This is a genomic window from Chryseobacterium sp. 14P4.3.2, from assembly GCF_057799275.1.
Genome location: NZ_JBYOKO010000013.1, coordinates 57,672 through 115,342, shown reverse-complemented (window position 1 = coordinate 115,342; position 57,671 = coordinate 57,672). Strand labels below are relative to the sequence as shown.

General features: G+C 34.6%; 58 protein-coding genes and 1 pseudogene (2 of these 59 cut by a window edge). 45 read left to right on the top strand and 14 right to left on the bottom strand.

Going from position 1 to position 57,671, the window contains the following annotated elements:
- The 29 genes from AC27VX_RS17785 to AC27VX_RS17645 form a co-directional block, all read left to right on the top strand.
- A protein-coding gene (locus tag AC27VX_RS17785) for a polysaccharide biosynthesis protein (protein WP_236855754.1) crosses the window boundary here: on the top strand, window positions 1–819 show its final stretch. Its footprint begins 1,110 nt before the window's first position; 819 of the gene's 1,929 nt are visible here — the last part of the coding sequence; its start codon lies off the left edge, out of view; its stop codon occupies window positions 817–819.
- A gap of 36 nt (window positions 820–855) precedes the next feature.
- Window positions 856–1,674: a polysaccharide biosynthesis/export family protein gene (locus AC27VX_RS17780; protein WP_236855753.1), complete on the top strand. Its 819-nt coding sequence runs from the start codon at window positions 856–858 to the stop codon at window positions 1,672–1,674.
- A 4-nt stretch (window positions 1,675–1,678) separates the two neighbouring features.
- Window positions 1,679–4,066 carry a GumC family protein gene (locus tag AC27VX_RS17775; protein WP_236855752.1) on the top strand — a complete coding sequence of 796 codons (2,388 nt, stop codon included), beginning with the start codon at window positions 1,679–1,681 and terminating at the stop codon, window positions 4,064–4,066.
- Window positions 4,063–5,358, top strand: coding sequence for a nucleotide sugar dehydrogenase (locus AC27VX_RS17770; protein ID WP_300686394.1), 1,296 nt, complete (start codon window positions 4,063–4,065; stop codon window positions 5,356–5,358). The genes AC27VX_RS17775 and AC27VX_RS17770 overlap by 4 nt, the downstream gene beginning before the upstream one ends.
- A 9-nt stretch (window positions 5,359–5,367) precedes the next feature.
- Entirely contained in the window at window positions 5,368–6,558 is a 1,191-nt protein-coding gene (gene lhgO / locus AC27VX_RS17765; protein ID WP_236855750.1) for an L-2-hydroxyglutarate oxidase, read from the top strand.
- 26 nt (window positions 6,559–6,584) lie between these two features.
- Window positions 6,585–7,718 (top strand): DegT/DnrJ/EryC1/StrS family aminotransferase, encoded by a 1,134-nt coding sequence (locus tag AC27VX_RS17760; RefSeq protein WP_236855749.1) that lies wholly within the window; start codon window positions 6,585–6,587, stop codon window positions 7,716–7,718.
- Window positions 7,719–7,738: 20 nt separating this feature from the next.
- Entirely contained in the window at window positions 7,739–8,311 is a 573-nt protein-coding gene (locus AC27VX_RS17755; RefSeq protein WP_236855748.1) for an acyltransferase, read from the top strand.
- A gap of 6 nt (window positions 8,312–8,317) precedes the next feature.
- The gene (locus AC27VX_RS17750) at window positions 8,318–9,331 is read left to right on the top strand and encodes a Gfo/Idh/MocA family protein (RefSeq protein ID WP_236855747.1); all 1,014 of its coding nucleotides are present in this window, start codon (window positions 8,318–8,320) and stop codon (window positions 9,329–9,331) included.
- A gap of 52 nt (window positions 9,332–9,383) precedes the next feature.
- On the top strand, window positions 9,384–10,712 hold the full coding sequence (locus AC27VX_RS17745) for a lipopolysaccharide biosynthesis protein (RefSeq protein ID WP_236855746.1): 1,329 nt from the start codon (window positions 9,384–9,386) through the stop codon (window positions 10,710–10,712).
- Window positions 10,713–10,793: 81 nt separating this feature from the next.
- A complete protein-coding gene (gene asnB / locus AC27VX_RS17740) occupies window positions 10,794–12,548 on the top strand; it encodes an asparagine synthase (glutamine-hydrolyzing) (protein WP_236855745.1) in 1,755 nt (584 codons plus the stop codon).
- A gap of 61 nt (window positions 12,549–12,609) precedes the next feature.
- Window positions 12,610–13,668, top strand: a complete 1,059-nt coding sequence (gene wecB / locus AC27VX_RS17735) for a non-hydrolyzing UDP-N-acetylglucosamine 2-epimerase (protein WP_488696981.1) — start codon at window positions 12,610–12,612, stop codon at window positions 13,666–13,668.
- Window positions 13,665–14,900 (top strand): glycosyltransferase family 4 protein, encoded by a 1,236-nt coding sequence (locus tag AC27VX_RS17730; RefSeq protein ID WP_488696978.1) that lies wholly within the window; start codon window positions 13,665–13,667, stop codon window positions 14,898–14,900. Before wecB ends, AC27VX_RS17730 begins: the two co-directional genes overlap by 4 nt.
- 3 nt (window positions 14,901–14,903) lie before the next feature.
- A complete protein-coding gene (locus AC27VX_RS17725; protein WP_236855742.1) occupies window positions 14,904–16,061 on the top strand; it encodes a hypothetical protein in 1,158 nt (385 codons plus the stop codon).
- Between the two features lie 50 nt (window positions 16,062–16,111).
- Window positions 16,112–17,014: a glycosyltransferase gene (locus tag AC27VX_RS17720; protein WP_488696975.1), complete on the top strand. Its 903-nt coding sequence runs from the start codon at window positions 16,112–16,114 to the stop codon at window positions 17,012–17,014.
- 7 nt (window positions 17,015–17,021) lie between these two features.
- Complete coding sequence (locus tag AC27VX_RS17715; RefSeq protein WP_488696973.1) at window positions 17,022–17,627, top strand: sugar transferase; 606 nt, start codon at window positions 17,022–17,024, stop codon at window positions 17,625–17,627.
- Window positions 17,628–17,629: 2 nt separating this feature from the next.
- A complete protein-coding gene (locus tag AC27VX_RS17710) occupies window positions 17,630–18,640 on the top strand; it encodes a 3-oxoacyl-ACP synthase III family protein (protein WP_300686405.1) in 1,011 nt (336 codons plus the stop codon).
- Window positions 18,641–18,652: 12 nt separating this feature from the next.
- Window positions 18,653–18,883: an acyl carrier protein gene (locus AC27VX_RS17705; protein WP_236855738.1), complete on the top strand. Its 231-nt coding sequence runs from the start codon at window positions 18,653–18,655 to the stop codon at window positions 18,881–18,883.
- A 2-nt stretch (window positions 18,884–18,885) separates the two neighbouring features.
- A complete protein-coding gene (locus AC27VX_RS17700) occupies window positions 18,886–19,914 on the top strand; it encodes a 3-oxoacyl-ACP synthase III family protein (protein WP_488696970.1) in 1,029 nt (342 codons plus the stop codon).
- Window positions 19,915–19,916: 2 nt separating this feature from the next.
- Window positions 19,917–20,993 (top strand): aromatic ring-hydroxylating oxygenase subunit alpha, encoded by a 1,077-nt coding sequence (locus AC27VX_RS17695; protein WP_236855736.1) that lies wholly within the window; start codon window positions 19,917–19,919, stop codon window positions 20,991–20,993.
- Window positions 20,994–21,719 (top strand): SDR family NAD(P)-dependent oxidoreductase, encoded by a 726-nt coding sequence (locus tag AC27VX_RS17690; protein ID WP_488696968.1) that lies wholly within the window; start codon window positions 20,994–20,996, stop codon window positions 21,717–21,719. It begins immediately after the preceding gene.
- Window positions 21,697–22,344 (top strand): NeuD/PglB/VioB family sugar acetyltransferase, encoded by a 648-nt coding sequence (locus tag AC27VX_RS17685; protein WP_300686411.1) that lies wholly within the window; start codon window positions 21,697–21,699, stop codon window positions 22,342–22,344. The genes AC27VX_RS17690 and AC27VX_RS17685 overlap by 23 nt, the downstream gene beginning before the upstream one ends.
- Window positions 22,344–23,423, top strand: coding sequence for a ferredoxin--NADP reductase (locus AC27VX_RS17680; protein ID WP_300686413.1), 1,080 nt, complete (start codon window positions 22,344–22,346; stop codon window positions 23,421–23,423). The genes AC27VX_RS17685 and AC27VX_RS17680 overlap by 1 nt, the downstream gene beginning before the upstream one ends.
- 9 nt (window positions 23,424–23,432) lie before the next feature.
- Window positions 23,433–24,569, top strand: coding sequence for an aminotransferase class I/II-fold pyridoxal phosphate-dependent enzyme (locus AC27VX_RS17675; protein WP_488696965.1), 1,137 nt, complete (start codon window positions 23,433–23,435; stop codon window positions 24,567–24,569).
- A 14-nt stretch (window positions 24,570–24,583) separates the two neighbouring features.
- Window positions 24,584–25,153, top strand: a complete 570-nt coding sequence (locus AC27VX_RS17670) for a sugar transferase (protein WP_262912482.1) — start codon at window positions 24,584–24,586, stop codon at window positions 25,151–25,153.
- Window positions 25,154–25,168: 15 nt separating this feature from the next.
- Window positions 25,169–25,714: a dTDP-4-dehydrorhamnose 3,5-epimerase gene (gene rfbC, locus AC27VX_RS17665; protein WP_236855730.1), complete on the top strand. Its 546-nt coding sequence runs from the start codon at window positions 25,169–25,171 to the stop codon at window positions 25,712–25,714.
- Between the two features lie 96 nt (window positions 25,715–25,810).
- Window positions 25,811–27,112, top strand: a complete 1,302-nt coding sequence (gene rimO / locus AC27VX_RS17660) for a 30S ribosomal protein S12 methylthiotransferase RimO (protein ID WP_236855729.1) — start codon at window positions 25,811–25,813, stop codon at window positions 27,110–27,112.
- A 389-nt stretch (window positions 27,113–27,501) separates the two neighbouring features.
- Entirely contained in the window at window positions 27,502–28,170 is a 669-nt protein-coding gene (locus AC27VX_RS17655) for a hypothetical protein (RefSeq protein ID WP_300686415.1), read from the top strand.
- 36 nt (window positions 28,171–28,206) lie between these two features.
- Window positions 28,207–28,950: a hypothetical protein gene (locus AC27VX_RS17650; protein WP_236855727.1), complete on the top strand. Its 744-nt coding sequence runs from the start codon at window positions 28,207–28,209 to the stop codon at window positions 28,948–28,950.
- Window positions 28,951–29,901: 951 nt separating this feature from the next.
- Window positions 29,902–30,273: a septal ring lytic transglycosylase RlpA family protein gene (locus AC27VX_RS17645; protein ID WP_236855725.1), complete on the top strand. Its 372-nt coding sequence runs from the start codon at window positions 29,902–29,904 to the stop codon at window positions 30,271–30,273.
- Between the two features lie 68 nt (window positions 30,274–30,341).
- Here the strand turns inward: AC27VX_RS17645 and AC27VX_RS17640 are convergent, their stop codons facing one another.
- The 4 genes from AC27VX_RS17640 to AC27VX_RS17625 all read right to left on the bottom strand — a co-directional run bounded on the left by AC27VX_RS17640 (window position 30,342) and on the right by AC27VX_RS17625 (window position 35,007).
- Window positions 30,342–31,106 (bottom strand): exodeoxyribonuclease III, encoded by a 765-nt coding sequence (locus AC27VX_RS17640; protein ID WP_236855724.1) that lies wholly within the window; start codon window positions 31,104–31,106, stop codon window positions 30,342–30,344.
- Window positions 31,107–31,194: 88 nt separating this feature from the next.
- Window positions 31,195–31,569, bottom strand: a complete 375-nt coding sequence (locus AC27VX_RS17635) for an MliC family protein (protein ID WP_488696960.1) — start codon at window positions 31,567–31,569, stop codon at window positions 31,195–31,197.
- A gap of 121 nt (window positions 31,570–31,690) precedes the next feature.
- A complete protein-coding gene (porX, locus tag AC27VX_RS17630) occupies window positions 31,691–33,235 on the bottom strand; it encodes a T9SS response regulator signal transducer PorX (RefSeq protein ID WP_236855722.1) in 1,545 nt (514 codons plus the stop codon).
- A 131-nt stretch (window positions 33,236–33,366) separates the two neighbouring features.
- On the bottom strand, window positions 33,367–35,007 hold the full coding sequence (locus AC27VX_RS17625) for a S41 family peptidase (RefSeq protein WP_488696957.1): 1,641 nt from the start codon (window positions 35,005–35,007) through the stop codon (window positions 33,367–33,369).
- 191 nt (window positions 35,008–35,198) lie between these two features.
- Here AC27VX_RS17625 and AC27VX_RS17620 point away from each other — a divergent pair, with 191 nt between their 5' ends.
- From AC27VX_RS17620 to AC27VX_RS17585, 8 genes are all read left to right on the top strand, one after another.
- Window positions 35,199–36,425: an HD domain-containing protein gene (locus AC27VX_RS17620; protein ID WP_236859524.1), complete on the top strand. Its 1,227-nt coding sequence runs from the start codon at window positions 35,199–35,201 to the stop codon at window positions 36,423–36,425.
- 71 nt (window positions 36,426–36,496) lie between these two features.
- Window positions 36,497–37,528, top strand: coding sequence for a UDP-3-O-(3-hydroxymyristoyl)glucosamine N-acyltransferase (gene lpxD / locus AC27VX_RS17615; RefSeq protein ID WP_236855720.1), 1,032 nt, complete (start codon window positions 36,497–36,499; stop codon window positions 37,526–37,528).
- Window positions 37,521–38,918 carry a bifunctional UDP-3-O-[3-hydroxymyristoyl] N-acetylglucosamine deacetylase/3-hydroxyacyl-ACP dehydratase gene (locus AC27VX_RS17610; protein ID WP_236855719.1) on the top strand — a complete coding sequence of 466 codons (1,398 nt, stop codon included), beginning with the start codon at window positions 37,521–37,523 and terminating at the stop codon, window positions 38,916–38,918. The genes lpxD and AC27VX_RS17610 overlap by 8 nt, the downstream gene beginning before the upstream one ends.
- Entirely contained in the window at window positions 38,919–39,713 is a 795-nt protein-coding gene (gene lpxA, locus AC27VX_RS17605; protein ID WP_292012145.1) for an acyl-ACP--UDP-N-acetylglucosamine O-acyltransferase, read from the top strand.
- Window positions 39,714–39,780: 67 nt separating this feature from the next.
- Complete coding sequence (gene efp / locus AC27VX_RS17600; protein ID WP_236855717.1) at window positions 39,781–40,344, top strand: elongation factor P; 564 nt, start codon at window positions 39,781–39,783, stop codon at window positions 40,342–40,344.
- Between the two features lie 70 nt (window positions 40,345–40,414).
- The gene (locus AC27VX_RS17595) at window positions 40,415–41,317 is read left to right on the top strand and encodes a UDP-3-O-(3-hydroxymyristoyl)glucosamine N-acyltransferase (RefSeq protein WP_236855716.1); all 903 of its coding nucleotides are present in this window, start codon (window positions 40,415–40,417) and stop codon (window positions 41,315–41,317) included.
- Window positions 41,318–41,407: 90 nt separating this feature from the next.
- Entirely contained in the window at window positions 41,408–42,280 is an 873-nt protein-coding gene (sucD, locus tag AC27VX_RS17590) for a succinate--CoA ligase subunit alpha (protein ID WP_236855715.1), read from the top strand.
- 17 nt (window positions 42,281–42,297) lie between these two features.
- Entirely contained in the window at window positions 42,298–42,969 is a 672-nt protein-coding gene (locus AC27VX_RS17585; RefSeq protein ID WP_488696953.1) for a porin family protein, read from the top strand.
- Window positions 42,970–43,080: 111 nt separating this feature from the next.
- Here the strand turns inward: AC27VX_RS17585 and AC27VX_RS17580 are convergent, their stop codons facing one another.
- The 3 genes from AC27VX_RS17580 to AC27VX_RS17570 form a co-directional block, all read right to left on the bottom strand.
- Window positions 43,081–44,391 carry an ABC transporter permease gene (locus tag AC27VX_RS17580; RefSeq protein WP_488696951.1) on the bottom strand — a complete coding sequence of 437 codons (1,311 nt, stop codon included), beginning with the start codon at window positions 44,389–44,391 and terminating at the stop codon, window positions 43,081–43,083.
- Window positions 44,392–44,395: 4 nt separating this feature from the next.
- Window positions 44,396–45,307, bottom strand: a complete 912-nt coding sequence (locus AC27VX_RS17575) for an ABC transporter ATP-binding protein (protein ID WP_236855712.1) — start codon at window positions 45,305–45,307, stop codon at window positions 44,396–44,398.
- A gap of 105 nt (window positions 45,308–45,412) precedes the next feature.
- Complete coding sequence (locus AC27VX_RS17570; RefSeq protein WP_300686517.1) at window positions 45,413–45,763, bottom strand: T9SS type A sorting domain-containing protein; 351 nt, start codon at window positions 45,761–45,763, stop codon at window positions 45,413–45,415.
- 118 nt (window positions 45,764–45,881) lie between these two features.
- Here AC27VX_RS17570 and hemB point away from each other — a divergent pair, with 118 nt between their 5' ends.
- Window positions 45,882–46,871 (top strand): porphobilinogen synthase, encoded by a 990-nt coding sequence (gene hemB, locus AC27VX_RS17565; protein WP_236855710.1) that lies wholly within the window; start codon window positions 45,882–45,884, stop codon window positions 46,869–46,871.
- A 244-nt stretch (window positions 46,872–47,115) separates the two neighbouring features.
- Here the strand turns inward: hemB and AC27VX_RS17560 are convergent, their stop codons facing one another.
- The 3 genes from AC27VX_RS17560 to AC27VX_RS17550 form a co-directional block, all read right to left on the bottom strand.
- Window positions 47,116–47,508 (bottom strand): hypothetical protein, encoded by a 393-nt coding sequence (locus tag AC27VX_RS17560; RefSeq protein ID WP_488696948.1) that lies wholly within the window; start codon window positions 47,506–47,508, stop codon window positions 47,116–47,118.
- On the bottom strand, window positions 47,471–47,821 hold the full coding sequence (locus tag AC27VX_RS17555) for a hypothetical protein (RefSeq protein WP_488696946.1): 351 nt from the start codon (window positions 47,819–47,821) through the stop codon (window positions 47,471–47,473). Before AC27VX_RS17555 ends, AC27VX_RS17560 begins: the two co-directional genes overlap by 38 nt.
- 131 nt (window positions 47,822–47,952) lie before the next feature.
- Window positions 47,953–48,246, bottom strand: coding sequence for a TM2 domain-containing protein (locus AC27VX_RS17550; protein WP_236855708.1), 294 nt, complete (start codon window positions 48,244–48,246; stop codon window positions 47,953–47,955).
- A 155-nt stretch (window positions 48,247–48,401) separates the two neighbouring features.
- On the opposite strand from AC27VX_RS17550, the pseudogene lptB reads away from it, so the two are divergent.
- Window positions 48,402–49,127, top strand: a pseudogene (gene lptB / locus AC27VX_RS17545) (LPS export ABC transporter ATP-binding protein); the annotation flags it as partial.
- Window positions 49,128–49,500: 373 nt separating this feature from the next.
- On the opposite strand, the gene AC27VX_RS17540 reads toward lptB, so the two are convergent.
- The 3 genes from AC27VX_RS17540 to hmpA are packed head-to-tail and all read right to left on the bottom strand — an operon-like array spanning window position 49,501 to window position 51,337.
- Window positions 49,501–49,698 (bottom strand): DUF2798 domain-containing protein, encoded by a 198-nt coding sequence (locus tag AC27VX_RS17540; RefSeq protein WP_236855706.1) that lies wholly within the window; start codon window positions 49,696–49,698, stop codon window positions 49,501–49,503.
- A complete protein-coding gene (locus AC27VX_RS17535) occupies window positions 49,679–50,128 on the bottom strand; it encodes an RrF2 family transcriptional regulator (RefSeq protein WP_236855705.1) in 450 nt (149 codons plus the stop codon). The genes AC27VX_RS17540 and AC27VX_RS17535 overlap by 20 nt, the downstream gene beginning before the upstream one ends.
- Window positions 50,129–50,134: 6 nt before the next feature.
- Window positions 50,135–51,337, bottom strand: coding sequence for an NO-inducible flavohemoprotein (gene hmpA / locus AC27VX_RS17530; RefSeq protein ID WP_488696943.1), 1,203 nt, complete (start codon window positions 51,335–51,337; stop codon window positions 50,135–50,137).
- Between the two features lie 335 nt (window positions 51,338–51,672).
- On the opposite strand from hmpA, the gene AC27VX_RS17525 reads away from it, so the two are divergent.
- Window positions 51,673–53,400 carry an ABC transporter ATP-binding protein gene (locus AC27VX_RS17525; protein ID WP_236859523.1) on the top strand — a complete coding sequence of 576 codons (1,728 nt, stop codon included), beginning with the start codon at window positions 51,673–51,675 and terminating at the stop codon, window positions 53,398–53,400.
- A gap of 63 nt (window positions 53,401–53,463) precedes the next feature.
- Complete coding sequence (locus AC27VX_RS17520; RefSeq protein ID WP_236855703.1) at window positions 53,464–54,417, top strand: helix-turn-helix transcriptional regulator; 954 nt, start codon at window positions 53,464–53,466, stop codon at window positions 54,415–54,417.
- 134 nt (window positions 54,418–54,551) lie between these two features.
- Here AC27VX_RS17520 and AC27VX_RS17515 read toward each other — a convergent pair whose 3' ends face one another.
- Window positions 54,552–55,043: a DinB family protein gene (locus AC27VX_RS17515; RefSeq protein ID WP_300686994.1), complete on the bottom strand. Its 492-nt coding sequence runs from the start codon at window positions 55,041–55,043 to the stop codon at window positions 54,552–54,554.
- Between the two features lie 173 nt (window positions 55,044–55,216).
- Between AC27VX_RS17515 and AC27VX_RS17510 the strand changes: the two genes are divergently transcribed.
- The 4 genes from AC27VX_RS17510 to AC27VX_RS17495 form a co-directional block, all read left to right on the top strand.
- Window positions 55,217–55,798, top strand: coding sequence for a hypothetical protein (locus AC27VX_RS17510; protein ID WP_300686992.1), 582 nt, complete (start codon window positions 55,217–55,219; stop codon window positions 55,796–55,798).
- Window positions 55,799–55,919: 121 nt separating this feature from the next.
- A complete protein-coding gene (locus AC27VX_RS17505) occupies window positions 55,920–56,489 on the top strand; it encodes a cob(I)yrinic acid a,c-diamide adenosyltransferase (RefSeq protein ID WP_236855700.1) in 570 nt (189 codons plus the stop codon).
- On the top strand, window positions 56,479–57,126 hold the full coding sequence (locus AC27VX_RS17500; protein WP_236855699.1) for a thiamine diphosphokinase: 648 nt from the start codon (window positions 56,479–56,481) through the stop codon (window positions 57,124–57,126). Before AC27VX_RS17505 ends, AC27VX_RS17500 begins: the two co-directional genes overlap by 11 nt.
- Before the next feature lie 213 nt (window positions 57,127–57,339).
- Window positions 57,340–57,671 carry the 5' portion of a tyrosine-protein phosphatase gene (locus AC27VX_RS17495; RefSeq protein WP_300686989.1) on the top strand. 544 nt of this gene lie beyond the right edge of the window, so the window shows 332 of its 876 coding nt (coding positions 1–332); the start codon lies at window positions 57,340–57,342; its stop codon lies beyond the right edge, outside the window.

Sequence of the window (57,671 nt, the reverse complement as noted above, 5' to 3'; positions counted from 1 at the left end):
GAGCCTTTATTCCAAACTTATAACTTCTCAATGGTATATCATGCGGCCGCTTATAAACATGTACCATTGGTTGAAGAAAATCCTCACGAAGCTATTTTTGTTAATATACTGGGGTCCAAAATTATTGCAAGACTATCCAGTAAATATAAAGTGAACAGATTCGTTATGGTATCTACAGATAAAGCTGTGAATCCCACTAACGTTATGGGCGCCTCAAAACGTGCCGCCGAACTTTTTGTACAGTCACTTCAGAATGTGGAAGGTAACGTTACTAAATTTATTACAACAAGATTTGGAAATGTATTAGGTTCTAACGGCTCTGTTATTCCTCATTTTAAAAAACAGATTGAAGCAGGTGGACCGGTGACGATTACCCATCCGGATATTGTGAGATACTTCATGACAATTCCTGAAGCCTGTGAACTGGTTCTTCAGGCCGGTACAATGGGAGAAGGTGGAGAGATTTTTGTTTTTGATATGGGAGAACCTGTTAAAATTCTCGATCTTGCGAGAAGAATGATAAAATTATCAGGATTCGAACCGAATATTGATATAAAAATCATCTATACGGGATTGCGACCAGGTGAAAAACTATATGAAGAACTCTTAAGTGATGATGCAAAAACACTTCCTACTCACAATGAGAAAATAATGATCTCTAAAGATCCTTCTATGGGATTTGAAGAAATAGATATGCTTACTAAACGAATTACAAAAGCTTCTTTAAGAAGGGATAAAGTAGAGGTAGTAAGAATCCTTAAAACAATAGTGCCGGAATTTAAAAGCAATAATTCTATATTTGAAGCACTAGATAAATAAGAGGAATATAAATGTATATTTGTACAATTTAAAAATATGAAAGGGAAAATATTAGCTATATCATTAGGTATTTTATTAGTTTCTTGTAAGACAAATAAGAATGCGCAAAATGATTTAAATTATATGCAGAATATAGAGCAGGTGGCTATAGATGCTTCTGTGAAAAATTCTGGAAACACAATACAGGTTGGAGATCAGCTTATTATTCTGATTACAGCAAAAGACATGGATGTTGTAAAACCATTCAACCAAAATTATTCCTCATCCGAAACAATACAACCTAATGGTGCTGCAGGAGGAAATACTCCAGGACAGGGAACCACCAATATTTCGGGACCTACATATATTGTGGATGCTGATGGCAATATCGACTTTCCTATTTTAGGCCAACTAAACACAACGAATAAATCTCTTGTTGATTTTAAGAGTGAGCTTCGTGAAAAATTAACAAAGTATATTATTAGCCCAACTGTAAACGTAAGACTTGCTAATTTTAAGGTTACAGTACTGGGTGAAGTTAACAGACAAGGAGATTATACCATATCAAACGGGAAAGCAACGATCTTAAATGCTCTTGGATTAGCAGGTGACCTTACGATGTATGGAAAAAGAGATGATATATTAATTATAAGGTCTGAGAATGGCCAGATCACTCACGGAAAAGTAAATCTGCACGATGCCAATCTCATTAATTCACCTTATTATAATTTGAAACAAGGGGATGCAATCGTTGTAGCATCTAATAAATCAAGAAGTATTGCGGCGAAACAAAACCCCAATACAGGTATTTATTTAACAGCAATTTCAATTGGTATTACGGCAATCGCGGTAGTAATAAGTCTATTCAAGAAATAAATTAATGAACAATCAGGAATCTACTCAATTTTCTCAAACAGAAGATCAATTTAATATTAACGAGATTATAAAACCATATGTAAAAAGATGGCCATGGTTTGTGGTTTCAGCTCTTTTATTTGTAGTTGCAGCATATATTGCTTTTAAATTTATGACTCCTGTTTACAATATAAAGACTACAATTTTAATTAAAGATACTAAAAATGCCCCTACAGCAAGCACTGATGCCAGTGTCCTGCAGGATCTATCAGGCTTTGGAGGGATGAAAACCAACAGTATCGAAAATGAAATTGAAATTCTCAAGTCCAAAAGACTAATGAGAGATGTTGTAATTACTAAAAATCTTCAGGTTGATATTTTTGCTAAGGGAAAAATTATTAAAAAAGAATTATATAAGAATACTTCTCCTATAATTGTAAAAATAATTAATGAAAAGCCTCTTGCAAAATTTCCAGGTAAACCCTTAGCTGTTTCTATAAACGGGAATGAAATTAATATTACTTCAGATGAGTTAGGAAAAGGAATTGTTTCTGGTTTCGGAAAAACAATAAGTCTGCCCTTTGCAAATATTATTATTGTTAAAAATAACCAATTTAATCCAAATGAAATTAAAGATGTCAACACTCGTGATTTAGAGGTTTTTATTTCACCGATAGAAGCAAAAGTTAACAGTTTACAAAAACAGGTGGGTATTGGAGTTGTAAACAAAGAAACTACTGTGGTAGGACTTGAAATCAACTATCCTGAGACAAACAAAGCAGCAGATATTTTGAATACATTAGTGGTAATGTACAATAACGATGCGATTACAGATAAAAATCAGGAATCCAAAAAAACCTTGGACTTCATTGAAGACAGAGTAAAAAAGCTTTCTGTGGAGCTTGGCCAGGTAGAAAATGAAAAAGAAAACTTTAAATCAAGAAATAATTTAACAGATCTTGAAACAGAGGCAAAAATTAACTTACAGAGTTCTGCTGCTGCGAGAGCTAAGCAGTTAGAGGTAAATGCTCAGTTAGAGCTTACAAATTCATTGCTGAATTTCGTTTCTAAACAAGGTCAGTACCAGGTTTTACCGGCCAATGTAGGTCTTAATAATTCAGAAGCAGTCGCTGGAATAGTAAATTATAATCAATTAATATTACAGAGAAATAGATTGCTGGAATCTGCTACACCGGAAAACCCGGCAGTTGTGGATGTTACAAAACAAATTGGTTCTTTACGTACTTCAATTGTTCAAAGCTTACAGAAAAACCAAACCGGATTGGAGCTTGCCAGAGGGGAATATTTAGGAGAACAAAATAAAGTTTCTGAAAAAATTTCTAAACTTCCTTCAATCGAGAAAATGTTTAGAGGTATTGAAAGACAACAACAAATAAAAGAAAACTTATACTTACTATTACTGCAAAAAAGAGAAGAGACAGCTATTGCACAATCTATTACAGCTCCGAAAGCTAAAGTTATAGATACAGCATATTCATCGCAAAGTCCTGTCGCTCCTAAGAAAATGCTAATTATGTTAGCTGCATTTATTATTGGATTTTTAATCCCTATTGCTATTATATACTTAAAGGATCTATTTAATAATAAAATTACAACTAAGCATGATTTGGAAAAACTTATTCATGCACCTGTAATAGCAGAATTACCAAGTATCGAGAAAGGAGATTCTGAAATTGTGAAGACAAATGATATTACACCAATGGCAGAGGCATTTAGAATTCTTATTACGAATATGAATTTTATGCTTCCGAAGGACAAAAAGGGTAAAATCGTATTTGTTACATCTACAGTGAAAGGAGAAGGAAAGACTTTTGCTTCTGTTAACCTGGCCCTGACGCTTGCTAATCCTAAGAAGAAAGTGATCATCATAGGTTCTGATATCAGAAACCCTCAGTTACAAAGATATAATCCTTCCAGAAAGGGACTTACAGGGCTTACCGAATTTTTATATTCTGATAATATTGGACTTGAAGAAATTATTCATGTATCATCTTTTAATCCCCATTTGGATGTTATCTATTCAGGAATGATTCCTCCTAATCCAACAGAATTATTATCTGGCGGCCGATATGAAGTACTATTGGAAGAACTTAAAGGAATGTATGACTATATTATTCTAGATACAGCACCGTTGCTTCTAGTTACTGACACCTTCCTTATTGCTGATAATGCAGATGTTACGATCTATGTATCAAGATCCAGATATACAGAAAAATCGTTAATGGAATTTGCTAATATTAATATAGATCAGAAGAAGATTCGTAATGTTGGTTTTGTCCTTAACGATGTTAATAGAGAAAATTTAGGATATAGTAACAAATATGGTTATGGATACAATAACCACGTTGAAAAATCATGGTTTCAAAAAATAAAAAATAAATTTAGCGAATGATGAAAACATATAAAATAGCAGTTATTGGGCAAGGCTATGTAGGACTTCCTTTATCATTAGAATTTGCAGCTCATTACTCTGTATTAGGATTCGATATCAATGGGCAGCGTGTGAATCAGCTTAATGAAGGACAAGATATCACACTGGAAGCAGATATAGAAAAGCTTAATGATGGCTTAAAAAAATATAATGAATCTAATGGATCTGTAGGATATAAAGCTACAAGCGAATTGTCTGATATTGCTGAGGCTAATATTTTTATTGTAACAGTTCCTACACCAATAGATAAATATAACGCTCCAGATCTTAATCCGTTGATTTCTGCTTCAAAAATGTTGGGAGAAATTATAAAAAAGGGAGATATCGTAATTTATGAATCTACCGTTTTCCCAGGTTGTACAGAAGAAGAATGTGTGCCGGTTTTGGAAAAATATTCAGGATTAAAATATAATGAGGACTTTTTTGTAGGATACTCTCCGGAAAGAATTAACCCGGGAGATAAAGTCAACACACTTACAAGTGTAAAAAAAGTAACTTCTGGTTCCACAGAAGAAATTGCTGAAGAAGTAGACCTTCTGTATAAAAAAATTATTACCGCAGGAACCCATAAAGCTTCAAGCCTTAAAGTTGCTGAAGCTTCAAAAGCAATCGAAAATGCACAACGCGATGTTAATATTTCTTTTGTAAATGAACTGGCACTGATTTTTGACAGAATAGGGATTGATACAAACGATGTTTTAGAAGCTGCCGGCACAAAATATAACTTCTTAAAATATAAACCGGGACTTGTTGGAGGGCACTGTATTTCCGTGGATCCTTATTACTTAGCCCATAAAGCAGAACAATTAGGTTACCATCCGGATGTGATTTTATCAGGACGTCGTGTAAATGATTCAATTGCAAAATTCATAGCAGCAAAAGTGGTGAAACTTATGATTGCTAAAGGTGGAATTATTAAAGATTCACAAGCATTAATTTTGGGAGTTACATTTAAGGAAAACTGCCCAGATGTGAGAAATACCAAAGTAGTAGATATTTACACGGAGCTTTCGGATTATGGAGTTAATGTAGATATTTATGATCCTTGGGCTAGCAAAGAAGAAGTAAAACATGAATATGGAATAGACATCTTAGATGAGCTTATTGAAGGTAAGAAATATGACTCTTTGATTATAGCCGTTTCACATAATGAATTCCTTCAAATGGATCTCAATACTTTGAAGAAAGAAAATTCAGTTGTTTTTGATACTAAAGCCTGTTTAGACAGAGATTTGGTAGATGCCAGATTATAAAGATTTACAATGAACTATGATATCATAATTGTTGGAGCCGGTTTAGTAGGACTGGCTACTGCATATCAATTAAAACTTAAAAATCCAGAATCTAAGATCTTGGTTTTAGAAAAAGAAAATGATGTATCACTACATCAGTCCGGACATAACAGTGGAGTGATTCATAGTGGGATATATTACAAACCAGGTAGTTTAAAAGCGAAAAATTGTATAGAAGGTTATAATTCTGTGATCAATTTTGCTAAAGAACATGGTATTCGCTATGATCTATGTGGAAAAATCATTGTGGCCACTTCGCAGGAAGAATTACCACTTTTAGATAATATTTACAAAAGAGGAGTAGAAAACGGACTTCAGGATCTGAAATATCTTTCAAGGGAGGAATTTCGTGAAATTGAACCTCACTGTGAAGGAGTTAAAGCAATTAAAGTTCCGCAGACAGGTATTATAGACTATCCGGGGGTTGCAAAAAAAATTAAGGAGCTCTTTGAAGAATTAGGAGGAGAAGTTAAATTCAATAACGAAGTTAGAAATATTATAAACAACAACTCTGAAATTGTTGTTAAAACTCAGATTTCTGAATTCAAAACAAAGAAACTAATTTCTTGTGCAGGGCTGTATTCTGATAAGATTACAAAAATGACCAATGAAAAGAATGATGTCATTATCATTCCTTTCCGTGGTGAATATTATAAAATAAAGGATGAAAAGAAGCATTTGGTAAAACATCTTATTTATCCCGTTCCTGATCCGAGTTTTCCATTTCTGGGCGTCCATTTTACAAGAATGATTGACGGAAATATTGAAGCTGGTCCTAATGCTGTATTAGCTTTCAAAAAAGAAGGATACAAGTTCTTTGATTTCAATCTTGAAGAAACCATGCAGACATTAATGTGGCCCGGATTCAGAAAGATTGTTGCCAAATACGGTAAAACAGGATTAGGAGAAGTTCATCGTTCGTTATCAAAATCTGCATTTACAAAAGCGCTTCAAAAACTTATGCCTGAAATTCAAGAGTCTGACCTTGTACCAGGAGGTTCAGGAGTTAGGGCACAAGCTTGTGACAGAAATGGTGGATTGATTGATGATTTTGACATTGTGAAAAATGGAAATATCATTCATGTGAGAAATGCTCCATCACCAGCAGCCACATCTTGCCTCTCCATCGGGAATAAGATAAGCGAGCTAATTGAAAACTAACATCGAAGACTAAATATAAATTTCATATGAAAATTCAAATGGTTGATCTAAAAGGTCAATACGAAAAAATAAAACATGAAGTAAATGCAGGAATTCAGGACTGTCTGGACAACACTGCGTTTATCAATGGCCCTGCGGTAAAAGACTTTCAGCTGAATTTTGAAAAATACCTGAATGTAAAACATGTCATCCCGTGCGCAAACGGAACAGATGCCTTGCAGATTGCGATGATGGCACTGGATTTAAAGCCTGGAGACGAAGTAATTTGCCCGGCTTTTACTTATGTAGCTACTGCTGAAGTGATAGGCCTTTTAGGCTTAAAGCCAATCATGGTAGATGTAGATGAACATACTTTCAATATTGAATTGGAAGGACTTGAAAAATATCTTACTCCAAATACTAAAGCCATCGTTCCCGTACATTTATATGGACAAGGAGCTGATATGGAAAGAATTCTTGAATTTGCAGAAAAACATAATCTTTTTGTTATTGAAGATAATGCTCAGGCAATCGGATCTGATTATACATTTACAGATGGAACAGTTAAAAAAACCGGAACCATCGGACATATAGGATGTACATCTTTTTTTCCATCCAAAAACCTGGGCTGTTATGGTGATGGAGGAGCTTTAATGACGAATGATGATGATCTGGCAATGAAGATAAGAATGATTGCCAACCACGGCCAACAAAAAAAATATTATCATAAAGTTCTGGGATGTAATTCCAGATTAGATACCATTCAGGCTGCAGTTTTAAAAGTGAAATTAAAGCACCTTGATGAATACTCTACAGCCAGAAATAAAATGGCAGCATATTATGATGATAACTTACAATCTGTTGCAGAAATTCAAATTCCGCAAAGAGCAAAAAATTCAACACATGTTTTTCATCAGTATACATTAAGGGTAAAGAGCGGAAGAAGAGACGAATTACAACAATATTTGGGTGAAAAGAATATTCCAAGTATGATTTATTACCCTCTGCCGTTATATAAGCAGGAAGCTTTTGCACAGTATGTAGAACCTAATTTTATATTACCCGTTACAGAACTCCTTTGTTCAGAAGTGATTTCTCTCCCTGTTCATACAGAATTTAATCAGGAAGATGCAGATTTTATTATCTCAGAAATCAAGAATTTTTTTAATAAAAATAAGTAATCAACTATAAAAGAATAAATATGTCGGATTTTTTTGCACACGAAACGGCAGTTATTGATGAAGGCTGTAATATAGGAGCCGGAACAAAAATTTGGCACTTTTCTCACATTATGCCAAATTGTACTTTGGGAGAAAAATGTAATATTGGCCAAAATGTGGTCGTTTCACCAGGTGTCATTTTAGGAAAAAATGTAAAAGTTCAGAACAATGTTTCTATATATGAAGGAGTAACTTGTGATGATGATGTATTTCTTGGCCCTTCAATGGTTTTTACTAATGTTATTAATCCTAGAAGTGCTGTTAACCGAAAAAGTGAATATCTTAAAACACATGTTGGGACAGGAGCGTCAATTGGGGCTAACGCAACAATAGTCTGTGGTCATAACATTGGAAAGTTTGCTTTTATCGGAGCTGGAGCTGTGGTTACAAAAGAAGTTCCCGATTATGCGTTAGTGGTAGGAAACCCTGCAAAACAAATAGGATGGATGAGCGAATTCGGACATCGTCTGAATTTTGATGGAGAAGGAATTGCTGTATGTGAAGAAAGCGGTGAAAAATATAAATTAGATAGTAATCAAGTTTCAAAAATTTAATATAGAATGTCTGAAAAAATAAAATTTGCCGTTGTAGGCTGTGGGCATATCGGAAAAAGACATGCAGAAATGGTGTCGAGAAATGCCGAATGTGAATTGGTGGCTTTAATTGATGTAAAAGATAAATCCTCTTTAGGAATTGAGAATTATGAGGTGCCGTTTTTTACGTCATTAGATGGATTTCTTAATTCAGGGATTGAAGTAGACGTTATCAATATTGCTTCACCAAATGGTTTTCACTTTGAACAGTCTTATAAAGCAATATCAGCAGGAAAACACATAGTGGTTGAAAAGCCGATGGCACTTAATAAACAACATGCCGAAAAGCTTATTTTTCAAGCCTTACACAAACATAAGCAGGTTTTTGCTGTAATGCAGAACCGTTATTCTCCTCCTTCTGCATGGGTGAAGGAAATGGTAGAAAGCGGAAAACTTGGTAAAATATTCATGGTGCAGCTTAACTGTTATTGGAATCGTGATGACAGATATTATAAGCCGGAATCTTGGCATGGAAAACTGGAGTTGGATGGAGGTACTCTATTTACACAGTTCTCGCATTTTATTGATATCATGTATTGGCTATTTGGCGATATTACCAATATCCAGGCTAAGTTTGCAGACTTTAATCACAAAGATCTTACAGATTTTGAAGACTCAGGTTTTGTAAGTTTTGATTTTGTGAATGGAGGAATGGGATCTATTAATTATTCTACATCCGTTTGGAATCAGAACCTTGAAAGTTCAATGACTATCATTGCCGAGAATGGCGCAGTGAAAATTGGAGGACAATACATGGATAAAGTGGAAGTTTGTAACGTAAAAGATTATGTAATGCCGGAATTACCACCTACAAACCCAGGTAACGACTACGGTGCATACAAAGGTTCCGCTGCTAATCACCACTACATTATTGAAAATGTTGTGGATGTGATTAAAGGGAGAAATACGATTACTACAAATGCTCTGGAAGGATTAAAAGTTGTAGATATTATCGAAAGAATTTACGAGCTGAAAAACTAGTAATGGCAGCAAGCAACAATTCTGTTGTGGGAAAATGTAATAATTAAATAGAATGGTTGAAAAAATATTAAGTCTGCTAAAAAAGCCTGCAATTTTATATTCAATTGCCAATATGCTTTTTTTGTCTACTATTTTTTTAGCAGATGTTATCGTTGCAAGAACCTATTCTTTAGAACAGGTAGGTGGTTGGAAACAGCTTATATTGCTTGTACAATTTACTGCTACACTCTTATCTTTTGGATTTATTGAGGGGTTTAGATATAACATTGCTAAACATCACGATAAAATAAAAGAACTTTTAGGAACAACGATATTTATTTTTATATTAATAAGTAGCGTTATTTTTATATTTTTAAGTATTGATACTTTTTCAAAAACATTCGGAGAATTATTAGGGATAAATGTTATAATAAAAGCGGGTTTTTTGATTCCGCTTCTATATTTCTTACTTTCGGCTAATGGCGTTTATTTGCAGATTTGCCTATCCATAGGTAAAATTAAGGTAATATTAATTTCAATGGTTGTTTTCTGCATTGTATTGGCAGCAACTCTTTTTACATTTTTGATAAATGATATTTTTGATTTTCAACTTAATATATTTTTACCTTTTTTATTAGCATTGGGTCTACAGTTAACTACTTATGTGGTTATTCTTAAAATTTATCCACAGATTAATATGAGTAAAATAAATGTTTCTATGATGCTTAAATATGGTTTCCCATTATTTATAGCTACTTATTTAGGAATGTTTACTTTGCATATAGATAAGGTCATTATTAACAAAATCGGAGGATTAAGTGAATTCGCTATTTATTCTATAGGAGCACTGGAAATTCCTTTTGCAGGATTAATAACAAAATCAATAGTAAGTGTCAGCTATCCTATCATTGTAAAACATGTCGAAAATGATGAGATTGATAAAGGGACAGATATTTGGCTTCATGATATTAAAAAAGCATCCTATTTTATTTTTCCTTTAGTCTTTGCATGCATATTATTTTCTAAACAGATTATTTTAGGATTATTTGGTGATAGATATGCTGCCGCTGTTCCCGTATTTGAGGGATACTGCCTAATATTACTTTGGAGAAATGCTACATATGGCACTATCTTGTCGATTAAAGGAAAGACAAATTATATTACTCTTGTATCTTTAATATCGCTGTTGGCAAATATTATTCTTATTTATTTTTTCTACCACATGTGGGGAATTATGGGTATTGTAAGAGCTTTATTTTGCTCAGTTTCAATTTGGAATCTTACTAGCTTATATTTTGAAAAGAATTTGAAAAGGTATTTCTCTTTATATAAAGATAAGTGGATGTTTGGATTAATATTAGCCATTTTTGTATTATATTTTTTCAAACAATGGTATCATTAAGTAATGGTAAGCAATGATCAGCATTATTATTTCTTGAATACAATCAGATTTTATAATTATAAAATTTAAAAACAAAATCAAATGTGTGGAATCGCAGGAATTATAAGTCAAAATAGAGAAATTTTAACTTACCAGCAATTAAAAAAAATGACAGATGCCATTGAGCATCGTGGACCAGACGGAGAAGGGCAATGGATCAATGATAACAACGGAGTAGGACTGGGACATAGGAGACTATCTATCATAGATCTCTCCGATGCCGGTAGTCAGCCAATGCATTATTTGGACAGATATAGCATCGTTTTCAATGGTGAAATATATAATTACATAGAAATTAGAGAGTTTTTAAAAACAAAAGGATACACTTTTGTTTCAGATTCCGATACAGAAGTATTGATGGCTAATTTCGATTATAAAAGAGAAAAATGCCTTGAAGATTTTGATGGTATGTTTTCATTTGCTCTTTGGGATAAAAAAGAACAGATTTTATTCTGTGCTAGGGATAGATTTGGTGAAAAACCATTTTTTTATCACCAGAGTAATAATAACTTTTATTTTGGATCGGAAATGAAAGCTCTTTGGAGTGTAGGGGTTCCAAGAGAAACCAACAATAGAATGCTGTTCAACTATTGGCATTTCGGATATATTAATAATTCAAATGATCTATCCGAAACGTTCTATAAAAATATATTTTTGCTTGAACCAAGCCACTATATGATTGTAGATCCCAATGGGAAAATAGTAAAAAAACAAAAGTATTGGGATATTGATTATAAAAATCAATTAGATACAATTGATTTTAATGAGGCTAAAGATACTTTCTTCAGATTATTTGAAACCTCTATAAGCAGAAGACTTCGTTCGGACGTTGCAGTCGGAACAAGTTTGTCCGGAGGTCTGGATAGTTCTTCAACAGTTTGTATGATTAATCATATGAAAATTAATAATGTTGAGCAAAAGACTTTTTCCGCCCGTTTTCCCAATTTTATCAAAGATGAATCTGTTTATATCGATAAAGTTTTAAACAGTGTAAATGCAAAGGGAATAAGCTGTTTTCCAACTATTGAAAGCATGGTTGCCAATGTTCAGGAAATTATTCATCACCAGGAAGAACCTTTTGGAACATTAAGTATTGCAGCTCAGTATGAAGTAATGAAATTGGCGAGAGACAACAATGTTATCGTTTTATTAGATGGGCAGGGAGCAGATGAATACCTATGTGGATATCATGGACTAATTGATTCTTTCTTTATAGAATTAAAGAAAAAAGACAAAAAATTATATAAACAGCAATTAGAGATCTATAAGGAAGTACATGCTTCCAATCAGATTAATAGCATTTCTAGAAGATTAAGAATGAGTTTCCTAAAGGAAAAACTTTCTGATGCTCAGATCGATAAATTGTTAGGAATAAAATCAGGAATAGATAACTTTACCAAAAAGGATGCTAAAAAAGATCTTTATTCTAAATATAAAAACGAACAGTTCGAAAGAAAATACAGTGCTACATCATTAAATGAAATGCTTTATCACGCAACATTCAGAGGCGGTTTGCAAGAATTATTAAGGTATGCAGATAGAAACTCTATGGCACACTCTTTAGAAGTACGACTACCGTTTTTATCTCATGAATTAGTAGAATTCGTGTTTACTCTACCATCTACATGTAAAGTAAATAATGGATTCTCTAAATACATACTTAGAGAAGCAATGAACGATGTTGTGCCAAAAGATATCGTTTGGAGAAAAGATAAAATAGGTTATGAACCACCTAATAAAAATGAAGTAAACGGAGTTCCGTTGAAAAATTATTTGATCAATGAATTTAAAATTTAATATTTAGGTTCTATATCACAAAACTTTCAGTAAGTCTTCAAAAACATTAGAAAATACAACTATGAAATTATTAACAGTGCTGGGGGCACGTCCACAATTTATAAAAGCAAGTTCAGTAAGCCGGGAAATAAAAAAACATTCAGAAATTGAGGAAATAATAGTACACACTGGGCAACATTATGATACTAATATGTCTGACATATTCTTTGAACAAATGCATATTCCTAAACCAAATTACTTCCTTGGAATTGGTGGAACCACTCACGGAGCGATGACGGGGCAGATGATTGAGCGTATTGAAGAAATTGTATTGAAAGAGAATCCAGATGTCATTATGGTATATGGGGATACAAACTCTACTTTAGCAGGAGCAATAGTCGCATCTAAATTGAACATCAAATTGGCACACGTTGAAGCGGGCTTGAGAAGCTTCAACATGAAAATGCCAGAAGAGGTGAATAGAATATTAACGGATAGAGTTAGCAATTACTTGTTTTGCCCTACCAATAAAGCCATTGAAAATTTACACGCCGAAAATTATCAAAATACCAATTGCAGTATTATAAAAAGTGGAGACGTAATGCTTGATGGAGCTTTGTTTTATAAAGAAATAGCAACCCAGCCAAATTTTGATGTTTCAGGAAATTTTGTACTCAGTACAATTCACAGAGCTGAAAACACAAATGATATCAGTAGATTAAGGAATATTATTGAATCTATGGATGCCATTGCTGAAGATACAAAAGTGATTTTACCTCTACATCCCAGAACAAAAAAAATCATCCAGGAATCCGGAATACCCGTAAAGAATATTACAATTGTTGAGCCGGTAGGATACTTGGATATGGTTTGGCTTTTGAAAAATTGTACTCTTGTAATGACAGATAGTGGTGGTCTTCAGAAAGAGGCTTACTTTTTTAGTAAACCATGTGTTACCTTAAGGGATGAAACAGAATGGGAGGAATTGGTTGACGTAGGAGCTAATATCTTAACAGGAACAGATAAAAATAAAATCCTTGATGCGTACCATACAAGTAAGAATAAGGAAATTGTATTTTTAGATACCCTATATGGGAAAGGAGATGCAAGCAGTATAATTATAAAAGAACTTTTAAAATGAAAGTATGTTATTTGACTTGGGGGGAAACTCCAAGATCATATGGAGTCTTTGGGTCACAGGTTTTAGGACAGTTTGTGGCTAATACGGATGAAATAAAAAATGGCAGTTTTTATTTTATTTCCGGTGTACCCGTTATTCACAGTGGGCACATTAGGGAAAAAGGGAAGTATAAAGAAGAGATTCAAAAAGTTAAACAGAAATTAGGAAAAATAAACTTTATAAGTACACCCATTTTTGCAGTACAGTCTGTAGCATATATGCACAGATTTTTGTTTAATTTTTTATTTCACGGAGCAGAATCATTCCTTGCCAATCATCTCAAATCTATAAAGCCTGATATCATACATTGCAGAGGTTATGGTGCAACATGGTTGGCTCTGAAAATAAAGAAAAAATATAATCTTAATTATAAAGTCATATTTGACGCCAGAGGTCTTTTTCCGGAAGAATATGCACTTAAAAATAAATATACCCAGCCTAATAAGAATTATTTATTTTTAAAAAAAATGGAAAAGCAGCTTCTTACTGAAGCTGATGTTACCATTGTAGTTTCGGATACCATGGCCCAATCTTACGAAGAAATTGGAGCTAAGTCAATAGAAAAAATATATTTAAGTGTAGATACGGAAAGCCTGAATTCTACTTCAGGCAATTCAAACAATGAAGTGGTCTATTGTTATCTGGGTGCCTTAACTCAGACAACTTGGCATACCATAAATGATCTGTTGGAACTGTATACGGAATTACGAAAGAAAACACCCAACTGTAAGCTGAAAATCATTACCACATCCTCGCACGAAGCTATAAAAGAAGTTTTTGCAAAAATTCCTCAAGACGAAATTATACTGACTTCAACCAAAAATACCAATGAATTGAAAGAAGAGCTTTCTGATGTGAGTTTCGGATTGCTGCCTTACCGCAAGTCTACTTCATCTTTTGAAGATGCTGTGGGGTATAGTATTTTAGGAACTAAAACTGTTGAATTTACTGCAATGGGGATTCCCGTTATAGTAAATAAGGAATGTGGAGGAGCTTCTGTTTTAACAAAAAAATATGATCTTGGCATTACATACAGTCCAAAAACATTTGAAGAACTTACTGTAGAGAATATCAATAGATATATAAACGATGGAAAAGCAACAGAACGTAGTAATGTAGCGAAAGATCTGTTTGACTACAAAAAAAACGCTGAGAGATATAGAAAATTGTATCAAAAATTAACCGGAGTATAAAATATGTTAGTTTCAAAATTTGGAATACGTTCAGTTTTCTTTTTTATCTTTTTTTTAGTAATAGGTAGACTATATCTTTTTCCATTTGGTGATGAACCAGATTTTGAAGCGCGTGCTTATGAATTGGTAAGAGAAAGTAGACAGCCTTTTTGGACTCCCTATTTTTACTTTGATTCTATACTGAGAACTTTTACATATTACTCTTCATGTTATACAAATAGTACACTGTTTTCTTATTTTTCCAGTATAGATGACAAAACATGTACTGAAGATGTTATGCAAAGTTTGGGTAGAATTGCAATCACTATTTTTTCGATGTTGCCATTTTTATTTGCCGTTATTTTCAGAGAAACGACATTCAAAATAGTCAACGGTTTAGGAATGAAATTCTCAATTGAAGAATGGAATTATAGATTAGATGTTTTATGCCTAGTATTGGTCTTTTTAGGGTTTGTATTTCACGTGGGGGTTTTAGGTTTAGAACAATTTGTATTGGTCTTAACGATACCTATATTTCTTTTTTGGGGGAGATGGCCTATCATAGTAGCTATGATTATACTAATCTCGTTCCTTGATTTGGGTAATTCTACGGTGATTGCTACTTTTGTTAGTATTACCTGTGCTTTTTCCTACCTTGATAAGCGTAAAATCATTATTGCAGGTATTGCTCTTGTATTTGGAGCCTTGATTTTAGGAATCAGCTCATTGTCATATATATCAAATATAGGATTCCTTTCTGATAAAGCCAATGCAATGTTACAAGGAGAAGAAAAATTGGGACTCCGTAATAAATATCCAATATTTTTGCGACCAATCATTACCTTTATGACAGGTATTTTTTTGACACCATCAGGAGTTAAAGTAATACCAGTTTATATTTTGTATGGGATTGTAATAGTAAGATTGTTTATTCAAAAAAAGACATCTTCTATTCAAGATAAACATTCTTATCAAAAATTTGTCTTTATTTCAGGAGTAATTTCCGCTACCTTATTTTTTATATTCATGGTACCAAATTACTCAAATGCTAAATACTACATATTTATGTTACCGTTTATTTTCTACTCTATTTTAAATAAAACGAACAAAAAAAGTATTTTCAATTTTATAATAGTAATGAATTTTATTATATATCTGCATCTGTTTTTTTATAAGTTATAACTGCCACAACAAATTCAGATCAATGAAATATCATTATTAAATAAGCGAATATGTCAATAATTAAGATTCTTCTCGCAACGTATAACGGAGAAAAGTATATTACAAGTCAAATTAACTCCATTCTTAACCAAAATGGAGTTGAGGTGGATATTGTAATAAGTGATGATAGCAGTAAGGATAAAACCATTGAAATCATTTCCCAAAATTATCCCCAAATCAGGATAAACCAAAATATTCCGGGAACAGGTTCTGCAGCAAATAATTTTCTGAAAATGGTTGATAATTTGAATTTTAATGAAAATTTTGATTATGTTGCATTTTGCGACCAGGATGATATCTGGTTACCGGAGAAGATGGAATCGGCAGTCAACTTCCTTAAGAAAGAAAATGCACAGTTATATTGCTCAAATCTTACCAAATGGGAAGAATCAGACAATTCTTTAAGTGTATTGAAAAAAGATTTCCCCCAAAAAAAATATGATTATCTTTTTGAAGGTGGTAGCGCTGGCTGTACTTATGTTTTCACTAAAGATTTTGCTTTAAATCTTCAAAAATTTCTAAAAAAAGCAGATAATATAAATTGGAAAGCATTTTCACATGATTGGCTGGTATATTTCTTTGCAAGAACGCATAAGTATAATGTTGTTATAGATTCAAATTCTTATATACACTATAGAATCCATGCTTCTAATGTTCATGGCCATCTAAATAAAATGTCTTTCAATACGATCAAAGAAAAATCATCAGAAGTATTGAACGGGTACTACCAAAAACACATTCAAAATTATATACAATATATCGATAAGGATACAGAAGAATATAAAATTTACGAACAATTTTTGGGAAGTTATTTTCAAAGAAATTTTACAATATTAAAATATAATACGCAGTTAATGAGGGACAATAAAAAAATGATGATTTTTGTTGTACTTAATTTATTAAAATTTAGATAGATTATTCATGTATAAAAATTTTATAAAGAGGATAATAGATTTTGTGAGTGCCTTTTTGGGATTCCTCATTTTAAGCCCTATTTTTATAATTGTAACGATTGGGTTATATTTTGCAAATAACGGGAAACCCTTTTTCTTTCAGAAAAGGCCCGGAAAAAATGGAAAAATTTTTAGTATTATCAAGTTTAAAACAATGAATGATAAAAAAGACCCTCAAGGGAATCTTTTATCAGATGCAGATAGACTTACCGCGATAGGATCATTCGTAAGAAAAACGTCATTGGATGAAATACCTCAGTTGATAAATGTTTTAAAAGGAGATATGTCCCTTATTGGACCACGCCCTCTTTTACCAAAATACTTATCTTTGTATAACCAATTTCAAGCGAGAAGGCACGAAGTAAGACCAGGAATCACGGGCTGGGCACAGGTAAATGGACGAAATTCTATTTCCTGGGAGAAAAAATTTGATTATGATGTGTGGTATGTTGACAATATTAGTTTAGGCTTAGATATAAAAATTATTTTATTAACAATAAAAAAAGTCTTTAAATCTGAAGGGATTACTCAGGAAAATAATGCTACGGCAGAAGAATTTAAAGGATCAAAATAAATATGGGAGCACAAATAAAAAAAATAGAATATGTATTTCCTGAAATTGTAGTTACCAATGAAGATCTGAAAAAAGATTTTCCGGATTACGATTTTGAAAGGTTTGAAGAGAAAGTAGGTATTCAAAAAAGATATATTGTAAGCGAAAACGAAACCGGTTTAGATCTTGCTGAGAAAGCATGTAATAAATTGTTTGAAAGTTTTGATAAGCAAAAGATAGACTACATTCTATATTGTACACAAAGTCCCGAATACTTTTTGCCAACTACGGCTTGTATTCTTCAGGATAAATTAGGTTTAAGAACAGATATAGGTGCATTGGATTTTAACCTAGGATGTTCTGGTTTTACCTATGGAGTGAATTTAGCAAATGCTCTTATCTCTTCAGGTCAGGTAGAAAATGTCTTATTGGTTACTGCCGAAACCTATTCAAAATTTATACATCCGAAAGATAAAACAAACAGGTCTATATTTGGCGACGCTGCAGCTGCAACACTTATCAGTAAAACTGAAAATGATAATATTTTAAAGTTTAAATTTGGTACGGACGGTTCTGGGTACGATAAATTGATTATCAAAAACGGTTGCAGTAGATTTCCTTTGGATCCTGGCGCAGAAGAAATTGAGTATGGCACTGATAATGTATATACAGATAATCATTTGTATATGAACGGTCCTGAAATTTTTAACTTTACGACCAAAGCCATTCCTAATTTTGTGAAAGAAATTATGGAAGAAAATAGGATGGATATAGGGCAGGTTGATCAGTTTGTTTTCCACCAAGCCAATTCTTTTATGTTAGATTTTCTCAGAAAAAGAATTAAAATAGATAAGGAAAACTTCTATAATGATCTTTCAAACGGGGGAAATACAGTGTCATGTACCATCCCGATTGCTTTAAAAAGATATACAGACAGTCTGGATGAAGATAAAGAGCTCACCCTCGGAATTGTAGGATTTGGGGTAGGGTTATCTTGGTCAGGCGGAATAATTAAAATAAATAATAAACTTTAAGAATATAATATAATGAATATTGCAGATTTTACATCACAATTACAGGAAGAATTAGAATTGGAAATTGATTTGACTCCGGAAACGGATCTTTCTCAATTAGAAGAATGGGACTCTATGGCAGCGATGATCCTTATCGGTTTTGTATCAGATAACTTTGGAGTATTGTTAAACGGTGATGATATTGCTAAAATTACAACAGTAAATTCTTTAGTTGAAAAAATCGGAGAAGATAAATTTGATTAATTATGTTTCAGGAGTTTAATAATGTTTCGATAGATTATATCAGTTCCAGTGTTCCGATTCATACAGTAGGGAATTCTTTTTTTTCAACATTGTTAACAGAAAAAGAAATAAGAGTTTTTGAAAAAACAGTTGGAATCAAAGAGAGAAGATGGGCTCATAAAGATGTGACAGCATCAGATCTGGGATTTGCAGCTGCAGAAGAAATACTAAAGCTGGTTGACAAAAATGAGATTAAAAGTCTTATTTTTCTTTCACAGACCTCAGATTACAAAATTCCCTTTACATCCAATATTCTGCAAGACAGATTGGGATTACAACAGGAAATTTTATGTTTTGATATCAATGCTGGTTGTGCAGGTTTTGTTCAGGGATTGAGCACGGCTTTTTCCATTGCTTCTACTTTAAGAGAAGGAGAAAAAGTATTATTGATCATCGGAGAAACCCTGTCAAAGATTTTGTCACCTACTGATAAAAGTACCAACATGCTGTTTGGTGATGCTGCCTCCGCTATTTTGGTTTCAAAAAGAGGGAGTGCCGATAAGTCATATTTCAATTTCTTTTCAGACGGAACTAATCATGAAGCTATTATAATTCCTGAAGGAGGTTATAGAAAAAGTATTACAAAAGATAGTTTTGATTCTGAAAATGAATCAAATCTTTATCTCAATATGAATGGAGCAAAGGTTTTTGATTTTACATTAAGAGAAGTAGCTCCTAGTATTAAAAAAATTCAGGAGGAATCATCAGTAGACTTATCGGAAATTGATGGTTTCTTCTTTCATCAGTCCAATAGATTTATCATTAAGCAGATAAGCTCTATATTGGGAATTGATACTCATAAAGTCCCGATAAATATTGAACGTTTCGGAAATACAAGTGGAGTAACCATTCCGTTGCTGATCACAACTAATTTAGATCTGCTTACTAATAAAAGCAGAGTTCTATGCAGCGGCTATGGTTCAGGCTTGTCCTGGGGAAACTGTATCATTAATTTATCAGAAACTAAAATTTTACCATTAAAAGAAATATAAACATGAAAGCATTAATACTTCCCGAGCATTATTACAGAAATGATGTTTTAGAAAAAGAACATGAACTTTTGTTTCAGCAAACTTGGTGCTTTGTAGGTTTTAAATCTTTTTTAAAAGAAGAAGATGATTTTATCACTCAGGATATCGGAGGAATTCCGGTAGTTGTACAAAACTGTAGAGGTACGATAAAAGCATTTAAAAATATCTGTTCACACAGACACTCAATTATTCAAGTTGAGCAGTCTGGTAACAGGCCTTTGATGTGTCCTTATCATGGATGGGCATACAATGATAAAGGAATTCCTGCAGGAATTCCAAAGAAACCTTTATTTAAATTCACCAAAGACGAGCTGGAATGCTTAAAACTTAAAGAATATAAAGTAGATTTTTGTGGAGAACTTGTCTTTGTTAACCTTTCCAATGATCCTTCAGAATTGAAAGATTTTATGGGAGATCTTTTCGAAGAGGTTGAAAAAATGAGTAATAATTTTGGAGAATTGGTGGATGTTAATGACATGATCATTAATGCCAATTGGAAAATTTTAGTTGAAAATACTTTAGAAAGTTATCACGTAAATCTTATTCATGAAGAGACCTTTAAAAAATTAGGTGCTGGAGGAATGGAATTTACTTTCATTAAAGAACACTCTGTTTGGGATGCAACTCTTCTGGCAGGCGAAAATGAAGGTAAAAATGCTAAAATTCATTCACCTTATCAAAACCGTGAATACAAAATTTCTGGATATAAGCATCTTGTTGTATTTCCTAATGTTTTGATTTCAAGTACCTATGGTGTTTCTTTTAATTTATCATATATTACTCCCATTGACAGTAATTCGTCAAAATTTGTAAGCTATGTTTTCTTGACAAAGAAAGAAGACGAAAAAGTAAATCCTACTTTAGAAAAAATTTATAAAGAGTCACTGGTAAGTTTCAACAGAAAGGTTTTTGATGAGGATAAAACAATTTGTGAAAAAGTTCAGATTGGGGTGAAAAAATCGCCTTTTACCGGAGAATTAAGTGATGAAGAAGCAAGGGTGTGCGAATTTCAGAAAAACTATAAAAAATACATTGATTAAATGAATATTATTCTTACCGGAGCTACTTCAGGAATTGGCTTTGAAACCATGAAAGATCTTGTGAAGGACGGCCATAAAGTAGTGGCTGTAGCACGAAATTTTGAAAAAATTCAGGATTTTTTAGATGAGGCTAAAGATAATGTTGTTTGCTGTCCTTTAGATTTATCAGAAGTTTCAGAAATTGAAAATTTATTTAAAAACTTAGACTTTTCTGAAAAATTCGATGCGCTCATACATTGTGCAGGAATGGAAGAAACAGTTCCCCTTACATTATACAATCCTGAAAAAATTGAAAGGATATATAAGCTTAATGTATTTTCGGGAATCGAGTTATTAAGACATTTCACAAAGAAAAAATATAGTAATGACGGAGCAAGTGTAGTTTTCATGTCTTCAGTAATGGGAGTGTTGGGACAACCTGGAAAAATAGGTTATTGCTCTACAAAATCGGCCGTAGTAGGTTTGGTAAAGTCAGCTGCTTTGGAATTTGCAAAAAGAAAAATAAGAATAAATGCAGTGCTTCCTGGTGTTGTTGATACTCCGATGACACAAAATCTTTTCTCTCAATTGAGCGAAGATAACGTAAAGGATATTTTAGAAATGCATCCTCTTGGAATCGGAAAAACAGAAGATGTGGTTCCTACAATAAAATTTTTAATATCTAGTGGTTCAAAATGGATTACAGGTCAAAATATAATAATCGATGGAGGGTATTCAATACAGTAAAGAATCTGTAATTATTGGAGCCGGAGGCTTTGGAAGAGAACTTTTGAGTTTTATCAATCACTCTCGCAAATTTAAAGGCAACGTTCCAAATATTGTGGGATTTGTAGATGATAATCTGACTGCTTTAGATCCATTTAATCTTGATCTGAAAGTAATTGATTCCTTATCTAATAATGATTTGAACAGGTACGAAAGTATCTTGTTGGCAATTAACAGCTCTGAAGTGAAAAGAACTATTTTTTCTAATACTGAACCTTCAAAAATACAGGGTTTTGCTCACCACACTTGTATTTTTGGTGACAGAGCCAAAATAGACCAGTCGGTCGTGTTGTTTTCAAATGTTTTAATATCCTGTGATGCGGAGGTGTCAAAAGGGGTATTTATCAACTGCGGAAGCCAGATTGGACATGATGTTTTTATAGACGAATTTACTAATATCATGGCAAATGTAGATTTAGGAGGAAACTGTCGGATTGGGAAAAATGTATTGATAGGAACAGGTTCTACAATCTATCCGGGAGTAAAAATTGCAGATAATACTATTATCGGAGCTGGAAGTGTAGTTTTCAGAAATATTAAAGAGTCTGGAACCTATGTAGGTAACCCTGCAAAAAAAATATTTTAATGACACCAATGAGAAATGTATTTCACAAACTCAAAGTATTTGATAAGTCATTTTTGACTGATGATGCTGTACTATTGACTTTTGATATAACCGAAGAGCTTAAGAATTCTTTTGTTTTTGAATCAGGTCAATATGTTACTTTGAAATCTGAAATCAACAATGATGAAATCAGAAGATCTTACTCAATTTGTACAAGCCCTGAAGAAAATAGTCTTTCGGTGGTTGTAAAAGCAATTAATGGTGGCGTATTTTCAACTTTTATTAAAGACCGCATTGAAGTTGGAGATTATTTAGATGTAGGCTTACCCGAGGGCCGGTTTGTTTATCATATAGCAGATAGCTCTGCCAAAAATATTTTTTTAGTGGCTGCGGGAAGCGGAATTACCCCCATTATTTCTATTGTTAAAAACATTCTGAATAATGAACCGTTAACTAAGATTACATTACTTTTTGCCAATAAGCAAATTGAGGATACTATTTTCCGTGATCAGCTGAGTTCTTTGGAATCTCAGTTTAAGGATACTTTAAAAGTAATTTACATCTTTAGCCGGAAAAAATATGATAATCATTATTTTGGGCGAATTGATCATGATTTTTTACAGACTAAAATTCATCAGCAATTAGATGTGAAAAGTTTTTCAGAATTTTATACCTGCGGGCCCGAGGAATTGATTAAAACGGTTCATGATTACCTTCTTTCTATTGAAATTCCAAAGGAAATCATTAAAAGTGAACTTTTTTATTCTTTAGAAAATGAAGTTGGGATTGAAGAGATCATTTCTGAAACCGTAAAATCTGGGGAGACTAAAGTTGAAGTAATTATTGATCAGGAGTCTCATTACGTAACTGTTGATCATAAGAAAAACCTCCTTGAATCTTTACTGGAGGTAGGTTTGGATGTTCCATACTCCTGCAAAAAAGGGAATTGCAGCAGTTGTGTAGGAAAAGTAATTTCAGGAACTGTGAATATGAAAGAGACTGATGTTTTAATGGACTACGAAATTGAAGATGGTTTTATTTTAAGCTGTCAATCCGTTCCCACTTCGAAAGAATTAACCATTTCATACGACGAATATTAATAAACTATTATGAATTCAAAAATCTGGTTATCCTCACCACATATGGGAGGTAATGAACAAAGATATATCAACGAAGCCTTTACAGAAAACTGGATCGCTCCATTAGGACCTAATGTAAATGGCTTTGAAGAAGACTTAGAGAAATTTTTAAATAAAGACGTGAAAGTCGCTGCCTTATCAGCAGGAACAGCGGCAATTCATCTTGCTTTGATTGAAGCTGGTGTTCAATATGGAGATGAAGTGATTTGTCAGTCTATGACATTTTCAGCATCTGCAAACCCCATAGCTTACTGTGGTGCAAATCCTGTTTTTGTTGATAGTGAAGAAGAAACTTGGAATATTTGTCCAAAAGCTTTAAGAGAAGCGATTGAAGACAGAATTCTAAAAGGCAAAAAACCGAAGGCCATTATTGTTGTTCATTTGTATGGGATGCCGGCAAAAATGGATGAGATTACTGCTATTTCGAAAGAATTCGGAATAGATCTGATTGAAGATGCAGCAGAAGCTTTAGGGTCAACATATAGAGGCCAGGCTTGTGGAACATTCGGACGTTTCGGGGTTCTGAGCTTTAACGGAAATAAAATTATAACCACTTCAGGAGGTGGTGCATTGGTAAGCCACACAAAAGAAGATAAAGATAAAATAGTGTTCTTATCCACTCAGGCACGTGACAATGCACCTCACTATCAGCATTCTCATATTGGGTTCAACTACAGAATGAGTAATATTGTTGCCGGAATAGGAAGAGGTCAGATGGAAGTGTTAAAAGATCGCGTTGAAGCGAGAAGGGCAATGCATGACTTTTACGTTGAGATTTTTAAAGATATTGATGGGGTAGAGGTATTCTCTGAACCCAATTCATATTTTTATTCCAATCACTGGCTTTCTGCAATCATTGTCAATCCAGATATTACAGGAAAAAACAGAGAAGACCTAAGATTTGCATTTTTAGAAGATAATATAGAATCAAGGCCTCTTTGGAAGCCGATGCATCTACAGCCTGTTTTTGAAAATACACCTTACTATGGTGGGACTGTTTCAGAAAAACTTTTTGACAATGGGCTTTGTCTTCCTTCGGGTTCTAATTTGTCTGATGAAGATAGAGAAAGAATAGCGAAGGTAATCCATACCTTCTTCGAAAGATAATATCGGTCTGCTTTATGAATCAGTATAAATATTGGAAAGTGATTTTTGACTTAGTTTTTGCAGTTATATTGCTCATCTTTCTTATGCCTTTACTGATTGTTTTGTTTGTTATTACAAGCTTGGATACCTCTTCCAACGGAATTTTTTTCCAAAAAAGAATAGGGCAGTACGGAGATCCTTTCATTATTTTTAAGTTTAAAACAATTCATGAGAAAACGATGATCTGTTCGGCAATAGGACAGCTTCTCAGAAAATTTAAACTGGATGAGCTTCCTCAATTATTTAATATTCTGAAAGGGGATATGAGCTTTGTAGGACCCAGACCTGATATTGAAGGGTATTACGATAGGCTTGTGGGAGCAGATAGGGAGGTTCTGAAGCTGAAACCTGGCCTCACCTGTGAAGCAAGCATAAAATATAGAAATGAAGAAAGCCTTTTGAAAATGCAGAAGGACCCTTTAGCATATAATGATGAAATATTATTCCCAAATAAAGTAAAAATGAATCTTGAGTATTTGGAAAATATGTCTTTCAAAAACGATATAAAGATTTTATTTAGAACATTAATAACCATATTAAAATAGATTTTTTTCCCGATCATGAAAATTAAAGAAACCCCGCTTAAAGATTGCTATATCATAGAGCCCACAGTTTTTGAAGATGAAAGAGGCTACTTCTTTGAAAAGTTCAATGAAAAAAAATTTGAAGAACTTACAGGAATGAACGGCCATTTTGTTCAGGACAATATTTCCAAATCTTCTTATGGTGTATTAAGAGGATTGCATCTCCAAAAAGGAGAACATGCACAGGCAAAACTGGTATCCTGCCTTGAAGGAAGTGTTTGGGATGTAGCAGTGGATCTGAGAGAAGATTCATCTACATTCGGACAATGGTTCGGAATTGAGCTGACTGCTGAAAACAAATTGCAGCTGTACGTACCCAGAGGCTTTGGACACGGATTTGCTGTATTGAGTACCCATGCTGTATTTTCTTATAAATGTGATAACTTTTATAACAAAGAATCTGAAGGCAGCGTGAAATTCAATGATCCGGATCTTGATATTAACTGGAAGGTTGATGAAAAAGATGCCCTACTTTCAGAAAAAGATCAGAATGCTCCCGGATTCAAAGAAAAAAACTTTTAAAGTATATCCCTGAAAACCACTTTTATAAAGTGGTTTTCATTTTTTTGATAGTAACTCTTCAATATTTTGTATCTTTGCAGACTCAAAATCAAAACGATGCGTACAAAATCTGTAGGGAAGAAGAAAATCAATGTAGTTACTCTTGGATGCTCCAAGAATGTATATGATTCTGAAGTATTAATGAGCCAGCTGAAAGCCAATGGTAAAGAAGTGGTTCACGAAGACCGTGGGGATATTGTAGTGATCAATACCTGCGGCTTTATAGATAATGCTAAAGAAGAATCAATTAATACAATCCTTGATTATGTAGAGGCTAAAAACAGAGGTGAAGTTGAAAAAGTATTCGTTACTGGCTGTCTTTCTGAAAGATATAAGCCGGATTTGATAAGAGAAATTCCTGATGTTGATCAGTATTTTGGAACCAGAGATCTTCCCATCCTGTTAAAGCACCTTGGTGCTGATTATAAACATGAGCTGGTAGGTGAAAGATTAACGACCACTCCCAAACATTATGCTTATCTTAAAATTTCAGAGGGTTGTGACAGACCATGCTCTTTCTGTGCAATTCCTTTGATGAGAGGTGGACATATTTCAACACCTATCGAAAAATTGGTTTCTGAAGCTCAGAAATTAGCAAAAAAAGGAACTAAGGAACTTATTCTTATTGCTCAGGATCTTACCTATTATGGCCTGGATATTTATAAGAAAAGAGCATTGGGGGATCTTTTGAAAGAACTTGTAAAAGTAGAAGGAGTAGAGTGGATTAGACTTCACTATGCTTTCCCAAGTGGCTTCCCTGAAGATGTGCTGGATATTATCCGTGAAGAACCTAAAGTTTGTAACTATATAGATATCCCTCTTCAGCACATCAACTCTGATTTGTTGAAATCAATGAAAAGAGGAACTACCCACGAAAAAACAGATGCATTGTTAGGAAAATTCAGAGAGAAAGTTCCCGATATGGCCATCAGAACAACTCTTATTGTAGGATACCCGGGAGAAACAGAAGAAAGATTCCAGGAACTTAAAGATTGGGTGAAAGAACAGAAGTTCGACAGATTAGGCTGCTTTACCTATTCCCATGAAGAGAATACCACTGCTTATGTATTGGAAGATGATATCCCTCAGGAAGTAAAAGAAGCAAGAGTAGAAGAGATCATGGAAGTGCAGTCTCAGATTTCATGGGAGAAAAACCAGGAAAAAGTAGGACAGGTCTTCAGATGTATTTTTGACCGTAAAGAAGGAAATTATTTTATAGGAAGAACAGAATACGATTCTCCGGATGTAGATAATACAGTTCTTGTTTCGGCGGAAGATACATACATTTCTATAGGTGATTTTGCAGAGGTTAAAATTACCTCAGCAGAAGAATTTGACTTATATGGAGAATTGATATAGTTAAGAGCTTATTAATCAATATGAAGTGATGGTTAGAAAATAAGATGTTAATGAAATTTAACATAATTATCTTATTTTGTGAAATCTTTATGTAGTTATAATTCAATCGATTAACATTTTGTGGTATTAAGAATTTTTAATTTTCTTTTATAAAGTGTATAAAATAGAAAATTATATCTTAAATTTGCATCGTAAGCAATTTTGTAAATCATGTGCTTCCAATAAGTTATTTATTGAATTTGAGCTGAATTCAAACAGAATATTTATAATTTTTTGATTATTTTTAGCTTAAATATAATAATCCCAAGTTGGGATGCATTTTCCTGGATTAGGAAACGATGACGCAAAATAATGATGAAAAATAATGTAATTAAAATCTTTAAAAACTTATGAAAAAAATTTTATTAACAGCAACAATGCTGGTTTGCCTTTCGGCGCTTTCCAAGGCTCAGCAAGGGAGAGTGGGGATTAACACAACCACACCTGCCGCAACTTTAGACGTAGTAGCTACTACTACTGATAATACTAGACCTGATGCTTTGTTAGTCCCTCGTTTAACAAGAGCTGAATTAGAAGCCAAAAACACAGCCTATGCAGACGGTACCGCAACTCCAAGTGCTCAGAACGGAGCCCTTGTTTTTGTAACTGCTTTAGGTGGTAATGGAACAGGTAAAACTGTAAATGTTACAGCAACTGGGTTTTACTACTATGACGGTACATCTGGTAACAATGTATGGAAAACATTAGGAGGTGGCGCAGTTACCCCTACAATTCCTACTTTCAGAACTATTGCCGGTGCAGCAGTTACGACTATTAATGCTTCTGATGTTGGAAATATTGTAGTTATTACTGGAACTGTAAACGGTGATATCCAATTGCCTGCTCCTACTGTAAGTATGCTTGGTAAGAAATTAACATTAATTTCAACAGGAAGTGGTGTGCAGACTTTGACAACACTTAACTCTAACTATTTGACAAATACTCTTTCAAGTATTCAACAGTATGCAACAGAGCTAATTACTGATGGGACTAATTGGTATTCGTTAGGTGGACAGTAAACACAAATTATAAAAAATTTATTAAATTAATTACAAATGAAAAAATTACAATATATAGTAGCTGCATTAGTTCTATCATCTTTTGGTAATATGGCGTTTGGGCAAATTAAAGGTAATCAGGGATATGCCGGTTCAGCTATTCCTTCTTCTTCAGCGTTTTTAGATGCTTCAACTACAAATACAGTCAATAATGCCAACTATGGTAAAGGGATGATCTATCCTAGAGCTGACTTAAGTGCAATGACATTGTCAAACCAGGGTACTTTATATAATACATCAAACAACCCCAATAGATTTGATGGTATGATTGTATATAATACAGCTACTACAGGTGTTGCTGCTTCAGGTGCTACCCAAGGTACTCTTTCAAGAGGATTCTGGTACTATGATAATAGTAGTGCTTCTCCAACAGGAGGTACTTGGAGACCATTTCTAAGTTCTGCTACAGATCCTAAATTTAATGTAACAAATGCCGCTACTGGAACAGCTACCAACACATTAGTTGACGGAACTCAGGTATATGCTGTTAAAGGTCAATTTACAACAGCAGCTGGTTCTACCGCTGTAACTATTACTCCACCTACCGGTATTACATCCATGTACGGTATTACCATCTATAAAAAAGCAGGTACAGGTACAGGTAATGGTAATAAAGTGGTTTATGCAAGAGATTTATATTCATATGACATTGCTACTGGTGCAGCTGTTACTGGCTCTCAAAGTATTTCTGTAGTGTATCCACAGGATACCTATGAGTATATATTAGAATATTTAAAATAAAATAATTTTATTTAATTACATATAAAACCAATGATTTACTCATTGGTTTTTTTATTTTGTGCTTGATACCAAAGGATATTTCTTTCGCATCTTTAGGAGCAATCGTAAATAGAAATTATCTAAAAAGATGGGTTAATCTGAAAGAATATTCTATTTTTCACTCCTTCGGCTTCTGGTATGAAGTTTTTGGCTTTAACATTAATGACTTTGACGTTGCCTTTGCACTTCTGTTATCTGAATAATTTGAGATAGACCTATTTCATAAAACAGTAGTAATATAATAGCTTATTTTAACTGTGCGATTTGTCATCCTGTAGAGCATTTGATACCTTAAAATAACTTTATACAGATCTCTTCAGATTACACCAGGGTGTGTTATTATTTTAAACATTCTTAAGAGGTCATGCTTTATAAGCAGATAAATTGGTCTGAACATTCCACAAGTTTTGCTTTAAATCTTATAATTTTTAGAAATAAATAGATTATTTTTGTTTCAGTTCTTTGAAATAATCATTTAATAATAAAGTTATTTTTATTCTGGTAGTAATTAAAGTATTCAGATCAATGTTAAATTGATTTTTATAAGCAGGTATTTATAACTTTAAAAGGCTTCTGTCAGAAACTTTCTTCGGATATGAGTTCTTAAAGCTTTTATTATTTTTGGTGTGATTTTTTGACAAATTAGTGATTTTTCACTTTATGTAAAGTGTTGATTTTCAGAACATTTAATATCATGAATTTTTAAATTATGCAGAGATTAGTTAATTATGTTAACATTTAAAGCTTTTTTTTAACACTCTTTAACAATGTACTTTAAAGCCCCTATTCATAGGATGTCACAAGGTTGGTTAAGATATCTTTAATGTTTTGTTAACATTTTTTAACAATTTGAATAGCGACTTAAAAAGATTCCTGATACATTTGCTCCGTCAAAACCAATAAAAGTTCAAAATGATGAAAAGATTCATTCTCGTAATCATAATGATGATTTCAACCTTAGGTGTTTACTCTTTTACAAGTAATGCCTTAGATGCGAAAAAAACAAGTTATGCATCGTACTACCACGATAAATTTAATGGTAGAAAAACCGCTAGCGGAGAAATCTTTGATAACTCAAAGTTCACTGCAGCAAACAGAACGCTTCCGTTTGGAACAAACGTTAAGGTAACGAACCTTAAGAATGGGAAAGAAGTAATAGTGAGGATTAATGACAGAGGGCCTTTCCATTCATCAAGATCTTTAGATATGTCTAAAGCTGCGTTCGATGAAATCGGGGATATCAGTCATGGTACAATTCCGGTGGAATATGAAATTATCGATTAAATTTATGATTTAAATTAAAAAAGCCAGCTGATTCAGCTGGCTTTTTGTTGGTATATACTTACCTGGTATTATAAGTCTAATTCAAGCATGGCGGGACAGTGGTCGGAATGCACAGCCTCTTTTAAAATAACAGCCCGGCTGAGTTTGTCCTTTAAGGTGTAAGAAGCGAAGTTGTAATCTAATCTCCAGCCTTTATTTCTGGCCCGGGAATTCTGACGGTAGCTCCACCATGTATAATTTTCAGGTTCATTGTTAAAGAACCTGAAACTGTCAATAAGTTCACATTCATTGATGAAATTGGTCATCCATTCTCTTTCCATAGGAAGAAATCCCGAAACATTTTTTAAACCATCAGGATTATGAATATCGATCGCTTCATGACAGATATTAAAATCACCGGATATAATGAGGTTAGGAATTTCTTTTTTTAAATTCTTAATATACTCCAGAAAGTCATGGCAAAACTGCATTTTAAATTCCAGCCTTTCAATATTGGACGCAGACGGCACATAAACAGAAATAGCAGAAAATCCGTCAAAATCAGCACGGATGATTCTGCCTTCATTATCATAACTTTCAATACCGCAGCCGTACTCTACATGATTAGGCTTTACTTTGGAGGCGATTCCTACCCCGCTATACCCTTTTTTAACCGCTGAATGCCAGTAACTGTGATATCCCAGTTTTTCAAGGCTTTCGATATCTATCTGGTCGTTTCCGGCCTTGCTCTCCTGAATGCAGATAATGTCGGGATCAGCAGTCTTCAGCCATCCTAAGAAATCCTTAGTAAAAGCAGCTCTGATTCCGTTGACATTGTAGGTGATTAATTTCATAAATAAAAATAAATTTTTTCAAATGTAGGAAAATTAAAAAGCCGGTTCTGAATTTCAAAACCGACTTTTTAACTTTTAGTAAGATATTTTACTTTTTAAAAACTACCTTACCATCTTTTGTTAGTTCAATTTCCTCTCCCTTTCCTCTCAGTTCATAATGATCATTCTTATACCAGATTCCGGAAGCCGGTTTTTGCCCCTGTAATTCAATCGTTTCTTTGTTAAAAACTATTGTAGCTGTATTCTTGGTATTATTGAAAGTCATATCCAGCGTTTTTCCACTACTGTCTTTTGCTGTACTTTTTACAATATCCTCTTTAGTAGCAGAAGTGTTTGCTGAGTCAGCCGGCTTGGATGAAATACTGTCTGTAACAGTAGGAGTAGCGGTTGCATTTTTTTCTTTATTACAAGAAGTTAAAAATAATGCGGTCAGCGCTGCTGCGATAAAAATACTTTTTTTCATAGGTTTATATTTATTTAATGGATGCATTTAATCATGCAAAATAAGTGCCTTAAAAAAAAGCGGAAAAAATCGATCGATTTTTTCCGCTTTAAACCCAGAATTAAATAAACTATGAAAAAAACTACTTGGGTTCTAAAATACTGATAGGAATAATACATTCTTCCAGTGATATTCCACCATGTTGATAGGTTTCTTTATAGTAATTTACAAAATGATTGTAGTTTTTAGGATAAGCCAGGAATATATTGTTTTTGGCAAAAATATATTTTGAACTTAAATTTCCTTTTGGAAGAAATAATTTCTCAGGATTGGTAATAGCCCATACATCACTATCATCATAAGTTAAACTTTTTCCTGTTTTATATCGGATATTGGTAGACGTTTCTCTGTCTCCCACTACTTTGCTCGGCTTTTTAACATATACAGTTCCGTGATCTGTGGTAATAACGAGTTTATACCCATTTTCAGCCGCTGTTTTAATAATCTTTAATAGCGAAGAATTCTCAAACCAGTTTAAAGTCAGGGAACGGAATGTCTTATCATCACGAATAAGCTGATCTACGATGTGATTATCCGTCTTGGCATGTGAAAGAATATCAATGAAGTTATAAACAATAACTAAAAGATCATTGTTTTTGTGCTGATTGAAATCGTCATAAATCTTTCTTTCAAAATCGGCATTCAGTACTTTAAGATACTTCATGGATTTTGACCCAATACCAATTCTTTTCATCTGGTCTTCCAGAAAGTCACGCTCAAATTCATTCTTATTTCCTTCTTCATTATCATTAAACCATTTATCCGGGAAGCGTTTTTCAATTTCAGATGGCATTAAACCTGCAAAGAAAGAATTCCTTGCATATTGAGTAGCCGTAGGAAGGATACTGTAATAATAATCTTCAGATATCTTATTATAATACTTGGTAAATAGCGGTTCAACCATTTTCCACTGATCATAACGGAGATTGTCTACCATTAATAAAAGAACCTTGCCTTTCTCAACCTCTGGTTTTACTTTTTCTTTGAAAAGCGTGTGGCTCATCATAGGTTTGTCAGAATCCGTAAGCCAATGTTCATAATTTTTTTCAATAAACTTTGCAAACTGAATATTAGCTTCCTCTTTCTGTGATTGCAGAAGATCAGCAAATTCATTATCTGCTACTTTATCAAATTTAATTTCCCAGCTAAGAATTTTTTTATAATATTCTGCCCATTCCTGATAAGTTCTTAAATAAGAAAGCTCCATAGAAAGGTTTCTGAATTCCTGTTGGTACTGTAAAATAGTTTTTTGCTCCACCAGGTTATCCTGCTGTAGGTTTTTCTTTAATGAAAGTAATATCTGATTCGGATTTACGGGCTTTAGAATGTAGTCAGCAATCTGCGAACCGATAGCTTCTTCCATAATGTGTTCTTCCTCACTTTTGGTAACCATTACTATTTTTAAGGAATTGTCTTTCTCCTTAATCATAGGAATAGCTTCTAAACCGGAGATGCCTGGCATATTTTCATCAATTAATGTTAAAGCAAATTTCTCTGAATCCATAAGCTCCAAAGCCTCGTTCACATTATTGACAGGAGTTACCTGGTAACCCTTTTTTTCCAAAAATACGATATGAGGTTTTAGTAAATCTATTTCATCATCGATCCATAATATCTTTTCTGACATAATTTATTTTTTACATGATTATTCTATCAAAATGTTGACCAAATCCTTCTAAAATCTCACAAAATAGAAATATTAAAAGTTAAATATTAGTTAAATGGAAATGCCTTGCAGCAGATTCCGTTTTGTAATACTCAGTTATTGGTTTTTATATATAACAAAGCAATTTCCAGTGCTTCATCTTTTCCTTTTTTAATCCCTTCTACAGTAGGTTTTACTGTAATATCAGGAATGATACCGATTCTCTGTGTTTCTTTTCCGTCAGGATAATAAGCACCTAGTCCCGTAAAGCGGGTATCGAGTCCGGCAATTTTAAATGAAATAATATCCCCATTTGCGCCGGAAGTATTGCTTCCTATTACTTTGGCTTTTGGATGCTGCTTGAACATCATTGCCGTTGTCTCTGCCTGGCTCTGGGTACTCTCATTTACCAAAACGATGACATTGCCTTTATAGTATTCCGGGTTTTTTCTGCCAATACTGTTGGTGATACTGTAAAACTTACCAGGATAAGCTGTGTCCGGAAAATTAAACTGATAATAGGGCGTAGATTGTGGCAGCAAAAGAAAACTTAAAGGTCTGATGGTTTGCTTTGGATAATTCCTGAGATCAAAAATAATAGATTTTGACGATTTCAAATTAGTGTACATTTCGTCCAGATCTTTTTTTTCAATAGTTCCCATATCTACGTAGCCGATCTCTTTCTTTTGATCGATAAACTTCCATTTATCCGAGGGTATATTTTTTTCAGAAACAATATCTTTTGCGAAATAAGTTTTGGAGATGACCTCCAGGTTTTGGCCGTTTCTTTCAATTTTTAAAGAAAGTGAATCTTTATTACTGAGCAGAAATAGATTTTTTGCTTTGTAAACTTTACCCCAGGAATTGGAGGCTGGAATATACTTTCCGAAACTGTTCACCATTTGCGGAATGGTTTTCCCATCAATATCATAAATAACGTCTCCAATATATAAAGGGTTTTTCTCATGAAGTTTATTGGAGTAGATTTGGGTCACTACCAATTTCCCTTCCGCATATGAATATTCTACCGGGACTTTTCTGTTGCCGTATTGGCTGCGACTTATGAGTTTTGAATGGAGATAAGCATGAGAATCATCAGTTTTAGTAACAAGCTCAGCTAATGTTAAATGATAATTTTCATCACTGTTGACGTTGAGAAATTTGGGAATCATCTCTGTGAGTACATCATTCCAATTTTCATCAGTTTCATATTTATAGGGAAAAAAATACTCCACATAATTCCAGTATCTGAATAATTCTAATAAACCGACTGCTTTGGAGGTAAATGTTGAACCGTAGGAATTCTCGTTTCTGAAATAGATCTGTTTTCCCGATTTTCCTAGATAATAATTGTTTCCGGTATTCCTGTTATTCTCAATATAATGAAGTTTCTGAGCAGTATCTTCAGAGAAAATATTGGAATTGTTGATCCAGTTCAGATCAAAGTTTTTAAGAAAATAGATCTTGTTATCTGTCTTTGTGCAGTCTTTACAAGGATCAGTTTCCCCCAAACTTTCAATCCAGTTCATGTATAAACGATTTAATGAGGCCTTATTGTCAATCTTTTCAAGCTCCCCGATTTTTTGGATAAGCTGCTCATTCCAGTCTGTATTTCCTTTTGCTATAGTAGGATGGTAGTATTTTAAAAATCCCCAGACCCTGCATAGAGATTCCAGTTTTTGTGTTTCAGATAAAACCTGTGCGGAAAAATTTAAACTTAAAAAGAATAAAATGAAAAGAAAGTACTTCCTCATTAAAGGCTATTGTGTTTCTCTATCAAAGATAAATTTTTAATGTAACAGGTGCAAAAAAGTTTTAGAAAATTGAAAAATTAAGTAAAAAGCCATAAAACTCGGATATATAAGTTTTCAGAGATTGTAACGGTTATTTAATAAAACCCTCAAATTTAAAATCCCTAACTTTGTTTACTAATATTGACCTTTCAATGCAGAACAAGCTAAAAATCATCAACGATCCTGTTCATGGATTTATTAAAATTCCACACGAAATTTTATTTGACATTGTTGAACATCCCTATTTTCAGAGATTAAGACGAATCGGACAGACCGGACTTTTAAACTTGATTTTCCCGGGGGCTACCCATACAAGGTTTCATCATGCTTTGGGAGCAATGCACCTTATGTTTACTGCCCTGGAGACTCTGAAACAGAAAGGAGTTGATATTTCTGAAGAAGAAGAAAAAGGAGCTATGCTGGCTATTTTACTACATGATATTGGTCATGGTCCCTTTTCTCATGCACTGGAAAGTATGCTGATGGATGACTGGCATCATGAAAATCTTTCGCTTTTATTAATGCATAAACTGAATGAGAAATTCCAGGGGCAACTGTCGATGGCTATTGAAATGTTTCAGGGGAAATATCATAGGAAATTTTTCAATCAGCTTATTTCTTCTCAATTGGATGTGGACAGATTGGATTATCTGAAGAGAGACAGCTTTTTTACAGGAGTTTCCGAAGGGAATATTAATACCCAGAGAATTATTTCAATGATGAATGTCTGCGAAGAAGGAGAACTGGTAGTTGATGCAAAAGGAATTTATTCCATTGAAAATTTTCTGACAGCAAGAATGTTTATGTACTGGCAGGTATACTATCATAAGACATCAGCACTGGCAGAATTTCTTTTAGTTAAAATCCTGGAAAGAGCAAAATATCTGGTTGCTGAGGGGAAAGAGCTTCCTGCAACAGAAAATTTAAAATACTTTTTATACCGTGAGAAAAGTGCAGCAACAGATGAAGATGTAGAAAGATTTACCCAGCTTGATGATAATGATGTCATTCAGGCAATGAAAGAATGGCAGAATTCAGATGATTTTATCCTGTCATATTGGTGTAAATGTGTTATCCAAAGAAATTTACCCAAAACTATTATCTCGTCACATCCTTTCAGCCAGGAAATCATTGATGAAAAAGTAGAAAATACCAATCGATTTTTCGGAATTGATAACGGAAAAGAATTGGTACACGAGATAAAAAGAAAACTTCTGCCGTATCATGCAGAGAAGCAACCTATCTATCTGTTGCAGAAAAATGGGAAGAGAACAAGACTTCATGAGTCTGAAGATCAGCTTTTATCGGGTCTTATGGTAAATAAAACAACACGCTATATTCTTATGTTTCCGAGAGATATCCCTCAGTCAGATTCTTAAATAATATTAAAATTTACGATCTGAAACCAAAAAATGTTTGCAAATTATAGAATTTCTTATCTTTGCAGAATATGGAATTTACAGCTTCGCAAATTGCAAGTTTTATTGACGGAAAAATAATAGGTGACGAGAATGCACTTATTACGGGAGTTTCACCAATTGAAAATGGGGAATCAGGGCATCTTTCTTTTATAGCACAAGATCGATTTTCTCATTTTTTAGATACCTCTAAATGTTCTGTTATCATCATTTCAGAAAAACTTCTGAATGAAAATAATTATATCCCTACCTTAATCGTAGTAAAAGATGCTTATCTTTCTTTTCAGGTCCTGATGAATTTATATCAGGAAATGAGAGGAAGAAAAGAAGGAATAGAAGATGGCTCATCCATCCATGATACAGCTGTGATAGGTGATAATGCCTATATCGGAGCATTTACATATGTTTCGGAAAAGGCTAAAATTGGTGACGGATCGCAGATCTATCCGCATGTGTACATAGGAAAAGGCGTAAAGATTGGTAAAAACTGTAAAATAGACAGTGGAGCCAGAATTTATGATTACTGTATCATCGGAGACAATTGTGTGATTCATTCCAATACGGTAGTAGGAGGTGATGGTTTTGGTTTTCAGCCGACCGCTGAAGGATTCAAAAAAATTCCGCAGCTTGGAAATGTAATTATTGAAGATGATGTAGAAATTGGTTCAAACTGTAGTATCGACAGAGCTACAATAGGATCTACCATCATTGGAAAAGGAACAAAAATAGATAATCTGATTCAGATTGCTCACAATGTGAAAATTGGTCAGAACAATGTAATTGCGGCACAAGCCGGAATTGCAGGCTCTACCACAATCGGTGACTGGAATCAAATTGGAGGTCAGGTTGGAATTGTTGGACATATTAAAATCGGTAACCAGGTGAAAATTCAGGCGCAGAGCGGCGTGAATTCCAGTGTTAATGATAAAGAGACATTGTATGGCTCACCAGCCATCAGTTACAATGACTATTTGAGAAGTTATGTTCATTTCAGAAATTTCACTGAAATAGTAAACAGAATAAATAATCTTGAGAATAACTCAAAAGATAATCCTAATGAGTGATATGCAAAAAACGCTTCAGGAAGAGGTAACCCTTTCCGGAATTGGACTTCACACAGGTAAAGAAGTAAAACTTACCATTAAACCTGCTAAAGAAAATACAGGTTTTGTGTTCGTAAGAACAGACTTGGAGGGTCACCCTCAGGTAGAAGCAGATGTCAATTATGTTGTAGCAACAGAGAGAGGAACGACATTGGAAAAATTAGGAGTGAAAATTACCACTTGCGAACATCTTTTAGCAGCCTTGGTAGGTTGTGATATTGACAATGCAATGTTGGAAATGGACGCTTCTGAGCCACCTATTTTGGATGGATCTTCAAAATATTTTGTTGAAGCTATTGAAAGTGTTGGAGTCGTAGAACAAAATATTCCCAGAGAATATCTGGTAGTAAAAGAAGTTCTTACATACAGTGATCCGGCTACAGGTTCGGAAATTACTATTATTCCTTCAGATACCTACGAGGTAACCACTATGGTAGATTTTGGTACTAAAGTATTAGGAACTCAAAATGCCACTCTTAAAAATATCTCAGAATTTAAAGACGAAATCTCATCAGCAAGAACTTTCAGCTTCCTGCATGAATTGGAGATGCTTTTAGATCACGGATTGATCAAAGGAGGTGATATTTCTAATGCTATTGTATACGTAGACAAAGATCTTACTCCTGAAACAACAGAAAAATTAAAGAAAGCCTTTGGAAAAGACCACGTGTCTATAAGACCAAACGGAATTCTTGACAATCTTAATTTAAATTATCCTAACGAAGCTGCTAGACACAAATTACTGGATGTAATCGGTGACTTAGCTTTGGCAGGTGTAAAAATCAAAGGTAAAGTTATTGCCAACAAACCGGGACATTTTGTAAATACCCAGTTTGCGAAAAAACTGAACCGCCAATGGAAATTGCAGAAAAAGAAAAACGTTCCTGACTTTGATCTAACCAAAGAACCAGTATTTGACATCAACGGAATTATGAAGTTGATGCCGCACAGACCACCATTCTTATTGATTGATAAGGTTCTTGAGCTTTCAGACTCTCATGTAGTAGGGTTGAAAAATGTAACAATGAATGAACCGTTCTTTGTAGGACACTTCCCTAAGGAGCCTGTAATGCCGGGAGTTCTTCAGGTTGAAGCCCTTGCACAGACCGGAGGTATTCTTGTATTGGCAAGTGTTCCGGATCCTGAAAACTATTCCACTTATTTCATCAAAATTGATAAAGTAAAGTTCAAAAAAAAGGTAGTTCCCGGAGATACTATTATTTTCAAAATTGAATTGATAGAGCCCATAAGAAGAGGTATCGTTCATATGCAGGGATACGGATATGTGGGTGATTCAGTGGTAGTAGAAGCAGAGCTTATGGCTCAAGTTGCAAAAAATAAAGTTGATTAAATGATTCATCAATTAGCAGCCGTAGATAAACGTGCGAAAATCAGCAAAAATGTAATTGTAGAACCTTTTACTACAATTGCTGGGGATGTAGAAATTGGAGAAGGAACCTGGATTGGTTCCAACGTTACTATTATGGAAGGTGCAAGAATCGGAAAAGACTGTAAGATCTTTCCAGGCACTGTAATTTCTGCAATCCCTCAGGATTTGAAGTTTGATGGTGAAGACACGCAGACGATCATTGGAGATAACACTACCTTAAGAGAATGTGTAACCGTAAACAGAGGAACCAAAGCCCTAGGGTTTACAAAAGTGGGAAGTAACTGCCTTATCATGGCTACTTCACACGTAGCGCATGACTGTATCATAGGTGATAATGTAATTATTGCCAACGGATGTGGTATCGCAGGACACGTGGAGATCGGTGATTTTACGGTAATGGGCGGTCTGTCAGCTGTACAGCAGTTTGGTAAGATTGGTAAACATACCATGATTTCCGGTGGATCGTTGATCAGAAAAGATATCCCTCCTTATGTAAAAGTAGCAAGAGACCCTATTTCTTATGCAGGAATAAACTCTGTTGGACTTAGAAGAAGAGGATTCTCCAACGAAAAGATTTTCGAAATTCAAAAAATCTACAGAGCAATCTTCCAGATGAAGATGAACGTTTCCCAAGCGTTGGCATATATTGAAAAAGAAATGCTTCCTACTGCAGAAAGAGACGAAATTCTACAGTTTATCCAAAACTCACCAAGAGGTATTGTGAAAGGCTACGGAACAAGCAAAGATAGCAACTAAGCAGAGTTGAAAAGCAAATTCGCTTACTGTCAATAAAGATTTAAGTAAAAAAAGATAATATATAGTAATGGCAACAAGTAACGATATAAGAAAAGGTCTTTGCATCGAATATAGCAATGATATTTTTAAAGTAATCGAGTTCCTTCACGTAAAGCCAGGGAAAGGACCTGCTTTCGTAAGAACAAAATTAAAGTCAGTGACTAACGGTAAAGTAATTGATAATACTTTCTCTGCAGGACACAAAATTGACGAAGTAAAAGTGATCACAAGAAAATTCCAATATCTTTACGATGATGAGAACGGATTCCACTTCATGAATAATGATGACTTCTCTCAATTATACATCAACAAAGAGATGATTGAAAACTCTCAGTTTATGAAAGCTGGTGAAGAAGTGACAATCATTTTGAAAGAAGCTGACGAAACACCTCTTTCTGCTGAACTTCCACAATCAGTATATCTGGATGTTATTGAAGCTGATCCCGGAGTAAAAGGAAATACAGCAACAAATGCTCTTAAAAACGCGATCGTTGAAACAGGTGCAAGAGTAATGGTTCCTTTGTTCATTGAACCTGGAGACAGAATTAAAGTAAGTACTGAAGACGGTAGCTACTTAGAAAGAGTGAAATAATAAATAAAATTTACATAAATTCGGTTTGCACTAGCATTCCGAATTTTGTTTTATAAGAAAATCTATTGTTATGAGATTCCATTCTCCGCAAAAGCTTAAAACGATTGCCGATTTAATAGGCTCGAGATTTATTGGCCCTGAAGATTTTGAAGTATTGGGTACCAATGAAATTCATATGGTAAAACCTGGAGATATAGTATTTGTGAACCATCCCAAATACTACGATAAAGCACTAAACTCTGCAGCTACCATTATTTTGATTGATAAAGAAGTGGACTGTCCGGAAGGAAAGGCTCTTTTAGTATCTGAAGATCCTTTCAGAGACTTCAATAAGATCAATACGCATTTTACAAGAATCTATAACTTCACAGAAGAACTTCACGATGCTGAAATAGGAGAGGGTACAAAGATCCATCGTTCCGCAGTTATTGGAAATAATGTGAAAATCGGAAAAAACAGCCTTATTTTCCCTAATGTTGTCATTGGTGACAGAACGGTGATAGGTGATAATGTCATTATACAGTCCAACACCGTTTTAGGTGGTGACGCATTTTATTACAGAAAATTGGATGGTCACTTTGACCGTTTAATTTCAGTGGGAAATGTAGTGATCGAAAATAATGTGGAAATCGGAAATGGCTGTACCATTGACAGAGGAGTTACAGACTCTACGATCATAGGAGAAGGCTCTGTTTTGGATAATCAGATCCAGATTGGACATGACACCGTCATTGGGAAAAAATGCCTGATTGCCTCGCAGGTGGGAATCGCCGGATGCTGCATCATTGGTGACGAAGTTACATTATGGGGTCAGGTGGGTATCGCTTCTGGCAATAAAGTAGAAAGCGGAACTGTGCTCCTTGGGAAAACAGGAGTAAACAGAGATCTGGAAAAAGGAACCTATATTGGGATGTTTGCAGAGGATTTCAAAACGTATCTGAAAAAAGAAGTAAAACTGAGAAATCTCAAATAAACAATTCAAAAGGTTTTACCCAATATCAAAGAAATTTGAGTAAATTTGTGATCATTAATAAAATAATAAATAAATTAAAACAACAATAAAATGTCAATTTTAGTAAACAAAGATTCTAAAGTAATTGTACAAGGATTTACAGGGAACGAGGGTACTTTCCACGCTAGCCAGATGATTGAATACGGAACCAACGTAGTAGGTGGTGTTACTCCAGGAAAAGGAGGTAGCGAGCACTTGGGGAAGCCGGTATTTAATACAGTGGCTGATGCAGTAGAAAAAGCTGGAGCAAACGTAAGTATTATTTTCGTACCACCGGCATTTGCAGCAGATGCTATTATGGAAGCTGCTGAAGCAGGGATCAAAGTAATTGTATGTATTACTGAAGGTATTCCTGTAGCTGATATGGTGAAAGTGAAATCTTATATCGCAGACAGAGACTGCAGATTAATCGGACCAAACTGCCCTGGGATCATTACTTCTGAAGAAGCTAAAATTGGTATTATGCCAGGTTTCGTTTTCAAAAAAGGTAAAGTAGGTATCGTTTCAAAATCAGGTACCCTTACTTATGAAGCTGCTGATCAGGTTGTAAGAGCTGGTTACGGTATTTCTACAGCAATCGGAATCGGTGGTGACCCAATCATTGGAACTACAACAAGAGAAGCTTTGGAATTATTCATCAACGACCCGGAAACTGAAGCTGTTGTAATGATCGGTGAAATTGGTGGAGGTCTTGAAGCAGAAGCAGCAAGATGGTACAAATCAAGCGGATCTACTAAGCCGGTTGTAGGATTTATCGCTGGACAAACAGCTCCAAAAGGAAGAACAATGGGACACGCTGGTGCTATTGTAGGTGGTGCAGAAGATACAGCTCAGGCAAAAATGGAGATCATGAGAGAAAATGGTATCAACGTAGTTGATTCTCCTGCTGATATTGGTGCTACTGTAGCAAAAATTCTAGGATAATATAAAACCCAAATCATATGAAAAAACTTTTATTGGCCTCTGCTCTCGCTCTGTCTGCTTTATCTTTTGCACAAGTGCAATGGAAAAGTACAAGATTCGGAGTTACAGGAGGTTTAAACTACTCTCGAGTATCCAATGCCCATAATCCTTCCGGCCCAAGGTACACTTTTCAAGGTGGAGCTTTGGCGCTGATTCCCGTAGGAAAGGCAAACCAGTTCTTTATTCAACCTGAAGTTGAGTATTACGGTGCAGGAGAAACAGGGAAAGACAAAGATGCTAAAGGAGTAGATGGTTATAACGCAGTATATGGCAATAACTACCTGAGTGTACCTCTTTATTTCAAAGGATACTTTTCTGAAGCAGAATCAGAATTCTTTGGATTGATAGGACCAAGATTTAACTTTTTATTAAACCAAAATGTTAAAAATGCACCTGCCAACAGACCCTACTATGATCCGGATGTTACCGATCCTAAACAGCCGGCGGGCGTCAATGGAAAGGCAAACAGCTTTAACTGGGGATTAGGACTGGGAATAGGATATAGCTACAAGAGACAACTCGAAGTAGCTGTAAAATATGATTTAGGTCTTGCTGATACTTACCCTGGCCTTGCAAAAGAAACAAAGGGTACTGATAAGAAAAAATCAGAACAGGTTCTGGCACTTACCTTAAGCTACATATTCAAATAAAATATTTATTCAGAATATAAAAAATCCCGGAAATTTTAATTTCCGGGATTTTTGTTTTTTATAAAGTTAGTATTTATAGAATTACAAAAAGCAATTTACTCTTTTGTAGTACTATCCTTTAATCCACTTCCAAATCTCTTTTAAAGTCGCTTTATTGCCATACATAAGAATACCTACACGGTAGATTTTTCCAGCCAGGAAGATCATGAAAATCGTTGTTCCCAATAACAAAGCAATTGATAAGGCAATCTGCCATGCAGGAACCCCAAACGGAATTCTTGCAATCATCGCAACAGGAGACGTAAATGGAATAATTGAGAGCCAGAAGCCTAACGGGCCATCAGGATTGTTCATGATTGTAAAACTTCCATACATTCCCAGCATCAAAGGTAAAACGGCAAATAAAGTGAACTGTTGGGTTTCTGTTTCATTATCCACAGCAGAACCGATAGCTGCATAGATAGAACTGTAGAAAATATATCCTAACAGGAAAAAAACAATGAATACAAAAATGATCAATGGGAAATTCAGTTCCAGTAAACTGTGAGAAATCTGAGTGGCAAGCTGGCTCATATCAAGCTTACTCGCGATCTCGTTATTCCCACCGGGCATCCCTTTTTGAAGAGTTGAGAAACCGGTATTCAGAACCAATGCCCCAATAACAGACATCGTGATCCAGATGATAAACTGAGTGAGTGCAACCAGAGTTACCCCCAGAATTTTTCCCATCATCAGTTCAAATGGTTTTACAGAGGAAATGATAATTTCCACCACGCGGTTGTTCTTTTCTTCAAGTACACTTCGCATTACTCTTACCCCATAAATAATGATAAACATAAAAGTAACATACATCAGAACCATACTAAGCCCAGATTTTACTCCAAAAGAAAGATCAGAATCCTCTTTATTGTTATTCGTAACATTAATGGTTTTTAGGCTGAAACTTTTATCAAGATCATCCAGCTGAACCTCCTGAATACCCAGTTGTTTGATTTTTTCTTTTTTAACAACATTGGTAATGTCAGAAACGATTCTTTGTTTGGTATCAAAACCTATTTTAGTATTAATAACCAGTCGGGTTTCTTTTTCAAGCTCGTCAAAATTGTTGTTTTTCAACTCCGGTAATATCAGAATACCATCCAGAGATTCATTGCCTTTTAAATTGTTAATCTTAGACTTTTCGTCGGCAGCAGAAACAATTACATAATTTAACTTATCGTTCGACTTCAGCTGATTCATGAAAAGTCCGCTTTTGTCTACTACTTCTATAACGCTGTGCGATTCATTAGCTTTAAACATTAAACCGATCACGGCTCCGAAAGCAATGATCAGGATAGGGGCTAATAAGGTCAGTATAATGAATGATTTTTTCTTAACCTGCGTAAGAAATTCTCTTTTTGTAATTAAAAAAATGTTTTTCATAAAATTAAGAATGGTTACTTACGGCATTAATAAATACTTCATTCATACTCGGAATTCTCTCGTCGAATGATCTCACTTTGCCTACATGTACCAGGTCAAGAAGAATATTATTCTGGCTGGCCTCATTTTTCAGATCAAAAGAAATAAGATTATTCTCATTTGAAAAATTAAAAATCTCGTACTTGTTTTTAAAACTTTCAAGTTCATCACTATTTACTTCAGAAAGCGTAATTCCAAAAATGTTTTTCTTGAATCTTTCCCTTACATCAAAAACCTTCCCGTCAATGATTTTCTTGGAATTGTTGATCAAAGCAACATAATCACACATTTCCTCCACACTTTCCATTCTGTGGGTAGAAAGAATAATCGTTGTACCATTATTTTTAAGATCAATAATCTGATCTTTGATTAAGTTGGCATTTACAGGGTCAAAACCTGAGAAAGGCTCATCCAGAATTAAAAGATGAGGGCGGTGGAGTACTGTGACCACAAACTGAATTTTTTGGGCCATCCCTTTTGAAAGCTCAGAAAGCTTCTTTTTCCACCATTGATCGATGTTAAGCTTATCAAACCATTTTTTAGCTTCATTCAGAGCATCATTCTTACTCATGCCTTTCAGTTCTCCGAAATAAAGAATCTGATCACCTACACTCATATTCTTATACAGCCCTCTTTCTTCGGGCATATATCCGATATCTCTGATATGGTTGGGATTCAGTTTCTCTCCATTGATGAAGATTTCTCCTGAGTCGGCTTGGGTAATTTGGTTGATGATCCGGATGAAAGAAGTTTTTCCAGCCCCATTGGGTCCTAAAAGGCCATAAATACTGCCTTGTGGAACATGGATACTAAAATCATCCAGTGCCACTTTTTTCCCGGCATTATAGGTCTTTTTAATATGTTCAGCTTTTAGCATTAAATTGTCTTTTTACAATTAGTATAAAAAAGTGCTGAAAGTTACGGAAATATTAAAATAGAATGAAGTAAAAGAAAAAATCCTGATGATTATCAGGATTCTAATTTATTGTTTTACGATTTGAGTAACTTTTTGCGTGTTGTCACTTAAAAGATATCGGATCATATATTTTCCGGGTTTTAATTTTTCAATATTAATCTCGCCGGAGTTCATATTTACGGTATAGCTGGCAACCTGCATACCCAAAATAGAATAGAAAGTCACACTTTTGATTCTTAAAGAAGAATCTTTTGCCTTAACGATAAGAAAATCCTTTGCGGGATTTGGATAGGCAAGCAACACTCCATCATCAGCTTTTTGAGTGATGGAACCGGGCTCTCTCAGTTGAGCTTTTAAATTGTTGGAAAATCCAACAAAAGTGCCTGTAAGTAGAATTAAAAGTAAAAGTTTTTTCATCAAATTTATAATTTCTCGAATATATATAACAAATATAATAAATTCTGCAATTTCTTACAATAGTTTTTTGTAGAACTTATATTAAATTTGTAGAAACTTATTCAAAAAGTATTCCAAAATGATACATTCAAGAAATAGAAGACTTAGAGTTAATGAATCTATCAGAAGTTTGGTAAGAGAAAATGTGCTTACAACTGATGATTTTGTAATGCCGATCTTCGTAATGGAGGGCGAAAACAAGCAGGAAGCGATCCCGTCGATGCCGGGAATTTTTAGGCGGAGTATAGATTTAACAGTGAAGGAATGTAAGGAATTATTTTCTTTGGGTGTAAAAGCTGTCAATTTGTACATGAAAGTGTCAGAACACTTAAAAGACAACACCGGAAAAGAAGCCTGGAACAAAGACGGATTAATGCAGAACACGATCAAAGCGATCAAAGATGCCGTTCCGGGAATGATTATTATGCCGGATGTGGCATTAGATCCTTATTCAATCTATGGTCATGACGGAATTATTGAAAACGGTAAAGTTTTAAATGATGCTACCAATGATGCATTGGCCAGAATGTCAGTATCTCACGCAGAAGCAGGAGCAGACCTTGTGGCACCTAGTGATATGATGGACGGCAGAGTAATGGTGATTCGTGAAGCATTGGAAGAAAGCGGATTTGCTGATGTAGGAATCGTAAGCTATGCTGCCAAATATGCAAGTTCTTTCTATGGACCTTTCAGAAGCGCTTTAGACAGTGCTCCTAAGGATGATATGGAAATTCCGAAAGATAAAAAAACATATCAGATGGATTTCCACAATTCGCGTGAGGCATTAAACGAAGTGTATAAAGATATTGAAGAAGGGGCTGATGTTATCATGATCAAACCGGGACTTCCGTACCTGGACATCGTTTCCAAAGTGCGCGAAGCTATTGATCTTCCTATTGCGGTATATAACGTAAGCGGAGAATATGCAATGGTAAAAGCGGCTGCACAGAACGGCTGGCTGGATAATGATAAAACGATCATTGAAAGTCTTACGTGCTTCAAAAGAGCCGGTGCTGATATGATCTTTACTTACTTTGCAAAAGAAGCTGCAATTTTGTTGAATAAATAATGAACTGCTGAATCAGGATACGAACGTTAATGACGAGTTGATAATCTGTTTTTTAAAACCTCATCTCCATAAAAAATAGATGTGGTTCAACCTATTTCAAGAAGAAATAATAAAGATCAAAAGCCATGTGTTGTAGAGCATTTAGCGTGTCCTGATTAATCCAGTATTAAATATGAAACCGGCTGTTCTTATAGAACGGCCGGTTTTTTATGATCCATGTCAGAGGTGAAAGAATACATATTGATTACATAATATTGAAATCTTTTCCTTTCGTAAATTTTGCTGCAAAAGGGGCCTGATTTCCGGAATATTTTAATACGAAATGTTTTTCAGTTTCTGTATCAGTCCTGGTTTCCACTTCTACATTCTGAGTCTGAAAACTTAAGTCTAAGCCGACAGCAGATTCTTTTTCCAGAAAAATTTCCACACTTTCCGCATAGAATAACGAAGTACTCAGATAATTAAACTTAATATTTCTCCTGTAGGTTTTAGAGCTTTCCTGTGTGAAAAGTGAATAGTTCTTCAGAATTTCAATACCGGGAGAATCAATATTGGTGATTCTGGATTTGGTAACATTATTGACCCTTACAGAAAAGCTTTTAGCTTCTATTGAATAACGATGGTAATGCCAGACCATATTCAATCATGCTGTCTTTGGTAAACTCAAAGTCAGGGATGAGAGCAGGATGCTTGGGCGTATTGATGAGCTGTGCTTTGACGGTTCTTAAAGCCTCGTCAGAGAATAAATAGCCGATAAGATTATTTCCCGTTGTTCTCCAGTTCCGGCCATTCCATTCAAAGATTTCACAAAGCAGCGTATCAGCAGAAGAATGTGGAAGGAGGTCGATATCCTGCCATTTAAATACTTCTTTGGCATAGGGCCTTCGGTTGGTAATATTAAGACCCAGATCTAATGCAAGCAGATCTGTCAGTTCCTGATTGTTTTCCATAATAATTTAATTCTTGATTTGAAGCCGGTAAAATTATGGAAATTAAATAGTAAACCATCATTAATCCTTGAGCTAATAAAGGGATTGTCAGAATTCGATCTTGCTGATCAGCTTTCAGAGAAGGTGTCATTTTATAACCAGCCTTTTCTTCCGTAAACATAGGTGTCATCAAATTGCCTATCATTCATAAACAGGTACAGAATGCCTTCAATAAAAGGGATAACAGAAGCAGCACCTAAAGTAACAATATTAAGCACCAGCTGAATAATACCTTCTTTGGTGTATCCCAGATAAAACTTGTTTAAGGCCAGCCAGCCTACGAGAATACCTAATAATGCCGCAGGAATTTTCTTTTCCGAGCGGTAAGGAGCATTATTTTGGTAGCTCTGCCTGTTTTCTGTTTTTGTATAACCGTAATTTTCCATTTTTTATTATTTGTAATAGGTTGATTGATTATATGATAAGTAGTCTTAATTAAGAAAAAGTTACAATAAGGTAAAACCAGGCAGGCTTATATTTTTCAGATAATAAAATTGATATTGCTGTAAAAGAGAATTTATATTTTTGATATATTTGCCCTATGATTTTACGAGGAGAAAACTTAATCAAAGAATACGGTCCTAAAAAAGTTGTAAAAGGCGTTTCTGTACAGGTTCAACAGGGGGAAATTGTAGGTTTGCTGGGTCCGAATGGAGCAGGGAAAACCACATCGTTTTATATGATCGTAGGGTTGGTTAAGCCCACTTCAGGGAAAATTTTCCTGGATAAACAGGAAATTACTACAGATGCAATGTATCGTAGAGCCCAAAAAGGAATCGGTTATCTTGCTCAGGAAGCTTCCGTTTTCAGAAAGCTGTCTGTAGAAGAGAATATTATGGGAGTATTACAGCTGACTAAGCTTTCAAAGCGAGAGCAGCAGATCAAATGTGATGAACTGATTGAAGAATTTTCTTTACAGCATGTTCGTAAAAACAGAGGAGATCTTCTTTCCGGAGGAGAGAGACGTAGAACAGAAATTGCACGTTGTCTTGCCACAAGCCCGAATTTTATCCTGTTGGATGAACCTTTTGCAGGAGTAGACCCTATTGCAGTAGAAGATATCCAGAAAATTGTAAGAAGCTTAGTGGATAAGAATATCGGAATCCTGATTACCGACCACAACGTACAGCAGACTTTGGCAATTACCAACAAAACTTATATTATGTTTGAAGGAAAGATCCTGAAAGAAGGACTTCCGGAAGACCTGGCTAATGATCCGCAGGTAAGAGAAGCATATCTTGGTGAAAACTTCGTGTATCAAAGTATTTTGGATAAGCCTAAAAAGAAAAAATATGCCTACAACATCTGGGCAGGTAATTTTGATTCCAAGGCTCATTTACAAGGATTTGTAAACGATAACTTTAAACAGTTTGACGATCTGAGGCTGATGTATGGCTTCGAAGATATAAGTTTTGCTTCATTAGCGAATTCCGAAATAGAACATATCTTTAATGATGTGGTGGATAAGAATGCTAATAACTCTTTTGTATTCCAGAAAAAAGAAATCAATACCCAGTATTCACTGGAACAGGCAAAAGAAGAGTCGAAAGAAGCAAGCAAATCTGAACTGCATTATCTGACGACGTATATGTATGAAGGATAAGACAAATTTTATAGCAAAAACTTTTTAATGGATTTGTTCAGTTTTTTCTCATGAATTTACAATTGGGAAAAATAAGAATATTGAATGTTAAAGTTATCGTCAGTGCAATAGACCATGCCTCTAACCAGTCATACATAAAATATTCGTCATCAATCTTTTCACTATTGTGTAATGAGCTTAATGTAAAAGTGATGATAGCCGTAATAAACAGGCTTTTAATTACTGTTTGTAGCATTTTTCTGATTGGCAAAGATAATTTCCCAATGGTTAAAAGCGAGGTCAGATAAATGATGCTGGTTCATACTGTCAATAAAAGCTTGATAAGCGGTGTCTAAAAATGATTTTAGTTTACAATCATAGGAGACAAACACACAAGATTTTGCAAAACAATTAATGATGGGGGTGTCATCTTGTTCCAATAAATGGATGAGACTTCCTAATCCAGTCTTATTAGCTTTTTCAGAAATGGTAATTCCACCATTTTTTCCTCTTTTCGTTATGACTAAGTCTTTTTGAGCTAGAAACTGAACCACTTTAATAAGATGATTACGGAGTATATTCAGTTTTCCGGATAATTCATCCAAAGAACATGAAGAAGCCTTATCGTTTTGATTTAGATAAATTAATACTCGTAAACTATAGTCGGTAAAATGGTTCAGTTTCATTGATTTTTAATTTAGATGAAGCAGTTGAGGCCCAAACTCCTCATAGAGAATATCTTCTTTGGCAATACCTAGCTGTAGTAAAGAGTCATATTGAGCTTTAATAAATGCTTCGGGTCCACAAATGTAATACTTTGCTTTATCAATAAGAATTTCCTCTTTAATTTCATGTAAGTTTATTCTTCCTTTTCTGACAAAATGAGACTTATTTTCAATAGTTTCATAAAAAACATGAGTAGTAAGCCATTGATTATTAGTGTTTAGTTGATTTACATGGTCTTTAAATGCGTGTACATTTTCATCTCTACAGCTATGAAGCCAGACTACCGTGTTATTCTGTAGCGTATTTTTTTTAGTTTCCAGCATGCTTAACAATGGAGTTACGCCTACGCCGCCGCTTATTAGTACCAACGGATCTTCAGATATTGGATTGGCATAAAAAACACCGGCAGGAGCGCTGACCCATATTTCATCACCTATCATTTTTTGATGCAATACATTTGAAACAACCCCATCAGGCAAATTCTGAATGTTTTTTTCTCTCTTCACGGATATTCTGTAATGATCTGGGTTGAAGGCTGATGATAAACTATACTGTCTTGGCTGTTCATGTCCTAATGCAGGAACAAATGTCTTCACCGAAATATACTGTCCTGGAAGATAGTTGGCAATGGCTTGATTATCTTTAGGACTTAGGTAGAATGATTTAATTTCACTGCTTTCCTCCACAATATCTGCAATTACAAACGCTCTCCATCCTTTCCATCCTCCATCCTTTTGTAAGGTAGATTGATAAAGTTCGTGTTCAATAGAAATCATAATTTGAGCCAATTCATTATAGGCTTGTGTCCATGCTTCTACGAGTTGATCATGTGCTGCTTCCCCAAGAACCTCTTTTATTGAAGAAATCAAGTGAAGTCCAACAATATCATATTGCTCGGGGCTAATATTTAAGCTTACATGCTTATTTCCGATAGATCTTAAAACATTGATAAGAACTTCAGGATTTTCAATTTGCTCAGCATAGGCTAATACAGCTCCAGCTAAAGCATTCTGCTGTTTTCCACTTGCCTGGTTACTCATATTGAAAATGTTTTTCAGTTCAGGGTTATGCGTAAACATCCTTGTATAAAAATGTTTTGTTAAATCGGTTCCATTCGTTTTTAAAACTGGTACTGTTGCTTTTACAAGTGCTTTTTGATCGTTATTCATCTGGTCTTTTTTTATGTGATGGTACAAATGTACAAAAAATATTAATTGTTGTATTTTAAATACAACAATTAATAATAATGCGTAATTTCAAAAAAGTAGGGTAGAATAAACTTCCGGAACTAGGAAAGTCATTTTGAATACAGGGAGATTAAATGGTTTTGGTCCGGATGAGAAAATAAGCAGGTATTAAGCCTGGTTTTTCTATGAATTGTTTTAAAAAAGGTTTAATTTTACTAAGACCTATACTATGATTCATGGCAAAACCTTTTAACAGAACAGTTACTTTATTCGGAATTTATAAGCAGCTTGTCCCATTCATCAGACCTTACCGCTTAATGATTTATGGAACGCTTTTTCTTACTTTCCTGGGAGCACTTGCAGCACAGGTAAACCCAATCGTTTTAAAATATACTGTAGATGAGGTGACAAAGCTTACCCATCTTCCGAACCCTATGGCAGAAGGAATTCATATCCTCACCATCATTTCCGTTATTTTACTGGGAAAAGAGCTGTTGAATATCTTCATCAACTTTGGTCAGAAATTTTATGGCGAAAAAATCAGGATTAATGTAAGTTCTATTCTGGCTCAGTCAGCCATTGATAAAATTCTGACTTACCGAGTAGCTTATTTTAACGATGAAAATCATGAGTCCGGAAAATTACAGATCAGAATAGACCGTGGAATAGAAAGTCTGACAAAACTGGTACAGAACTTTTTCATCGATATTCTTCCTTTGTTTTCCAACGCCATCATTGCTCTGATCATTATGTATATGCAGAATGTATATGTGGGAGCTGTTTCTACGATTATTGTTCCCATCTATTTTTATATAAGTTCTTTACAGGCAAAAAAACTCGGCGGAGTACGCCGGCAGCTTAGAAACCAAAGAGAAAAAAAGACATCCGGACTTCTGAATCTGATCAATTCTATTATGGTGATTAAAAGTTTTGTCCGTGAAAAATTTGAAGGCAAAAAACAATATGATCTTCAGATGGAACTGATGGAAAGCCAGATGTTCACAAGAAAAACAAACTTTATATATGACGGTTTGAAAACTTTTATCGAACAGTTTGGAGTGGTTTTAATAATCCTTTTGACCGTTTATCTGGTCCTTGATCAGCAGATGACCATTGGGGCAATCATGCTTCACATTATGCTTTTTAACAATGTTTCTGCCCCTATCCGGCAGCTGCACAGGATTTATGATGATATGAACGATGCCATGATCTATGCCGAAGGCTACTTTGATATTCTGAATGCAGATAACGAAGCAGAACCCAATGGAAACTTTATAGAAAAAAAGATCAAAGGAACTTTTGAATTAAAAAATGTTGATTTTACCTATCCCAACGGAACAAAAGCACTTCATGATGTTTCCATGAAAATTGAAAATGGAAAGACGACAGCCTTAGTAGGATTGAGTGGAGCAGGAAAATCAACAGTTATTAACCTTTTATGTAAATTTTACCTTCCGGATTCCGGAGAGATTCTGTTGGATGATATAAACCTCAATGATTTCGAGAATACTTTTCTGCGGAGTGATCTTGGTCTGGTGCTTCAGAAGAATCATATTTTCCAGGGAAGTATAGAAGACAATATCCGTTATGGAGATATGAATGCCAGTTTTGAACAAATTGAAGAAGCTGCTAAAAAAGCCTACCTTCATGATCAGATTATGGATCTTCCTGATCAGTACCGGCATGATGCCACGCAGCTTTCAGGAGGCCAGCAGCAGAGAATAGCCATTGCAAGATTATTTTTAAAAAATCCACCCATTATCTTTTTAGATGAACCAACTGCCAGCCTGGATGCCATTGCCACGGAGCAGATCAAAAATTCTTTGGATGCCATAAAAGAAGGAAGAACCGTAGTTATCATTTCTCATTCATTGTCACAGATTTTAGATTCAGATACAATCTATGTAATGAAAAAGGGAAGGGTGGTTGAAAATGGAACCCATAATGAACTTTATGACAAAGACGGTACTTACCGGGAAATTTTTGATGCTTCGGCCCGCAGCTTAAATCTGGACAAGCTGGTCAATACGTATAAAGAAAATTAATAAAAAAGCTGTTGCATTTATCATTAGTACCTCGAAAAAGAATTTTAGCTTTGCAGGAGCAATATGAATGACCACTATCTTAAAAAATTGGACAGGGTAACTGCTATTCTTACCCAATTACAGTCTAAACCTGTTGTGAGAGCACAGGATTTGGCTGAGAAATTTGATGTAAGTATCAGAACCATTTACAGGGATATAAAAACTCTGGAGAATGCGGGTATCCCTATCGTGGGAGAAGCAGGGAACGGCTATTCTTTAATGGAAGGATATAAACTTCCTCCCATCATGTTTACCAAAGAAGAAGTGCTGAGCTTTATTACTGCTGAAAAACTGATGCAGAAGTTTTCCCACCAGAGTTTGGGAAACCATTATCAGGCTGCAATGGAAAAAGTGAGGTCAGTTTTGCGGCATTCTGATAAAAGTTTAATTCAGAATATAGAGAATCAGATTGATGTCTTTAGTTTTCATACCGATTCCGGAGACTCCCTGAAAAATGTTATTCCTATTATTTTAGAAAGTATTGCAGAGAAAACTCAGCTCAATATACGATATCAGACCGTGGATGGAAGAGTGATGAACAGAACTATTGAAACGGTGGGGATGTTCTTTGAGTTTAATTTCTGGTATATCATGGCTTTCTGCACTTTGAGAAAAGACTTCAGACAATTTCGGATTGACAGAATTATGGAGATTATAAAAACTCAGAACCCTTTTCTTCAGGAGTATGGACAGGTGAATGATTACCGGAAAAAATCCAACGGAAGTAAAGTTGTCGTTAAACTTTTAGTAGACAAAGAAATCATGACCTACCTGGTGAATTCCAAAAAATATTACGGACTGACTGATGAAGTGGAAACGGAGGATGGTGTAGAACTTACTTTTGAAACAGAATGGATTGATGGCGGATTCCCACGCTGGCTGATTACCTTTGCAGATTATGCCACAGTTCTGGAACCGGTAAGCCTTCGCACAAAACTCAATGAATTACTTGTAAAAATGACCAAAAGGCATCAATAAAAACCCCAACAGAGTAATTGTTGAGGTTTGAGTTTAATAAAGACAAAAAGATGAAATGGCTGAAAACTAAAGAAAGCTGACAAAAAAAAATCGGGCAGTCGATTTTTTTTGAACCCTTAGCTTCCTTTACATTATTAAAATCTCTCCCAGAAGAAAGGAGGTTCAATTCCTAAAGCTCTCAGGTAAACATATCCTTGTCCACGGTGATGAATTTCGTTATCTATAAAATAAAGAATATTCTGATATACCGGAAATTCATATTCTCCGAATAAATTGAAAGTCTCCTGGAAACGTTCCTCAGAAATCTGATTAAAATAATGATTGATGACCTCTGTTTCTTCGTCCCATTTTTTTAAGATATCTTCTTTGGTTTTTGGGTTGAATCCTTCCTCGCTGTAGGCTTCCATGTTCCCTTCAACAATTCCTTTTAAAGCAGGCCCGCCAATACCAATCAGTTCTCCTGCCATTTTTGAAAATGGTCTCATGCCACCTATTGAAAATTCAAATAAATCTTTTTCCGGAAAAGCTTCAATGACTCTTCTTGTTAAATTTCTATGTCCCTGCCAATCGTTTAATAACTGTTCAGAAGTCATAAATTGTTTTGTAGCTGTGGCTGTAGTTGTCATAATTGTATGGTTTTTGTTTGTTGTTGATACAAAGGTAAGAGGAGACTATGACAACAGTTTGTCAGCAGGTTTTTTTAAGTTTAAAAAAATATTCTTTGCTTGCTAAAATATCCGGACCTACTTTTCCGTTAGAAGAAAGTATATTAATAAAAAGAAATTGTTTTATTAAAATTATGAAGAAGTATATTTTGCCCGTTATCACCACTTTTTTATTAGTATCATGTAATAAAATTGAAGAAAAAATTGACCAGACTGTTCAGAAAACAACAGAAAAAGTACAGCAAAAAACGCAGCAGGTTGTAGAAGAAACAGTAAAAAACACAGTCAATGAATCTATAAATTCTTTAACGAATTCTCAGGACGTTAAGTTTAATGAAGTTTTTCCGGATGCCGGAGCTATTGTTTCCGAAGAAAAAGGGAAAAAAATAAAAATCCCGGGAAGGCCGGAAGGATATGTTTTCAAATATAAAGCAGACATTGCTGTATTGCTTCCATTTTTAGAAAATCAGCCTACTTCTGATGAAAGCAAGTCAGAAAAGAAAGCCCGAAAAATTGACGGACAAAACATTATTGATAAAATAAGTTTTATGTCCAAATTTCTTCCTGAAAATACTTTTGATACAAGCCTTCTGGAAGATATTAAAAGTGATAAAAATATTCAGTATTATAAGCTGAAGAGATTTCCCAAGAGTAGTACAATTATCTACAACCCAAAAAATCAGACCATCATACAGTATGTAGAGGTAAATAAATAATTTGGATATGGCTGGTTTTTATACCGGCCATTTTTTTATGCAGAAATCTGACAGTCAACTGTAACAGAATCATTCCTACATTTTACTTTTTACATTGTACAAAATACATTATTTTAGTAGTATGAAAATTTATACAAAAACAGGAGATAAAGGGCAAACTGCACTATATGGAGGGACACGAGTTTCCAAAGCCAGTGCAAGAGTTGACAGCTATGGAAATATAGATGAACTGAATTCATTCATTGGAATTGCCAAAAGCCATATTGAAGATCAGGAAGTTCTGAAGCAACTGAAGAAAATACAGTTTGATTTATTCACGGTAGGTTCAGAAGCCGCTACCCCAGCAGACAAGCTGATGCTGGCAAATGGTAAATCACGTCTTCCAATCGTTATTTCAGAAACGGAGATTGAAGAACTTGAACAGTGGATGGATGCTTTTGAAGAAAAACTGGAACCGCTTCAGTATTTTATACTCCCCGGAGGTGGAAAATCTGCTACCTTTTTACACGCTGCAAGAACCATCTGCAGAAGGGCAGAACGTTCATTGGTATTTTTAAATGAAGCAGAAGAAGTACGTCCGGAATTGATCAAATATTTAAACAGACTTTCAGATTATCTTTTTGTTCTGGCAAGATATATTTCAAAACTAAATAACGAACCGGAAGAATACTGGAACCCGAATGAAAGATAAAGCATTACTTTTCATCAACGGAGATGCTCCGAAATCTTTACCCAATCCGGAAAATTATGGTTTGATTGCCTGTACAGACGGGGCTTTCCATTATTTAAAGCGGATGGGCTTTCCATTGGATAAACTTGATTTTATTTCAGGGGATTTTGACTCCCACTCCGGAACGGATGAAGATATGTATCAGGATAAATTTATCCTTACCTTAGATCAGGATAAAACAGATTTTCATAAAGCCCTGGAAATTATTCTGGAAAAAGGCTTTTCAGAGATTGATGTATTCGGAGGCAGTGGAGGAGAACAGGATCATTTTCTGGGAAACCTTACCGTTGCCTATGCGTTTAAGGACCAAATGGAAATTAAGTTTTATGATGAATTTTCAGAATATTATTTTATTCCAAATGATTTTAAACTGAAAGGAGTAAAAAACAGAATGATCTCTCTGTATCCTTTCCCATCGGTCAATAATATAACTACCAAAGGACTTAACTGGCCTTTGACTAATGGGAGTTTAAGCATTACCTCAAGGATAGGAACCCGGAATTTCGCTGTTGAAGATGAGGTTACAGTAGAATATGAATCAGGAGATGTGTTATTTTTTGTAGGCATCCATGAAATAGAATATCCAGGTATATATTAAGATATATTATTAAATGCAATTTTGTCTTTGCAAAGGCAGTGATGAATAGAAACGGGCTTTAGCCCATTTAATCAAAACAGAAAAATTCCATTGGCATTAGCCAAAACCTAATAAGAGCATGAAACTCTCTCCAGTGTCACAATTAGGGTGGCAAATCAGAAGATTTTACGGGGGTGGTTTTAAATATTGCAAAAATCGGTTAAATAAAAACGTTTGAATAAATTAATCAAAATATCAATTCTCAGCATTTCATTATACAGTGTTTTATCCTGCAAAACACAGCATTTTGAAACCCCTCAATATGGTAGAAATGAAACAGAAAAAGTCATTGATATCAAAAAGGTGGCCAATTTCCGGGCAGTGGGAAATATTAAAAATACAGAAGGAAGAACTTTGAAAGAAGGTAAATTCTACAGAAGTGCCCATCTGTATAAACTGAGAAATAAATCTTTTAATTCTATTGAAAAACTGGGAATAAAAGAAATCATTGACCTTAGAAATTCCAAAGAAACAGCAGAAAAACCGGATCAGCTTCCTGCAGGAAT

Bases quoted from the DNA above. Each gene is read 5' to 3' on its own strand.
- AC27VX_RS17780 (WP_236855753.1), top strand. From the start codon at position 856: ATGAAAGGGAAAATATTAGCTATATCATTAGGTATTTTATTAGTTTCT.
- AC27VX_RS17775 (WP_236855752.1), top strand. From the start codon at position 1,679: ATGAACAATCAGGAATCTACTCAATTTTCTCAAACAGAAGATCAATTT.
- AC27VX_RS17770 (WP_300686394.1), top strand. From the start codon at position 4,063: ATGATGAAAACATATAAAATAGCAGTTATTGGGCAAGGCTATGTAGGA.
- lhgO (WP_236855750.1), top strand. From the start codon at position 5,368: ATGAACTATGATATCATAATTGTTGGAGCCGGTTTAGTAGGACTGGCT.
- AC27VX_RS17760 (WP_236855749.1), top strand. From the start codon at position 6,585: ATGAAAATTCAAATGGTTGATCTAAAAGGTCAATACGAAAAAATAAAA.
- AC27VX_RS17755 (WP_236855748.1), top strand. From the start codon at position 7,739: ATGTCGGATTTTTTTGCACACGAAACGGCAGTTATTGATGAAGGCTGT.
- AC27VX_RS17750 (WP_236855747.1), top strand. From the start codon at position 8,318: ATGTCTGAAAAAATAAAATTTGCCGTTGTAGGCTGTGGGCATATCGGA.
- AC27VX_RS17745 (WP_236855746.1), top strand. From the start codon at position 9,384: ATGGTTGAAAAAATATTAAGTCTGCTAAAAAAGCCTGCAATTTTATAT.
- asnB (WP_236855745.1), top strand. From the start codon at position 10,794: ATGTGTGGAATCGCAGGAATTATAAGTCAAAATAGAGAAATTTTAACT.
- wecB (WP_488696981.1), top strand. From the start codon at position 12,610: ATGAAATTATTAACAGTGCTGGGGGCACGTCCACAATTTATAAAAGCA.
- AC27VX_RS17730 (WP_488696978.1), top strand. From the start codon at position 13,665: ATGAAAGTATGTTATTTGACTTGGGGGGAAACTCCAAGATCATATGGA.
- AC27VX_RS17725 (WP_236855742.1), top strand. From the start codon at position 14,904: ATGTTAGTTTCAAAATTTGGAATACGTTCAGTTTTCTTTTTTATCTTT.
- AC27VX_RS17720 (WP_488696975.1), top strand. From the start codon at position 16,112: ATGTCAATAATTAAGATTCTTCTCGCAACGTATAACGGAGAAAAGTAT.
- AC27VX_RS17715 (WP_488696973.1), top strand. From the start codon at position 17,022: ATGTATAAAAATTTTATAAAGAGGATAATAGATTTTGTGAGTGCCTTT.
- AC27VX_RS17710 (WP_300686405.1), top strand. From the start codon at position 17,630: ATGGGAGCACAAATAAAAAAAATAGAATATGTATTTCCTGAAATTGTA.
- AC27VX_RS17705 (WP_236855738.1), top strand. From the start codon at position 18,653: ATGAATATTGCAGATTTTACATCACAATTACAGGAAGAATTAGAATTG.
- AC27VX_RS17700 (WP_488696970.1), top strand. From the start codon at position 18,886: ATGTTTCAGGAGTTTAATAATGTTTCGATAGATTATATCAGTTCCAGT.
- AC27VX_RS17695 (WP_236855736.1), top strand. From the start codon at position 19,917: ATGAAAGCATTAATACTTCCCGAGCATTATTACAGAAATGATGTTTTA.
- AC27VX_RS17690 (WP_488696968.1), top strand. From the start codon at position 20,994: ATGAATATTATTCTTACCGGAGCTACTTCAGGAATTGGCTTTGAAACC.
- AC27VX_RS17685 (WP_300686411.1), top strand. From the start codon at position 21,697: ATGGAGGGTATTCAATACAGTAAAGAATCTGTAATTATTGGAGCCGGA.
- AC27VX_RS17680 (WP_300686413.1), top strand. From the start codon at position 22,344: ATGACACCAATGAGAAATGTATTTCACAAACTCAAAGTATTTGATAAG.
- AC27VX_RS17675 (WP_488696965.1), top strand. From the start codon at position 23,433: ATGAATTCAAAAATCTGGTTATCCTCACCACATATGGGAGGTAATGAA.
- AC27VX_RS17670 (WP_262912482.1), top strand. From the start codon at position 24,584: ATGAATCAGTATAAATATTGGAAAGTGATTTTTGACTTAGTTTTTGCA.
- rfbC (WP_236855730.1), top strand. From the start codon at position 25,169: ATGAAAATTAAAGAAACCCCGCTTAAAGATTGCTATATCATAGAGCCC.
- rimO (WP_236855729.1), top strand. From the start codon at position 25,811: ATGCGTACAAAATCTGTAGGGAAGAAGAAAATCAATGTAGTTACTCTT.
- AC27VX_RS17655 (WP_300686415.1), top strand. From the start codon at position 27,502: ATGAAAAAAATTTTATTAACAGCAACAATGCTGGTTTGCCTTTCGGCG.
- AC27VX_RS17650 (WP_236855727.1), top strand. From the start codon at position 28,207: ATGAAAAAATTACAATATATAGTAGCTGCATTAGTTCTATCATCTTTT.
- AC27VX_RS17645 (WP_236855725.1), top strand. From the start codon at position 29,902: ATGATGAAAAGATTCATTCTCGTAATCATAATGATGATTTCAACCTTA.
- AC27VX_RS17640 (WP_236855724.1), bottom strand. From the start codon at position 31,106: ATGAAATTAATCACCTACAATGTCAACGGAATCAGAGCTGCTTTTACT.
- AC27VX_RS17635 (WP_488696960.1), bottom strand. From the start codon at position 31,569: ATGAAAAAAAGTATTTTTATCGCAGCAGCGCTGACCGCATTATTTTTA.
- porX (WP_236855722.1), bottom strand. From the start codon at position 33,235: ATGTCAGAAAAGATATTATGGATCGATGATGAAATAGATTTACTAAAA.
- AC27VX_RS17625 (WP_488696957.1), bottom strand. From the start codon at position 35,007: ATGAGGAAGTACTTTCTTTTCATTTTATTCTTTTTAAGTTTAAATTTT.
- AC27VX_RS17620 (WP_236859524.1), top strand. From the start codon at position 35,199: ATGCAGAACAAGCTAAAAATCATCAACGATCCTGTTCATGGATTTATT.
- lpxD (WP_236855720.1), top strand. From the start codon at position 36,497: ATGGAATTTACAGCTTCGCAAATTGCAAGTTTTATTGACGGAAAAATA.
- AC27VX_RS17610 (WP_236855719.1), top strand. From the start codon at position 37,521: ATGAGTGATATGCAAAAAACGCTTCAGGAAGAGGTAACCCTTTCCGGA.
- lpxA (WP_292012145.1), top strand. From the start codon at position 38,919: ATGATTCATCAATTAGCAGCCGTAGATAAACGTGCGAAAATCAGCAAA.
- efp (WP_236855717.1), top strand. From the start codon at position 39,781: ATGGCAACAAGTAACGATATAAGAAAAGGTCTTTGCATCGAATATAGC.
- AC27VX_RS17595 (WP_236855716.1), top strand. From the start codon at position 40,415: ATGAGATTCCATTCTCCGCAAAAGCTTAAAACGATTGCCGATTTAATA.
- sucD (WP_236855715.1), top strand. From the start codon at position 41,408: ATGTCAATTTTAGTAAACAAAGATTCTAAAGTAATTGTACAAGGATTT.
- AC27VX_RS17585 (WP_488696953.1), top strand. From the start codon at position 42,298: ATGAAAAAACTTTTATTGGCCTCTGCTCTCGCTCTGTCTGCTTTATCT.
- AC27VX_RS17580 (WP_488696951.1), bottom strand. From the start codon at position 44,391: ATGAAAAACATTTTTTTAATTACAAAAAGAGAATTTCTTACGCAGGTT.
- AC27VX_RS17575 (WP_236855712.1), bottom strand. From the start codon at position 45,307: ATGCTAAAAGCTGAACATATTAAAAAGACCTATAATGCCGGGAAAAAA.
- AC27VX_RS17570 (WP_300686517.1), bottom strand. From the start codon at position 45,763: ATGAAAAAACTTTTACTTTTAATTCTACTTACAGGCACTTTTGTTGGA.
- hemB (WP_236855710.1), top strand. From the start codon at position 45,882: ATGATACATTCAAGAAATAGAAGACTTAGAGTTAATGAATCTATCAGA.
- AC27VX_RS17560 (WP_488696948.1), bottom strand. From the start codon at position 47,508: ATGGTCTGGCATTACCATCGTTATTCAATAGAAGCTAAAAGCTTTTCT.
- AC27VX_RS17555 (WP_488696946.1), bottom strand. From the start codon at position 47,821: ATGGAAAACAATCAGGAACTGACAGATCTGCTTGCATTAGATCTGGGT.
- AC27VX_RS17550 (WP_236855708.1), bottom strand. From the start codon at position 48,246: ATGGAAAATTACGGTTATACAAAAACAGAAAACAGGCAGAGCTACCAA.
- AC27VX_RS17540 (WP_236855706.1), bottom strand. From the start codon at position 49,698: ATGCTACAAACAGTAATTAAAAGCCTGTTTATTACGGCTATCATCACT.
- AC27VX_RS17535 (WP_236855705.1), bottom strand. From the start codon at position 50,128: ATGAAACTGAACCATTTTACCGACTATAGTTTACGAGTATTAATTTAT.
- hmpA (WP_488696943.1), bottom strand. From the start codon at position 51,337: ATGAATAACGATCAAAAAGCACTTGTAAAAGCAACAGTACCAGTTTTA.
- AC27VX_RS17525 (WP_236859523.1), top strand. From the start codon at position 51,673: ATGATTTATGGAACGCTTTTTCTTACTTTCCTGGGAGCACTTGCAGCA.
- AC27VX_RS17520 (WP_236855703.1), top strand. From the start codon at position 53,464: ATGAATGACCACTATCTTAAAAAATTGGACAGGGTAACTGCTATTCTT.
- AC27VX_RS17515 (WP_300686994.1), bottom strand. From the start codon at position 55,043: ATGACAACTACAGCCACAGCTACAAAACAATTTATGACTTCTGAACAG.
- AC27VX_RS17510 (WP_300686992.1), top strand. From the start codon at position 55,217: ATGAAGAAGTATATTTTGCCCGTTATCACCACTTTTTTATTAGTATCA.
- AC27VX_RS17505 (WP_236855700.1), top strand. From the start codon at position 55,920: ATGAAAATTTATACAAAAACAGGAGATAAAGGGCAAACTGCACTATAT.
- AC27VX_RS17500 (WP_236855699.1), top strand. From the start codon at position 56,479: ATGAAAGATAAAGCATTACTTTTCATCAACGGAGATGCTCCGAAATCT.